Origin of the sequence: Stieleria neptunia (assembly GCF_007754155.1) — a bacterium.
In the GTDB taxonomy this organism is placed as follows: domain Bacteria; phylum Planctomycetota; class Planctomycetia; order Pirellulales; family Pirellulaceae; genus Stieleria; species Stieleria neptunia.
The window spans coordinates 576,714-633,796 of the sequence record NZ_CP037423.1 but is presented as its reverse complement, the minus strand read 5'-3'; the positions used below and the strand labels follow the sequence as shown (position 1 = coordinate 633,796).

Genomic DNA, 57,083 nt, shown 5'->3' with positions numbered 1-57,083 from the left:
CGAGCGTCTACGAGCGAATGGATCAGTTCGACGGTTTTGTCGTAATCCATGGAACCGACACAATGCATTTCAGTGCATCTGCCGTTTCGCTGGCTCTCGGCCCAAATCTGAACAAGCCCGTAGTTTTCACCGGTGCTCAAACGGATATGTCCGTGCTACACGGCGACGCACGGATCAACTTGATACGTGCGGTCCGAATTGCGCTTGAGCCAATCGCGGAGGTCGTTATCTGCTTCGCAAACCATGTTTTTCGCGGATGTAGAACTCAGAAGCGTGATGAGAAACGATTTGATGCATTTGAATCTCCGGCATTTTATCCCGTCGCGGACATCACGGAAGAGATCTTAATACATCCGGTCACCTCAAGGCCGAAGGAGAACATTCAAGCAATCGATTTCATGCCCGAGTTTTCGGCAAACATCTTGCAAGTTTCGTTGACGCCTGGCTTAAAGCCAGAACCTCTTTACCCACTTCTCGAGTCGCGTTCTTACGATGGCTTTATCCTCCTTTCCTACGGTGCGGGAAACGTACCCAATCGAGAAGACAAGCCTGAGTATTCATTTGAAGGCTTTATCAAGAAGGCTACGAAACACAACATACCAGTAGTCATCGCAAGCCAGTTTCCTGCAAATTCCACTATGCATACTAAATACGAGCCCGGAAGAAAGGCGATTCAAGCTGGAGCAATCCCGACTGGAAACATGACAAACGCGTGCGCTACCGTGAAATTCAATTGGGTATTGACTCAGGTCCGAAGTTTGATAGCAAAGGGTGTGGAGCGTGAAGAGCGTCTTATTGAATTAGTGAACTACCGCATGGGCAAACCTCACGTCCACGAGATGGACTAGTGGTCTAGTTGCTTGAGGGAATTGATTTCATGAATACAAAAACCAACTTCCACCAGTGCACGACCCATGATGCCCCGGGGGGTATTGCGAAGGCACGAGTGCTGGTGATTTATACCGGCGGAACAATAGGGGCAGTTCCCAAAGATGCTGGTGATCCACATAGCCCATTGGTCATTGCTAGCTGGGAAAGGCTATCAGAGGCTATTCCGAAACTCGACCAACTTCGTGAAAGAGGCATCAAAATAGATGCTCACGCATTCGTAGACCCGATCGACTCGACAAATATCCGCCTTGAATGCTGGACAGCCTTAGTAGATCTAATTGCTGAGAACATCGAAGAGTATGACGGGTTCGTTGTCGTACATGGTACCGACACCATGGTCTATACGGCTTCTGCACTCTCGTTCATGCTAAAAGGGCTCCCGAAGCCGGTGATTCTCACAGGCGCTCAGGTTCCAGTGATAGGTCGTGTTGTTGAGGACGGTACGCGAAACTTACTTGCCTCAATATGTTTGGCTACAAAAGATATCCCCGAGGTGTGCATATTTTTCGACAAACGTCTATACCGAGGTAATCGGACGATCAAGTCCAATGCATCGGGACTTGGAGGATTCTCGTCTCCGAATTACCCGCCTCTCGCTGAAATCCGGGATTCCGATTGGTCAGAGGACTCGATTTGGATAAATAAAAATGCTGTTGTAAAAACACCAACGCGCGCCTTCTTACCTCAGACCAAACTAGATGCGACGGTCGTTCCAATCCGACTTTTTCCGGGGATAAGTGGTGATCTGTTGAAGAACATACTTCACCTTCAGGGATTAGACGGTGCTGTCCTCGAAGCATACGGAACGGGAAATGCACCTACAGATCCGGACTTTCTGGATCCAATTGGTGAATTAGAAGACAAAATCGCGATCCTTGACGTGTCACAATGCGAAGAAGGCGAGGTGCGATTAGGTCAATACGAGACCGGTGCCGGGCTCCTTTCCCGTGGTGTTCTGTCAGGTGCCGACATCACGGCTGAAGCAGCGCTTTGCAAACTTCTGGTTGTCCTCTCTGACAAGAATGTTAAGCGAGAGGAAGCCAAACGAATGATTGAGCAGAATCTTGCTGGAGAGCAAAGCCAGAGCGTGCTGAGAATTCGACTCGAAAAAACAACAGATGCGGCGCAAGATCGATTAGACCTACTTTCGGCACCCAATCAGCCACGGCATTGGGATACAAGAAAGATATCGCATGTCACACTCACCTTGTTTGGGATTTCCACCAATGCCGACGACGCTTCTGAGGTTGGTTCCCAGATTGAGTTGCATGTAAACCTCGAGGCGGGACGGAGTCCCAAACAAAACTCATCAAGTTATGCAGGCACATTCATGAAGAACATCATGCAATCACCTGCGTTTGCCTCGTTCGATCTGACGGATGTTGCAAGTTCCGTTGCACCGGGCGCTCCGCCTCGCGTGTCACTGTTTGCTGCAGATATTCATACAATCAAGGTAGAGAAGGCCCTACTGATGCTGTTCTTACGCGATGCCTCTGAGTGATAAGATGCCAAACCAGCGATTCGAGTCTGACTATCTCGGAGAACTAAGCCTGCCCGCAGACGCTCTTTACGGAATACACACTCGACGTGCTTTAATAAATTTCTGCGCGAATGAAACCGTCAAGCGTGCCGGCGAATACCCCAGTCTTGTTGGGGCATTGCTGGCAATCAAGGCAGCCTCCGCGAAGGCAAATGCCAAAGATCTTCGCATTGAAAAAAAGATGGCGAACGCGATCGTCATTGCAACAAAACGAGCACTCAACTCGGATCTTCCAACACTTTTTCCGATCCCAATAATCCAGGGAGGCGGAGGCACCTCACTAAATATGAATGCTAATGAGGTAGTCGCAAATATCGCGAATGAAGAACTTGGCGGTGCGCGGGGTAGATACTCGCCTGTCTGCCCATTTAACACCGTTAATTGTCGACAATCCACAAATGATGTAATTCCCACAGCGACGAGAATTGCTGCAAGAGTGAGCATTAAGGATTGCAGCGATCGCTTGAGCGACCTTTCCTTTGCAATATCTACCACACTGAAAGCATTTGCGGATATGCCCAGAGTAATAAGAACTTGCTGGCGAGATGCCATTACAGGTGACTTCGCAACGCTATTTGGCGGAATGTCCGCTGCTATTCAGTCCGCAACCTCGAATTTGAAGTTGTCTTCAGAAGCCCTTCGAGATTTACCTATCGGCGGCGGAGTAGCGGGAGCTACCGAATACGTGGATCGTGAATTTGGACAGAGTGTTCTTAACTTTTTGCAAGCTGATTTTGATTTTGGCGAGATGCGTTTGTGCAAGAGTTTTTCTGAAGCCGCCCAAGACCCCAGTCCGCTAGTTGCTGTCTCAGACGCACTAGATCGAGTATCGCGACTAGTTTTCAAGCAATGTCAAGATTTGCGTATCCTCAGTTCTGGGCCAGATGCCGGGATTGCGGAGATCGAACTTGCTCCTGTGCAGGTTGGCTCGTCTGCAATGCCCTGTAAAGAAAATCCCGTTCTTCCAGAATACGCAATGCAGTGCTGCCTACTCGTGCAAGGTCACGCCGCAGCGGCGCGAAGCACTATTGACCACGGAGACACAGATCTGAACGTTTGGGAGTTGCTTACCTATGTTTCTGTTGTTGACGCGGCAAATCTGCTTGCAATTGCCGCCGAAGCATTAAAACAGTGTTTTGCAACTTTGCATCCAATTAAAGCACAGTCTGCAAAGGCAGGCGAACTAAAAGCCTCTAAAACTTACAAGCAAAGCTTGGCGGAGGGGTACCTGCAAACAGAGCATTTGATCACGAAGCAGCCGAAACCCTAAATTTCAATCTCTAAGAGTGCCGCAAATGCTTGACAGTGAATTTATTCTACAGAACTTCGTCCATGTTGGATCAAGTGACAGAATATTTCATACCACAAACGCTTTTCTAACTGATCCAGATCGACCAAATCGAATCATTGGTTTGAACATTTGCAGGCGCGGAATAGGCTCAGTCGATGAGCTTCTTGATTTTGAACACTTGCAATATTTAGATGCGAGCGAAAATGATATCGTCGATATTTCTGCGCTAGCGTACTTGCGCGAGTTGAGAGTTGCTGACCTCTCGTTTAACAAAATATCCAATGCATATCCGCTGGTTGGTTTGCAACACCTGGAAAAAGTCAATTTGTGCTCCAATAAGATCCAGCGGGTTCCTACATCTTTTTCAGCCTTGGACCTTCCGCTTCTCTGGCGAGACGACAAAAAAGGCCGCGGAGTTGTACTGTCAGGAAATCCACTTTCGGGTGAGTTTATATCCCTGCTGACAGACCCGAGCCCACGCCAAGCTGAGATCAAAGAGTTCTTAGCTAAAAGCAGCGAAGACTACGAAGAACCCATCAGTTCGACAGTCGAGGCAAGGATCCTTATCGTTGGGCCTGGAAATGTAGGCAAGACGACTTTCTTCAGGGGGTTGCAACGTGAAGCGACGAGGCGATCGCAACGCCCAACTGAAGGGATTGACATTGGAGAGCATGCAACGCTGTCACGCGGTAAGCGTTTTATATACAAGATCTGGGATTTTGGGGGGCAGAAGGTCCAGTACTCGTTCCATCGACTCTTCTTTGCCAATCACTGTTTGTTTTTTTTGGTGTTGGACAGCAGGAAAGAGGAATCACCGGACAAATGGCTAGATTACATCAGAAGCTTTGCACCAAAAGCACGCATTGTCGTTGTCTTGAATAAAATCGATGAGCACCCGATGTTCGACATAGATCGCGCGTCACTTAGAAACGCTTTTCCCAATGTTATTGGTGTCTTTCAGGTATGTTCGTTGACTGAAAGCGGTTTTAGCGACATTGTTCGGCTGCTCCGAGAATATTCTGAGTCTGTCGACTGTCACAAAGTAGTGGTCGACGAGAAAACTGCGCTTGCCCGAATGCAATTAGCTTCACTTCGGGACGAAACACCGTTTATTGGGAGGGCGCAGTTTGACGAAATTTGCGATCGGAATGGGATCGCCCGCGATGCTCAATGGGATTTTATCGTCTCAATGGAGATTTTAGGCGAAATTCTTACTGTTGATACAGTGGACGATATAGTTATTTACCCAAAATGGTTACTGCAGGCTGTCGCTGGCACGTTACTTTCCAACCGTTTGTCAGATCACAAAGGCATCGTTTCTGAAGGTGATTTGCGGAAAACGCTCGAGCCCTACACTCAGCGATACACAAACTACGGTAGGGCACATCAGCAGTCCATCATCTCATTGATGGCAAAATTTGATCTTCTGTATGTTTATGCTCCAATTGGACACTCTGACCGGACAACTGTAGTAATTCCATCTGCACTCAGTCGCCAGTCAATTGAATGGAATAGTGGAGAAAAATCCGTTAGAATTGCGATTGATCTTCTGTTTAATTCAGTCCCACTCATGCACAAGCTGATAGTGCGTCTCTTGGCGCTAGGAATAACGCAAAAAGAAAACGTTTGGTATAGCGGTGCTCTATTAAGCGCTCCAGGTGCCTCAAGTTCCGTAGGTGTTGTCATTGCGGATGAAGCGAGGAATTCTATTCGTGTCCAAATAGAGATCCCGCATGCAATAGGGTTGCTGCCTCAGTTGATAGTGATAATTCGAGAACTCGCGTCAACAGAAAATACTAGCTTTATTTCGCGTGAATCTATTTCGCTTGGGCATATCCACGGCTTCGAAGACCTCACCGAGGAATACGTCGATTTTCTCGATATTTCGGCACATGTGGATCTCAATATGACGGAGATGGTTCATTCCCGGACTCGACGTCTCGTCCCAATAAGCCAGCTGCAGGTATTCCCAAATCTTATCCGAGGCCAAGCCGCCGAGTCCGATGGCATTCCTTCATCCGGATTTGGTTGGTACCGGCAGCTTTAACCTAGGGACTCTTCTTGTTGTGAACGCAATTCGGAAATCCATATATCTAATTGCCCTCGGATGCTTTCGGTTACATGCGTCCTAAGTTTCTGGATTTCACCTTCCGGAGCATTTGTCCTGAGAGCTCGTTCGAGAGATTGTGTAAATGTTTCATACTCGCTGTCATGCTTGGATGGATTCGCTGAATATGCTGCTGTGTAACCCTGAATGATCCCAGAAATCGCTTGGATTCTTGCTGCGGTCCTCGTTGCAAGTTTTTGGCCTGCAAGCTCTTCTCTTGTGTCGACAAGTTCCTTTCGCTGTAAAGACAGCTCTCGAGATTGCATGAATACAGTTAGGATTACACCAGCAAAAGCTAACGCGGAGAACAATGTATTTGAGTAGTTGAAAGAGTCTCCAAATGTCGACAAGAGCTCTTTGTCTAAGGCCCCATTTGGATCTTTAAAGTCTATCCCGGGAACTCGGTTTTCGATTGGCGCCTTGCCAATGTGGTTCCACGCGGCTATCGTCCCGCCGAATACACAGGCGGCGATCAATAGGCGGCCCGCAAAGGGGACAGCATGGCGAAAAATTACACCTGTTGGCGACTGTTTTTGCAAGTTTCGTCGCAATTCGGCTGAGATCATCGCGGCTGTTCCAGTTCGGAATTCTTCAACTGAAATGTTCGCGGATTTACATGATTCGCGAATTGTGAATCCATTGTTGTAGTGATCATTGAGCGCGCTAAGTAGCTGCTTTTCCATTGTGGCCTCCACGGGATGGGATAGTTGTTGTAATTGTTTCAGCAGTTTTGTTCGAGCGATTGTCATCATCATACACCTCGTAGCGCAACGCGTTTGAAGCATATTGCATAGGTTCGTAGAGTCATGGAATCCGTGACAACTAGCCGCGGAGATTTCAGCGGTCTTTGATAGATGATCGGTTTACGGGAAAGGGGTTTTATTTGCGGGATTCGTCGGCCCGGGCGTGAACCGGGTAGGTAAGTCTCGTTGGCTGTTAACTTCTTCTCCGTTGGCTTTGGCTGGGCGAGCATCGCAGGCACTTGGCGCGGATTGCTTCCACTTAAGGAGCATTCTGTGGCGTCGCTTTACCTTACCGAAGACCTATCTGCTGGCGAGATTTCCGCCGAGCAATGTGAACAACGTGTCGTCGAAATCTTGGCGATCGGACTGATGCGTCTGAATCGTCGAGCCGGACTGTCCAAAGCAATAGAGCGGGATGGCTCCACTTCTTTTCCAATCTCTGGCGACTCCGCCGCATCTCGGCTTGAGTCTCTTCCGGATTCTGGGCTGACTGTTCCCAACCGTTAACCCGTTTCAGATTTCCGCAAGCGAGGCTACCGATGCAACGAGACACCGAACCAGATCCTGCCAACCATCGACATTCCGTCCACCAATTGCGTCAACAACTCGATAGAGCAGGCGAAAAGTCTGAACAACCCACCGATCAAAACTCAGCCGATCAGCATCAACGCCGCGTTGTTGAACTTCTCGGGATCGCTCTGTCCCGATTGAACGGCCGCGGTGGATTAAGCAAGTCGACGGAACAAAGCGGAACTGAACCATCGGAAACCTCTGGCAACTCAGCCGAGAACCGGCTTGAGTCTTCACGCGACTCATTGCTGACTGTCAACAACGGTTAGCGGTACCTAAGAATCGCGACGGGATCTTGGTCCTGTCTAGTCGTCCCACCTCGTTTATCTGATTCTCACATGCAGAAATTCATTGATCGCCGCGGTCGAGTTTGGATCGTGGTAACGACCGCGAATTAGCGGTCCGTAGTATTCGACGATTCCCTCACATTCGTCCGATTCCCTCGGCACCGCATACGGGTCTTCTGGCCTCATGGCGGTCACCAACCGCAACGAGCGATACTCACCTGTAACCTTTTCAAATCCAGATGACAAATTCTCTGCGATCCGGATCGCTTTGGGAGTGGTAAGGCTCATGGCACCATCAACTCCTGTTTCCGTCGTGCAAACCCGATGAGACACTTTTTCGAGTGTGAGCTATGAAGCCTGCTGTTCACCCAGACGGGAGCGTCAGCGGCTGACTTCGGTTTCGCAGTCGCGTAGAGAGCCAGCGAAGGGTGATCGCTCCGTCTCGCGGGGTCCGCATTGAATGCTCGTAGCGTGCTGATGCATTGAACGGAACAGCAGTTTTTGGGTATCGTACTCACCGTCGGTCGCCCTCGAAGTATTGACCGGCCACAGCACCGGACGTTGGCGCGTCGCGGTGCTCTTTCTCTTTATCGATCGTGGTTTGTGCTGCCAACCAGATTAACGCGAAAGTGCATTTCGCGGGTATGGCTGACAATAGGGGCTTGGCCACTCTGACACTGGAGGGAGCAAAAGACCTCCACTTCAGGCTGGCCAACGTCCCTACGTGAGTTTGGGCTAAATTAGACGGCGCCTTCGGGTAACCGCCAGCCCCAACGCACCGCTACCGAAGATCGCGAGGGTGGCAGGCTCGGGGACAGCCAGAGTCGCCACGTCGCCGTCGCGAACTGCCCACGCAAAATGATCGGCGCCTCCACTAAACGCTCGAGATTGAGTGCCTCCGCCCATGATGAAGTCAAATGCAAACGGGAAGGCACCGACATCAGGCCCCATATACGGCGTACCCGTCCAGTACGCTGATTCGATGTTTAGAAAGAGGCTTTCGTCTGCGAGGTCAAGCGGGGCGTCGACAAGCCCTTCATTTGGCGGGTTGTTCCCGTTTACGTCCTTGAGACCAATGTTGCCAAGACTGATGTAGAACAAGTGGCTCAATTCGCTCTGCGTGCTGACGATGTTCCAACCCAAGTCGGAACTTCCATCGAAAGAACGCACATAGTTGTAACTGGATCCGTTGACGGGTTTTGCCTTGGGCAATCTCCAATCGTCCCAAAAGATGTCGCGTTCACTGTCGTAGTACACAAGAGCATCGGCCCAAGCCACCGCGTTCGCCCACGACATAATTCCGTCGGTCGCGGAAACGCCATCGTCGAAGATCGAGCCAGCCCCGTAGTTTCCGTTTTGCAGCCAAGTTACATCGAGCACGTCATCATAAACTAAGCCTGCACCTCGCGAGACTAGTCCTCCATTCACGCGTCCCGATCCCGTAACGAGCACCACCACGCATCCGGTCAATAACAATTTCATTTGCTGCATCGTTGGCGTTTCCTTAGGTTTTGCAGTTCGCCGATCCCCAATTACCTCGACAGTCGACTTCAACCGTATTTGGATCGCTTTGGTGCGTCAATTAGCTTGCTGGGCCGAGCTGAGCGCTTTGATAATCTCTCCCAAGATTGCGACTCTGCGCTAGTCATTTTGGGTGTCGGCCTGGCGGTTGGATGCTTCATGATGACGCAGATCGACTTAGTCGACTTTGGCACAAGATGTTGCAACAGCATCGTTTTGGGGTGATTCGGTGCCCATCGCCGAATGTACAGCTCGCCAGCACATCGAGGTGACGTTTCTTCGTTCGCTTGTTAACTCGTTGACGGAATCTCCCCTACTGGCTGCTATTCCTCCACCGGTTAGTGCTTCGCGTGACCGATGGCCGGCCGCTGCCGACTTGACTAAACTGTTGTCACGGTCGGGTGAATCCGTGGTTGGCCGCTGCTGATTCGTTAATTCGGGCCAGGTTCGTTGACGCGTCTCCTACCTAGCGCCGCACCTGCCCCGCCCCGATCGAAAGGTGGGATTTCTTTGTGGCGGACAGTTTCCGTCGCCGCGAATCCTCGATATTCACAATCAGGGATTGAGATGATTACGGGTGGTATCCGTTCGCAAGTTGACAAGATTTGGGACGCTTTCTGGGCGGGCGGAATCGCCAATCCGCTGGAAGTGATCGAGCAGATCACGTATCTGCTGTTTATCAAGCGGTTGGACGACCTGCATACGCTGGAGGAAAACAAGGCCAACCGGACCAAGAAGCCGATGGCGCGGCGGATCTTTCCGGAGGGCAAAGACGAAAAGAAACGGCCCTACGAGGACCTCCGTTGGTCGCGGTTCAAACACTTCGAGCCGGCCGAGATGTTCACCGTCCTGGGCGAGCACGTCTTCCCGTTCCTGCGCACGCTGGGCGGCGACGGGTCGACCTACGCCCACCACATGAAAGACGCCCGATTTACGATCCCGACGCCAGCGCTGTTGACCAAGGTCGTCGACATGATCGACCAGGTGCCGATGGAGGATCGGGACACCAAGGGCGACCTTTACGAGTACATGCTCGGCAAGATCGCCACGGCGGGCCAGAACGGCCAATTCCGCACGCCCCGGCACATTATCCAGTTGATGGTCGAATTGACCGCACCGACGCCCAAGGACGTGATCTGCGACCCTGCGTGCGGAACGGGCGGATTCTTGGTCGCCGCGGGCGAATACATGCGCCTAAAACATCCCGAAGTGTTGCGGGACGCGAAGCTGAAAAAACACTTCCACGGCGAGATGTTCCACGGGTTCGACTTCGACAGCACCATGTTGCGGATCGGCTCCATGAACATGCTGCTGCACGGCGTCGAAAACCCCAGCATCGTCTACCGCGATTCGCTGGCCCAAGAGCACGGCGCGGAGGAAGAAAAGTATTCCCTGGTGCTGGCCAATCCTCCCTTCGCCGGATCGTTGGATTACGAATCCTGTGCCAAGGACCTTTTGCAGATCGTCAAGACGAAGAAGACGGAGTTGCTGTTCCTGGCGTTGTTCCTGCGGCTGATGAAGCCGGGTGGCCGCGCGGCGATCATCGTGCCTGACGGCGTGCTGTTCGGTTCGTCCAAGGCGCACAAGACGCTGCGGAAGATCCTGGTCGAGGATCAAAAACTGGATGGGATCATCTCGATGCCGGGCGGCGTGTTCAAACCCTACGCCGGCGTTTCGACCGTAAGCGTTCTATCTGCCCATGTTGACCGACTGGTTAGCGTGATGGGTTTCTTTCCACTCTCAGGAGAAACCCATGCCGCAGTTTCCCAACCCGCAGCTCGCACAGCAGTGGCGTGACCGTATTGAACGGTTCGCCCAATCCGACCTAACGGTCGCCGATTTCTGTGATCGGGAAGGCTATTCGGTTGCCTCATTCTATCAGTGGCGGCGTAAGCTGCGTTCCTCTGTTCTCGTTGATCCGTCAGCCCCCAGCGATCGACCGGCCTCGTTCGTCGCTGTTGAGCTTCAGCCCGTCGCGATGGAAGCGGCCCAACTGAATGGCCTGGAAATTGAATTGCCTGGTGGGGCCGTTGCTCGCCTCGACCAGAACGCCACCGACGAGCAGCAACGCAGACTGATCAAGAACGTCGTCGAGGCACTCAGCGAGGTGGCATCGTGATCGCACTTGCACCCACCACTCGGATCTTTGTCTACACCGAGGCGACCGATATGAGGAAGAGTTTCAATGGCTTGTCCGGACTCGTCAAAGAACATTTCCAGGTCGACTTGTTCTCTGGTCATCTGTTCGTCTTTTTCAACCGCCGGCGCGACTATGTCAAGATTCTGATGTGGGACTGTGATGGCCTGGCTCTCTGGTCCAAGCGACTCGAAAGTGGAAGCTTCGAGAAGGTTGTCTCCGAGGAACAAGGCAGCTTCGAAATCGATTCCGCCGGCCTGGTCATGATGCTCCGCGGTGTGCAGATTGAAGGATCGCAACGACGCAAACGTTACTCGATCGATCAGCCGCAGGCGGCCTGACCACGTCAAGCAAATCTTTCTTAAAAGCGTCAACGCAAGGCTGATCGAAGCCTTGCGTTTTTTGTTTTGATGGCGATAACAGCGGCATGGCTACTTCGGAAAACAAAGACGACTTGCAAAGCGTGTTGAGGGTCAACGCTGAGCTGATTGAAACGGTTGAACGATTGCAGAAAGCCAACCAACAACTCCGCGAAGAACTGGAACTCTATCGTCGAAAGTTCTTCGGCAGGTCTTCCGAAAGGCACGTCGAAGATGACTCGCAATTGCATCTGTTCGACTTAGGTGAGCAGCAAGCCGAGAACGACGATGCCGAAGACGATGAAGCAAACCAGCCACGCCGACGTCGTCGCAAGAAGAAGTCTGAGAAGCTGCCAGACCATCTCAAACGCAAGGTCATCGAAGCGGACGTTCCGGTCGAACAGCGAATCTGTCCTTGCTGTGATGAAGAGATGCCGATTGTGGGCACCGACATCAGCAATCGATTGGATTTTATCCCCGCAGAGTTTTTCGTTTGGGAGATCCATCGCCATAAACGTGCATGCTGCAATTGCAAAGAATCGATCGCTCAGGTGCCTGCCGGCGAGGAACCCTGCGGCCTGACAACGCCGATCCCCGGCAGCGATTATGGCTTCGGTGTTTACACGCAGCTGATCGTCAATAAATTCGCCGATCATCTACCGCTCTATCGCGGAGAAGACATCTTCGCCCGCGCCGGGATGCTGATCCCTCGCAACACACAATTTGGGATGCTTGCGAACATCGCGGCATTGGCCGGCGTGGTGGTGGAACTGATGAAGTCGCAAATCGTCTCAGGCGATGTGCTGGGTGTGGATGATACGTCGGTTCGTCTGCAGGATCACAGTTTGCCGGGCAAGATGCGGACTGCACGATTCTGGCTGTACCGAGGCCGTGAGGATCATCCGTATAACGTGTTCGATTTCACAGAAAGCCGCGGGCGCGACGGCCCCGGCAAATTCCTTCGTGATTTTCGCGGCCACGCGGTGGTCGATGCTTATGGAGTCAACGACGGAGTCTATCTGGGAGCACAGAATCAGATCTTTGCCGCGTGCTGCAATGCGCACGCACGTCGAAAGTTCGTCGAAGCCAGACCGAACGACCCGGTCGCCGCTGCGCAGGCACTGGCGTTTTACCGTGGCTTGTACAATGTTGAAGATCGCGCGCGGGAAGCATCGGTGGCTGAACGCCTGGAACTGCGCCAGAGCGACTCCGTGCCGATCATGAACGGCCTTCACGACTGGTTGCTGCAGATGAATGATGATCGCCGTGTGCTTCCGAAGAGCTCGATCGGCAAGGCGGTGCGTTATGCATTGAACCAGTGGGACGAGTTGTCGGTGTTCCTCGGCGACGGTGCAATCCCGATTGACAACAATGCGACTGAAAACGAACTTCGCCGTTTGACGATCGGTCGAAAGAACTGGCTGTTTGTCGGCTCGAACCGAGGAGGGCACGTGGCGGCGACGATGTATAGCCTGGTGTCTTCGGCGGCACGGCATCACTTGGATGTGTGGGCCTATGTGGACGACTGTCTTCGCCAGTTGGCAAGTGGCAGCACAGATTACGAACGCCTGCTTCCAGACGTGTGGCGAAAGGAACACCCAGAGTCGATCCGTCCGTACCGCGACGCCGAGCAGAAGGCGCGACGCTTGACCACACAACAACGTCGAACGCGTCGCCGCGAGGCGAGGGTGGCGTGATGGCGAACCTGACCGAGCGAATCCAACTGACGCGCGAACATCGTGACTTGATCCTGAAGTACGGCTACGTCTCAGGCCGTTTGGAGACGTCGCTGCGTCGCTGGCCGAAGGATCAAGTGATTCGCCGAGTGGGAATGACTCGGGTCGAGCTGCAGTGGCTAATCGGCGACCTGAGTCACGTATGCGTCAAAGGCAAAGCGGGTTCCGATGTCGAAGCGGTTGCTGACCTGTGCGACCACCTCGAATACGCCCAGCAAACCGGGGATGGTGATCTCGACATTCTATGGTGACGTCAGATCGGATCTCTGCCATTTGAGCAGCCCAAGTGGCAGACGCTACGACGAGCAAAGCTATCGCCAGCTTCGAGAATCCACTGGCCGTAGTTGATCAGCGATCCAAAAGCGGCAGCGTCTTGAACTCTTGTGGCACATGGCGGATCGAAGGGCGCTTGACCAACGTGACATGCGAGGTGTGATCCAGCGGTTCTTCCTTTTAGCAAAAGACTGAATCTGTTGACCGCACTTCGCGCGTTCGCTTGGGAGTCGAGCGGAAAAAGAACTCAGGGACACCCCAGTGAGATCAAAACGCAGTATCCGGGGCAGCGCCGATGAACTGCGTGCTGAAGACATTTGAAGCTGCTGCCGGCGCATCGGTTAGGCTACAAACACAAAGCGTGATTTTGGACCGCGGTGGCGATCAATGTCTCCGGCGTCGTTGCGTTGGTCACAGGCCCCAAATGTTGATACGCCGACACCGCCACTGCGCCCAATTCGCCACACCGTTCCGATGAATCTTCGGATTGGTGAAAAGCAGTCGCCGGCCGGCCGAGCCACGAAGCGGCACCCGGGCAGATAGAACGCTTACCCTACGCCGGCGTTTCGACCGCCATCCTGTTGTTCACCAAGACCAATTCGGGCGGCACCGAGCACGTTTGGTTTTACGACATGCAAGCCGACGGCAAGTCGCTCGACGACAAGCGAACCGAGTTGTTGCCGCCGGAGAAGCAAGGCCCAACGCCGAAGTCCAAGCTGATCGCCGACGAGCACGCCAAGAACAACCTGCCCGACATCTTGAAGCGTTGGCAGCAGCGGGACGGTAAGGAGCGAAAGAACGAGCGAACAGCCCAGAGTTTCTGTGTGCCGAAGGCTGACATCGCCGAGCAAGGTTACGACCTCTCGATCAACCGCTACAAGGAAGTCGTCTACGAAGAAGTCGAGCATCGCCCGCCGCAAGAGATTTTGGATGAGTTGGAGGGCATCGAGAACGAGATCACCCAAGGCATGAAGCAACTGGGGGGGATGCTGAAGTGAAACCTCCACCTTCAAATGGGCCTTGGAAGTCACTCCCCTTGATTGACGTCGCAACGCTACAGCGTGGTTTCGATTTACCTGTTCAAAGTCGGGAGCCGGGCGAAGTACCGATTTTCGCAGCGAACGGTCCTGTTGGATTTCACAGCACACATAAAGTTTGTGGTCCGGGCGTTGTCACTGGGAGATCAGGAAGTATTGGGAAGGTGCATTACGTTGCGCAGGACTATTGGCCGTTGAATACGTCTCTATTCGTAAAAGATTTTCACGGCAACGATCCCCGTTTCGTTTTTTATCTGCTCACGCACTTGGGACTTCAGAACTATTGCCAAGGTACGGGAGTTCCAACGCTAAATCGTAACAATGTTCATCAAGTTCCAGTCCCCGTTCCGCCCCTTTCCGAGCAGAAGCGGATTGCGGAGATCTTGGATCGGGCGGAGGCGTTGCGCTCTCAACGTCGCGCCGCCCTCGCCCTCCTCGACGAACTCACCCAATCCATCTTCCTCGACATGTTCGGCGATCCGGTGAGTAATCCCAAGGGGTTCCAGTGGGGCACGATGGGTGATCTGTTTTCGATAAAGCATGGATTTGCTTTTAAGAGCGAATATTTCTGCGACTCGGCAGACCACATCCTATTGACGCCAGGAAACTTTTATGAAACTGGTGGGTATAGAGACCGAGGGGAAAAGACGAAATTTTACTCCGGCCCAATTCCGGATGGATACGTATTGCAACAGGAAGACATGCTCGTTGCGATGACAGAACAAGCACCGGGACTCTTGGGCAGTCCTTTGTTTGTCGCAGAATCCGGTGTTTACTTGCACAACCAGCGACTAGGACTTGTCAATCTGAAAGCAAATGCAGACAGGAATTTTGTATTCGAACTGTTGAACACAAAAGCTGTTCGACTTGCGATTCAATCAAGTTCAACCGGCACCAAGGTGAAGCACACGTCTCCGTCGAAGATCACCGCTGTTCGCGTCCCAATCCCACCGGTCAATCTTCAACAGCGTTTCGCGTTAATCGTGAACGAATTAGAAGATTTGAAAAACATTCAGCGTTCGGGGCTAACGAAACACGACATGCTGTTTTCCTCCCTCCAACACCGGGCGTTTCGAGGGCAACTATGATGACGGAAAACAAAGGCGCGCGATGAGCAACTTTGAGTTCCTTACCTCCGAGTGGAAGGACCTGCACGAAGCGGCAAGTAAAGCCGAGCAGACGGCGATACCCGACCCTCGCACGTCCTGCTTCTACGCTCGTCGCGCTCTCGAACTCGCTGTCGCCTGGGCCTACAAGTTCGACCGTGCCCTCAAACTGCCCTACCAGGACAACATCTCGGCGCTGATCCACGAGCCGACGTTCAAGCAAACCGCCGGCGAAGCGGTCTTTGCCAAGGCCAAGGTGATCATCACCCTTGGCAATCGAGCCGTTCACAGCCACCGGGCAATCCCCGAAGCGGATTCCCGGCAAGCGGTCAAGGAACTGTTCCATTTCTGCTATTGGTTCGCTCGCCTCTACGCCCGCCGACATCGCCCCGACACCAGCCTGACCTTTGACGACCAGTCGCTTCCAACAACGACCCCGATCCCCAAGCAGACCCTCGATCAACTCAAACGACTCGAATCCCAGCTTGCCGAGAAAGACGAAAAACTGTCGGTCGTGCTCGCCGACAAGGACAAACTGAGCGAAGAACTGAAGCGGCTTCGCAAAGAAGTCACGGAAGCCAAGAAGGCGGCCGCCAAGGTTCCCGACAATCACGATTACTCGGAAGCCGAAACCCGCGATTACTTCATTGACCTGTTGCTGAAAGAAGCCGGTTGGCCACTCGGTCAAAAACGGGATCGCGAGCTCCCTGTCACCGGGATGCCCAACAACAAGGGCGACGGTTTCGTCGACTACATGCTGTGGGGCGATGACGGCAAGCCGCTGGGCGTGGTGGAGGCCAAACGGACCAAACGCAGTCCCAAGGCCGGCGAGCAACAAGCCAAGCTGTACGCCGACTGCCTGGAAGCGATGTATGACCAACGGCCCATCATCTTCATGTCCAACGGCTATGAGCATTGGATCTGGGACGATGCCTTATACGCCCCCCGGCGTGTCCAGGGATTCTATAAGAAGCCGGAACTGGAACTGCTGATCCAACGCCGGCAGACTCGTCGCCCTCTGGCCGACGCCACGATCAACGACGCCATCGTCGAACGCTACTACCAAACGCGAGCCATTCGCCGCATCGGGGAATCCTTCGAAGCGGACAACGAGCGGAAATCGCTGCTGGTCATGGCGACAGGATCTGGAAAAACTCGCACAGTGATCGCCCTGTGTGACTTGCTGATCCGCTGCAATTGGGCCAAGCGAGTCCTGTTCCTGGCCGATCGTGTTGCCCTGGTGAATCAAGCCACCAACGCTTTCAAGAAGTTTCTGCCCGATTCCTCGCCGGTGAATCTGGTGACGGAAAAGGAAGCCGAGGGGCGCGTCTTCGTTTCGACCTACCCGACGATGATGGGCTTGATCGACGAAGCCAAAGCCGGCCAGCGGCGGTTCGGCGTCGGACATTTCGATCTGGTGGTCATCGACGAGGCCCACCGCAGCGTCTACCAGAAGTACGGCGCGATCTTCGACTACTTCGATTCGCTGCTGGTCGGATTGACCGCCACGCCGAAAGACGAGATCGACAAGAACACGTACACCCTGTTCGATCTGGAAAACGGCGTTCCGACCGACGCCTACGACCTGGACGAAGCGGTCGCGGACAAGTTCCTGGTGCCGCCCAGGGCGGTGTCGGTGCCGCTGAAGTTTGAACGCGAGGGCATCAAGTACAAGGATCTTTCCGAAGACGAGAAAGACGAATGGGATGCAAAAGAGTGGGACGATGAGGGCAACATCCCGGAAAAGGTCGAATCCGCCGCGGTCAACAAATGGTTATTCAACATCGACACGGTCGACAAAGTCCTGAAACACCTGATGGAGCGGGGCCAGTACGTCGACGGGGGCGACACCCTGGGCAAAACGATCATCTTCGCCAAGAACCAGGACCACGCCGACTTCATCCGAGAACGCTTCGACGTGAACTACCCGAACTTCAAGGGCGAGTTCGCTCGGACAATCACGTTCAAAACCGAATACGCCCAGTCCCTGATCGACAGTTTTTCGAACAAGACCAAGCTGCCCCAGATCGCCATCTCGGTCGACATGCTGGACACCGGGATCGACGTGCCCGAAGTCGTCAATCTGGTGTTCTTCAAACTCGTCCGATCCAAGACGAAGTTCTGGCAGATGGTCGGCCGCGGCACTCGGCTGTGCCCCGATCTGTTCGGCCCCGACCAGCACAAAGAGTTTTTCTACATCTTCGACTATTGCCAGAACCTCGAATACTTCAGCCAGAACCCCGACAAATCGGAAGGGTCGCTCAGCGAGTCCTTGTCGGCCAAGCTGTTTAAACGCCGGCTAGAGATGGTGGGCACGCTGGAAAAACGCAACGCACCCGCGGACGGCGAAGAAGCCGTCAAGGTCATCGAGTCGGCCGCTCCCTTCGACGTGGAGATTGACCCCAAGTCGGAAATCCAAGTCTCGCGAGTGACGAAGCGATTGCTCTACAAGCACGTGGCGTCGATGAACCTGGACAACTTCCTCGTTCGCGCCCACCGACGCAGCGTCGAAAAATTCGCCAAGCCCGAAACCTGGGACAAGCTGGCGGAGGACGACTACCAAGAACTTGCCGAGGAGGTTGCCGGCCTACCGACCCAGATGGAACGAGAATCGGAAGAAGCAAAGCGATTCGACCTCCTGCTGCTCAATTTGCAATTGGCACTCCTGAAGTCCGAGCCGGCGTTTGAGCGCCTCCGGGACCAAGTGATCGCCATTGCGGGCCTGTTGGAGGAAAAGTCATCGATCCCGATGGTCGACAAGCAAATGACCTACATCCAGGACGTGCAAAAAGAAGAATGGTGGACCGACGTCACGGTTCCGATGCTGGAAGTCATCCGGCGGCGACTCCGCGATCTGGTGCAGTTCATCGAGAAGCAAAATCGCAAGCCGGTCTACTCCGACTTCGTGGACGAGATCGGCGAGGGCGACGAAATCGAGTTGGCCACCTTCTCCGGCGGCGACACCTTTGAGCGCTTCCGCAGCAAGGCCCAGACGTTCCTGCGAGAGCACTACGACATCGAAGCGGTCCGAAAGCTCCGAACCAACGAACCGCTCACACAAGCCGATCTGGACGCCCTGGAGCGAATCCTGACCGACAACGAGATCGGCAACCCCGAATACATTGACCAAGCCAAGCAAGAGAGCGAGGGCTTCGGCGTCTTCGTCCGCTCCCTTGTCGGCCTCGACCGAGAGGTCGCCAAAAAGCTGTTCGGCGACTTCCTTGAAGGAACGAACTTCAACGCCAACCAGATCGAGTTCATCAACCTGATCATCAACCAACTCGTCGACCACGGCATCGTCGACGTTTCGCTCCTCTACGAATCCCCCTTCACCGACATCGCCCCCCAAGGCCCCGACGCGATCTTCACCGCCGAACAAGTCGACCGCATCATGCAGTTGCTGGACGACATCCGAGCGACGGCCGTGGCAGCTTGACGGCGATCCAAGTATGCCAAGAGGTCGAATGAAAGAGCCCCCAGCAATATTGCGCGAACAACGAGCTTGAGCACGATATCCACAGAACCGCGACAGCATGACGTCCGTATTGACCTACATTGGAGCGAGAGACTAAAAGAGGCGGTTGTCTACCCCCACATTTGTGCGGTTGGCCAACAGTGCGTCAAAATGGCGGTTATCATCGACGGACCACTGTGTGCGGTTTTCGCGGGTTACTCCGCCGATTTTGTGGGGCTGGGTGACGACTATTCGGACTCATACGAGTATCATCGCCCGCTAGCTATGATTTGCCGAACAAGATTTGACGGGAACCGTCTAATGCTGCATACGGCCAGCAATTGTGGGTGGATTGCCCGGAAGCTGGCTTGTACCGGCCAATGAGATTAGCCACCGAACGCACCCGCACGGGCCGATCGCCATGCCCGCGGACTGCAACAATCAGACAGATGAACCAGCAGAGCGGAACTACCAGAACCAAATCATCCATGTCTTCGCCCCCCCTATTCCGCTTCGAAAAAACGAGCGTGATCGCGATAGGGGCGTTCAACGCGCGGATCATTCACCCCACATGGCTGGTTGAGATCGGTGCGATGGACGCCAAGGAAAGCGAAATGCATCGGATGGAAATCAACGTTGAGGAAGCCACGCTGAGACTCGCACCTGTGTCGGACGCGACCGACACCTGGACGATCTCGACACGTCTCTTGGCTGTTGAGTCAACTCAAGAAGATACGACCATTTGGGACGCGGTCGGAAAGGTCTTGAAGAAATTGCCGTGGACGCCGCTCACGGCTGTTGGTACTAATTTTCACTTTAAATCGACGGACCATCCCCCCTCCCCCCACGCCCCGTTAATTCCGAGTAAGCTATCAGTTCAGGGGTACCAAACCAAAGTGATGGGCTCGATGATCGGGCTGACTAAAGCCGATTCGGAATCGGTCCGGAACGTGCAGACTGTTATGGAGGGAGATTCGTGTTCAGTAGTCGTGAATTTCCATACCGACATGAAACCCCATCGCCCGCCGGGTGATCAGGCAAAAGCAATCGAGGAAGCGCTTGGGAATTTTCCGGATAGGAAAAAGGAAGCTGACAAACTAATCGACCAACTTTTTAGGAAGGACGGCCAATGAGCACCGCAACGATCAGGCCGATCGTGGAGACAATCGAATCACCCTGGGATTCAAATACCAATTTTGAACCGGTGTCTGTTGCCGAGAAATCGGTAGCAGTCGCCCAGAGGCCTGGCGTACCTCCGGCGTCAGAACGCCGAGTTGCGAATTTGAGTTCGGTGGGCGATCGCGCGTTTCCGCTGCTCGCGGGGCCTGTGGTTCCCGGAGTTAGTGCAGCGGCATTTTTCATGGCGGCGATATCTCTTTGGATCGCTGGAGTAACGAGCCTCGTACTGCTGGCATTTACATCGGGGACTTTCCTCAGCCTTGTCGCCGTATCCGGCTACTTTGCAAAGCGATCTGCTACCCGAGGCTAGTTATTCCGTGGCTGGAGTAGGGGATGCAAAGCGCGGGCGCGACGTCACTTTAGGATTTCTTCTGGGCGTCGGGGCAACGTGGATTGCGATTGGAATCGCAGTTTCAGCGTCTGGCTGGGTGAAGAACTCGTTTGCTGACCACGTTGCCTGGGATGGACTAGGGTGGGCCTGTCTTGTGTGCATTACCTCTTACCTTGGGATCCAAGTATGGCGTCTGTGGTATCTGCCATCGCCGGCGCGTAGTTTTCAGCTTTCGATGAGGCTCACAGTACCAGCGTTTTTGGTCATATTGACCGGCCAAGTGCTGCATAGGATGTACGGCGTGAGCATTCAGTGGACGAAGAACTGCGATAAACCGAATCTAACTCTAACCCCCGCAGAATCGGACGGGTTGAGCGTTCTTGGTCCTGGAATCACAATCCTCGCAGTAACCGTAGGAATCTGCTGCCTTCATTGGCAGTACTCGGTTCTCTTCAAAAACGAACAGCATCCGGGCTGAGCGGTTTTGCGGATTTCAGTCGAAATGAGAGGTGACTAATGCCAACTCAAACTGCTGGAAGACAGAATTTCGCAGACCACGGAATCTCAGCAATAGCTGGCTGCAAGGCATAAGCCCCTACCATCTCATCAGGCTTTTCGGCTCGTGCGAGTTTCGGCGATTGGCCGTCGAACACAAGTAGACAACACGCGCTCAACCGGGGTCGCCATGGTCCTGCCTGAGAGGCTTTACTAGCCCTCGTCGTGCGTTGCCTCCTCCCATCACATCGCGTCATGTGCGATGTGGGGTGCCCCCTGATTTGACCTGCGGCAAACGGCATCCCAAGACGGATTCTTTAATTGACTTGCCCCCGCCTCCCCACTAGCGTATCCCCCGATAGAATTTCTGCTTCACGGGGTAACTTGTAAGATGAGCACCAAGCCGCACGCGTCGTTTCCGTACCAAGTCAAAAATACGATAACTGGATACAAGGTCGGGTTCCGTTGTCCGGGCTGCCAGGAAAGGTTGTCCGAGACGGTAAGCGCCCGAGGAAACCATTCTTGGCGCGTGGCGTAGGCTGGTGGGTTTTCACTCACGTAACCAGGAGGTTTCCATGGTTCGCTTGCCAGACCCCGCCGTTCGCCAACGTTGGTCGCGGCTGATCCAACTTCACGAACAGTCCGATCTTGCGGTCTCCGAATTTTGCGATTTGCACGGAGTCTCCACCGCATCGTTTTATCGATGGCGACAAAGGCTGCAGGGCGACGCCGATCAGAGCGACGCGTTTCTTGCCGTGCAGATCGAGCAGCCGCGTCCCCAAATCGGCGGCACCACTGTCCGCTTTCCCTGTGGCACGCAGATCGAGCTTGCTTCCTGCGATGCCAACAGCCTGATGATCATCGTCGACCGGTTGGCACCACAACCAAGCGAGTTGCAGCAATGATCGCGCTACCAACCACTGGCGGCATTTTTCTCTACGCCAAGCCGACCGACATGCGAAAGAGTTTCTCGGGCCTGGCTGGCATCGTGCGAAACGAGCTAGGCAAAACGCCAAATGACGGAAGCTTGTTCCTGTTTATCAATCGACGCCAGGACAAACTCAAAGCACTCTATTGGGACCGCGATGGAATGGCGGTGTGGTACAAAAGTCTGGAGCAAGGCACCTTTGAAAGAATCAGGCAAGATGGCGAGGCGAGCGTCAAGCTCGACGCAGCCGACTTGGCGATGCTGCTTGGTGGAATCTCAATCGAAAATGCCAAGAGACGTAAACGGCTCAAGGCAGCGTAAGCTGCCGCGGAAGCAGTGACGACGGACCACACTTGGGAGCAAGTTTTCTTCGGCGAAGAAAACTTGCTTTTTTTCTTGCCCAGACGGTGATTTGCTATTGCGCGATTTCGAGAAGCTTTTAGTCTTCTGTACATGGACAAGCTCAAGCAACTTCAACGCGAAATCGAAGCCCTGCGTGCGAAAAACAGCACGCTTGAGTCCGTCAATGAATCGCTTGCTGCCACCAATGCGTCACTCACCAACAAAGTCGATTCACTCGCTGTAAACAACCAATCGCTTGCTACCACCAACGAGTCTCTCGTCCAAGACGCCAAGTCACTCGCTGCGGCCAAAGAGGACCTTGAATCGAAGAACGAGGACTTACGAAAGCAACTCTCCAAAAAGCAAGACGAACTCGACGCTTTGATCCGTCGCATCTTTGGCCGCCAGAGCGAACGCTTTGAAGACGACGACCAGCTGAAGTTCGAATTCGCCAGTCAAGCAGAAATCGACGACGCTCGTGAAGGCATCAAGCAGGCGATCGAAGAAAATGATCGAGCCGGCAAACGCAACAAGCCGCCCAAGCGACGCAAGCGTGAAGAGCGTTTTCCCGACAGCCTGCCGCGCAAGGAAGTGATTGTCGACTTAAGCGACGAAGAAAAAGAAGGCTTGGTGCGGATCGGAGAAGACGTGGTCGAATCGGCACACTTCACCCGGGGTGCGGCCTATATCATTCGAAAGATCTTCCCCAAGTACGTTCACCCGGAGGATCCCCGCGCCGGTATTTTGCAGGCCCCACGCCCCGCGGCGCTGATTCAAGGCGATCGCTACGACACCTCATTCGCTGCCTCGGTCATTGCCAATCGACTTGGCTACCATCTGCCGATCTATCGTCAAGAGGACATGTTCGCCGAGTGCGGCCTTTACCTTTCACGCAGTACGCTACTAAACCTTCAAGAAGCTGCCGAACGCGTGCTCCGGCCGTTCGTGCAGTGGCTTGCTGACTTGGTTCGCACCGACAGCTGCATCGGAAGTGACGACACGTCGATCCGCTTACTGTTGCCGCAAGACATTCCCGAAGCACGCGAGGACGATCCGAAGGGTCGGCGTGCTGCGGAAGTTTTTGCAGCAGCCAAGTCGAAAGGGCTCAAAAGCATCACGGCAAAGATGTGGGCCTACCGAGGCGTTCATATTCCAATCAACGTGTTTGACTTTACGGTCAGTCGTCACCGTGATGGGCCGGACCAATTTTTAGTCGATAGCGAGTATACGGGAACTCTATTGGGAGACTGCTACGGAGCGAACACGGGGATTTACATACGATCAAACGGATTGATCGTTCATGCCGCTTGCGCGGCCCATGCGCGTCGGAAGGTGGAAGCTGCGCTAGACAATCACGCGGAGCATGCAAAGCATTTACTTGGATTGTTTCGATTGATTTATGATGTCGAAGACGAAGCTCGAGAGTTGTCGCCAGCAGAACGCTTGACACTTCGCCAAAAGCAATCGGCTCCCCTTTGGGGCCAGATGCGCGAGTACCTCCAGATGAAGATGATGGACGTGCTGAGTAGTGACAAGATCAGCGATGCGCGAAGTTACATCTTGAATCAATGGCAAGGACTGACGGCTCACCTTGAAGACGGGGAAATCCCGATCGACAACAACTCATGCGAGCAGCTGATGAAGCAAGTAGCACTGGGTCGCAAGAACTGGCTTTTTCTTGGCAGTCTTGCATCGGGTTATCGTACGGCGACATTGATGACGGTCGTCAGCAGCGCGATACGAAACGACCTGGATGTGGCGGCGTACTTGGAAGACGTACTCGACCAGCTTCTCGCAGGCAGTCGCGACTATGCCGCGCTGCGTCCTGACGCATGGGGGACAGCGCATCCGGAGTCGATCCGGGCCCACCGGCAAAAGGAGCGTGAAGCTGACAACATCCGTCGAGAGCGAGATCGGCTTCGCCGCCGCCTCGCCCGCCTGGATCAGTAGCTGGCACTGCAAGGCAGCATTCAGGACTGTCTTTCGATAAAAGAAAACTGACGTAGAACACACCTCGCGCGTCACGAGGGAGTCACGCGCCTGCTAAGCTCGCGTTGGGCCCTATGAGATCAAGACGCTTGTCCCGGCGGATCGCGGATCATCTACGGCCAGTGGATCCGAGAATCGGGCGATAGCTCTTTCCCTGAAACATGGCCACGGCGTCGCCCCGTTGGCCCACCTAACCCATGGTGCTCCTGGGCGCTTACGTCCGAGACGATCGAAAAGGCCGGGCAGCCAGATCGTTGCCCAGTTTGTGGCGCTACCTTCATACTTCCTGGTCAAAACGAACTAGAGAAGCTACAGACGAAAAGGGAAGAGACGCAACGCCGGAAGGAATTGCAACGGCAACAGAGGAAGGCCAAACGTGAGGCCAAGAAACAAGCCGCTCTCGAAGAAAGGAACCAGCGTCGCCTTGCCGCGCTCGCGGAAAAGAAGGAAATGGAAGAGACAGCGACTCTGGAGGCAGCCTATTCGCCTCCCGACGAATCTCCTCCGTCTCCGCCCACCCGAAAAGCTACGTCCGTCACAATCCCATTTCCGATGCTGGATTTTTACCGGAAGGCACTGCTTTTCCTCGGCTATCCTTCTCTGGTTTTCGGGACACTAGCGACGGTTGTCGGGTGCGTTCTGATAGGCACCGACGACGAAGATGGAGTCTCTTGGTTCATTTTCGGTGCCGGGCTCGTGGGCAACGGAATTGTGATGATTCTGACCGGCGAAGTGATCAAACTGTTCCTCAGCATGGAAGAGCACCTGCGGATGATCCGCGATGCCGGTGACCACCAGTAAGCCAATGCAGTCGTGAGGAGCTAGTCCGCCGGTTGGGCTATCCCGCGTTGCCGACGGGTTCGCTTTTGTTCTCTCTTCATCCCTGCACCGTAATCATCGGTCTGCCGCAGGTTTTCGGTGGAGAGAAGGTGAGGGCGGGATGAGCCGGCCTCGATTCCTGCGGTCGCAAGGTGGATCGCTCCTATCGGGGCCTGCCCACTGGTGATCCGGTATGGGGCGTTCGCGGATTTAGGGAACTTGCGTATTCAAGTAGCCCGCTTTTTGAATCGTCGCCGAGACTCTGCCAAATCTCGACCAAACGCGCCAAAAGGACATCGTCGTTCCCGCCACCGTTCCCGTTTTCGCCAGTCAGTTGCGTTTTTTCAATCAAAACGCTAGTTTGTTGGAGTCCTGCCGGGGGAGCCTTTTGAAAAACTACGGAACGAAGTACCGTCCAGTAAACGCCCGCAAGGCCTGAATCGGCCCGCGGGCGTTTCTCGTTTTGGCCCCAATTTTCCCGGCGTCACGCCACTTCTCCACGGACGCCCTTCTCTCGCGCGTCCGCGATCTCTCATCTCTGAGACAAGCGTGAATCCCAAGATTACGCTCGAATCCCGCAGAGACCGCCAAAACATCTCGATCTCTCTGGATCACAGGCCCAGACGGGTTAACGCCTGATCTCTCTTCGATTCACCGGGCGAACCTGCTCGCCTGTGCTCCCACAATCCTCTCCACAGCTCAGCAAAGAGACTCGCGAGAGACCCCGCGAGATTCCACGCGCACCGCTTTGATGTGGGGGCCTCTCTGAGATAAACCTTGGCAAGTGAGAGATCTTTGAGAGAGGCGATTCTGGCCTGCATCGCGATTCCCCGCGGTCGAACCACCTGGTTCGTCACGGTGTCTTGGCCGGCATGAGGATTACATCGATTCAACCTGAACTGATTCGGGAGATTTCATTCCTGAATGCTGGCCGAGGGCCGGGCGGTTTCTACCGAGACACACTGCCGGTGCACCGTGGATTTGTGGATACGCTACCGGACGGAATGTCAGCGATCATCGCCACTGCTGATCTGCAAGGACGCGAGACTTTCGAATCGGCTGGCGGCAAATCACTTCGTCTGCTCGGTGAAGTCCTCCCAGCGATCCTCGCAAATGAGATCATTCCCAATCTCGGCGTAGGCAACGGACGGATTGGCGTGCTCTTGGCGGGCGACTTCTACACGGTCCCGGCACTCGACAAACGCGGCGGATCCGGTGATGTGACTCCCGTATGGAGAGTGTTTGCCGACGAGTTCGATTGGATTGTCGGCGTCGCCGGCAACCACGACCTGTTCGGTGACGCAGCAACTCGTCCGAGATTTACCGACCCAGTTCATTTTCTCGATAACGACACAGTCACCATCGATGAACTGCCCATCGCAGGGCTGAGCGGCATCCCCGGTAATCCAAGACGCCCGTGGCGTCGCACAGAAGATGACTTCATCGAAGCACTTGAACAGCTGCTCTGCGACGCACCAGCAATCGTAGTAATGCACGAGGGACCAGATTTACCCGAACTCGGTTTCCGGGGTTCGCCTAAAATAAGACACGTATTGGAGCGTTCCGAATCAACGCTCGTTGTTCGTGGGCACGCGCACTGGAACCAACCTTTCGCGGAACTCTCAAACGGGCCTCAGGTACTCAACGTCGATGCGAGAGTCGTCATCCTTACAAAGGATCAATCATCAAGATCTCTAGATGGAGGGATTCATGAAACATAAGAAACGTCAACACCAGCCGAAGCGGAAAAAGCGAAAATTCAATCGCTCCAACAATGACACTGGGGCGACGACTCAAGACGAGCCGCCGTCGATATTTGAAATGCCCGAATCAGAAGTTGACGCATTCATTGCCTCGAATGCCCAGGCGATAGAGGAGATCATTAGTCGATACGATCCATTTGAGTTGATCGCGGCCTTTCGTTACATGGAAGTTGCAGTTGACCCGGACAACTATTCTGAATCGACACATGCAGGGCAAGCCGCTGCTGTGGAATACGTGGCGTCATTAGTGGCCAAAAGATCCTATGTCGAGCGTCCCAAGCGTATTTTTGATCCGAGCGAATTAGGCGGGCTACGCGGTCTTTCTCACTACTCGTTAGCACTGACGCAACACAAATATCAACTCAAAGCCGCCCGTGCATCATCCGACAGGAATCTCGCCTGGATCAGCGCAGCCATGGCGACAAACAGTCTCTTGGTCCGTGGGCACGCATACCCACACCACCTTTTCAACATCCTGAAGGGTCTCGCTAACACAGTTGATACCGTCGTTTTTGAGGTGTTAGGTTTTAGCCTAACGGATGCGATCGAGATCGACGACGCAATCTTTCAACTTGAAATCGCCCGATCGGAGGTTCACTTTAACGGATTGGATGGACTCCGAAGCAAGCTAACGGCTTTCGCACAGGGACAAATTTCGCGTGAGCAATTCGACGAGATGTATTCGGCTGATGCGCCCATTCTTGATCATCTAAACGATGAATCTTGGGAAGAAACGATCGAGCAGTTCGTCGTCCACAACAATGGGGTGCGATCCGCGTGGTGCGCGGCTTGATCCGCCAATCACGCGTCTTCGGTGATGATAAGGTCTCTGACAGCCGGTTTCGCCGCAAGCCACTTCTTATAGACCGCGTCCCAAATCCCGCTCAGCAACAAGCAACGAAGCGTCATCGTTCGTTGACCACCCTCTTTGCTCCAACGCATCCCAGACAGTTTCATTCGTTCACTGACGATCTGCTTGCAGGCCGATTCCACTACGCCGCTGCCGATCGGATAACCGCGCGATTTCATTGTAGCGTAGTCCATGAAACGAGAATAACGTCGAAGGTACCGCTCGGCTTTCTCCGCCTCATCGGTTGCTGATGCCTTGTAGCAATAGAGTTCACGCATCTTTGCGATGCTGCGAAGCACACGTCCGTGGCCACCGGGCTGCAGAAGCAACCATCTCGCATGTTCAAGCCATTCAATTCGCTTTGTCTTGTCCTTGCCCAACTTCAATGCGTCGGCGATCACTGTTAGACGCTCGGCGGCATGGTAGTAGTCGACCACACGAGTGATCTTGATTCGCCGCCCATCGACAAAGAACGCCTGCAACGTGTTCCTCCAGTAAGCCGTTTCGACTTTGCCCGCGTCGCTGACGTACACAATCTCCGGGACACAATTGCCACAGCCACGAATCGTTGCCGTGAGCAGACTGGTCAGTTGATTCGAAAGAGTGGCCTGATTTGTCTCGGGAACGCGGCCCAAATACACCGTCCCGAGTTTCTTGCCATCGGCCAAGACACTCACGCACGCGACACTGGCCATCTCGAAAGAGCTCCACTGTGCAAGGCCCAGGGCGACGCCGTCACGGCTGACCGACAAAACCGGCGTTTTTTCCAGCCCGCGAGCCTGGCCAATCATTCTCATCAGTTCTTCAACTTGAGCTTCCTCGCGGTGCGGTTCCATGCCGTCGGCGAGCGTGCCGACGAGTTTGCGAAGTTTCTCCGTACCGATCTTCGTTCCCATTTGATCGGTGATCATTGCCAGCGTCCTTTCCTGAGAACTCCCGCAGGCCGCGAATTGTTTACCGGCCCGGTCAGCCGCCGCCGGAGTGAACCCGTCTTCGATGCCCAGTGAGATTTCTATCGGGAAGATCACCCGACCGGCTCGTCCGCGTCGATACCGCGCCCGCAGCAGCGAGACCTTGCCAAACCGTGTCACGATGTCCGACCGAAGCGCCTTGTCGGGCAACCGTCGATGAGACTGCTCGCGAAACGAAACCGTGCCGGGCATCTCGTCGATCGCAGGTTCGAGTTGCGAAAAGAGCCACTCGATCAAGCGTCGCCCGACCTCAAGAAGTTGCTGATGAAGCTGATTTTCGACATTATGCGTTTGCTCGGGCGTTGATTGGTCAGCGGCAAACGATGCGACCAGCGAGATGGCATTTTCTCGAAACTCGTCGACGATTTTGTCCAGGGCGACGGAAATTTCAGTTTCTGCGATTGCCGAAACAAGGCTTCCAGCGTTAACTTTGACGTCCATGAGGCTTCCTTTCCTGCGGTGTTAGCTTGGTAACCAACATTTTGCAGGAGGAAGCCTCTTTTTATAAATACCAATCTGGAGGAATCAGGGGCGCACTACGCGGATCGCACCCCAACAATGTGTACAACTGCGGAGCCATCAGCACGTTTTCGGCTGAAGATATTGACGAGCGCACTGACATCGACTCAGATCGGATCAAGGCGTTTCTTAGATGCTTTAGTGTCGAGCTTGGGGAAGTCAATTCAGACTTCGCGCAACCATCACCAACCACACCGTTTCTCAACAGGCCGTATCTTGGCTCTGGCGACAAGTTCACACGTGTGAACAGTGATGCGTACAGTTATCTCTTGCCGCGAATCGATGGATTGATGAACGCGGACAAAAACGACGCAAGTTCGAAGAAACAGTGGAAGCGGTATCACACGAAGCGAGATGCTTACCTCGAGACAAAGACGATTGAATTGTTTAAACGAATGATGCCATCGGCCTTGGCGGAACATTCGCTCAAATACCCCAACTCCGATGACCCGAAAGATGGCACGGCGGAACTCGATGGTCTAGTGGTCCATGACAATAACTTTCTGCTGATCGAAGCTAAGGCCGCCACCATTTCTGAGCCTACTCGGCGAGGATCGGAATTGAAACTCCAGGCCGATGCAAAGAAGACGATCGACAAGGCTACTGAACAAGCGGAGAGAGCGGCGAACTTCATATTGCAGCGCGACGATCGAGTTGTTTTCACAAGAAAGGACGGATCAGAACTTTCGATTGAACTGCCGCCAGTGAAGCATATTTATCGCATTGCTGTAACGCTGGACCACATGGATGCAGTGCTAGTTAACACCGGCATCGCTATCGAAGCAGGTCTCATGCCAAGCGTTGAAAACTATTGGAGCGTAGGTCTACGAGACCTAATCGTTTTCGCTGACTTGATCCAGTGCCCGACTGAACTACTGCACTACATCAGTCGACGGAATCACCTGTTCAAGAAATACCCAATGATTGTGACCGATGAGATTGATCTTCTTGGAAACTACATCAGTAGTCAGCGTCTGTATTTCGACAATGTTGTGAAGCAGGAGGGCGCTGTCATCACACTCGTTTCACATTCGGACGAAATTGACAATTACTACTATTTCGAGCAAGGCGCCCGCACGAAGGAAACAGACAAGCCACACCTCAGTTTTCCGGTCCCAATTGAAAAACTACTCGAGTCACTTGAAGCTGATCCAAAGCCGTGTTACTCAGAAGCCAGCATGCGGATCTTATCGATGTCGGGAGATGCGCATGATGAATTTTCAAAAGGAATCTCAGCCTGCATTGAGCGCTGCAGCGATCGAAACACTCATAGCTCCATCGGTATGGGGCTCGACAACTCGAGTTACGGAATAACGTATTTTGTGTTTCCAGACTGTGAAGCAGAGGAGATCAAGCACACGGTCGGTTTCTACCTGGAGGAGAAACAGCGGCGCACAAACGCAGGCTCATGGGTTGCTGTAGCAACGCTTTTATCGAAGCCGTACAAAGTCCAAACTGTGGGAATGATCTCGAATAATACAGATCGCAACTACTAAGACGCATAGAATGGTAGGAAAGCTGACGAATACGCCCGCGACGGATTTCTCCGCCGCGAGCGTTGTCCAATGCTACCCAATTGTCGTCGATCTAATCGACGACTCGTGTCACCACGCCCGATCCGACGGTCCTGCCGCCTTCACGGATGGCGAAGCGATCACCGTCAGCGACCGCGATCGGTTGCTTCAGCGTGACTTTCAACTGCACGCCGTCGCCAGGCATCGCCATGTCGACTCCGCCCATCACGTTTGCGCTGCCGGTCACATTCGTGGTTCGGAAGAAGAACTGAGGAGCATAGCCGTCAAAGAACGGCGTGTGCCGGCCTCCTTCCTCTTTCTTCAACACGTACACTTCGGCCTCGAATTCGTGATGCGGTGTCAATGTTCCCACCTTCGCCAAAACTTGACCTTTGGTGATCTCGTTGTGAGCCATCTTGCGAAGCAACACACCAACGTTGTCACCAGCATTTCCGACCTCCAAGACTTCGCCGAACGATTCCACTTGCGTGATCACGTCCGTCGCGGTCGCGGATTTCAGTCCTAGGATCTCGACGCTGTCTCCGGCGCGAACCATTCCCTGCTCAATCTTCCCAGTCACGACGGTGCCGCGACCGGCGATCGAGTAGACGTTCTCAATTGGCATCAAGAACGGCTTGTCGATCAGACGCACAGGATCGGGAATCCAGCGGTCGAGAGCATCTAGCAACTGCTCAACGCACTCGATTGCCTTTGGATTCGTGGGATCGTCATGCGCCTGCTTTGCCGAACCACGAATGACCGGAGTCTTTTCGCCGTCGTAACCATACTCTCTGAGCAGCTCGCGCAAATCCAGTTCGACCAGCTCGAGCAATTCGGCGTCTTCAACCAAGTCGCATTTATTCATGAACACGACCAGATGTGGCACGCCAACTTGTCGGGCCAGCAGCAGGTGTTCGCGAGTCTGCGGCATCGGGCCATCGGCAGCCGATACCAGCAACACCGCGCCGTCCATTTGAGCCGCACCGGTGATCATGTTCTTGATGTAGTCGGCGTGACCGGGACAGTCGATGTGGGCGTAGTTGCGACCGGCCGTTTCGTACTTCACGTGCGAAGCAATCACGGTCACGGTCTTGTTCTTGTCGCGAACAATGCCGCCTTTGGCGATCGACTCGTACGACTTGTACTTAGCCTGTCCCTTCTCCGATTGCACACGCAACAAGGCTGAAGTCAGCGTCGTTTTACCGTGGTCGATGTGACCGATCGTTCCGACGTTGACCGACACCTTGCCATTTCGCGTCATTTCGTTTTGAACCATAGCTCGCAAACTCCTTGGTAAAGAAAACGTTTCGCACCGATCGCCAGCGACCGAGGTGAGCAGCCTCGGCAACCTTTTTGCCCTGCGTGAGCGCCAGATGAACGGAAACAAAGAAACAGGAAAACGCCGTCATTCAAAAATCGACAATCCACAAAAAAAGCCCGCCAAGTGAATCACCAGGCGGGCTTTGCGAATCGTTTTGGAATCAACATTCAACCACGACGCACCATCCCCGCCTCGCCGTCGAATGACGAGTCGGTCGCCCGTGATGTTGATGTTGTGGTGAAAGTAGTCATTGGGTTTCCAGAATTGACGGACCGAAGCAGAGACACCTATGGGTGAAACTGGTTCGCCTTTTTTCGTAGTGGACGAGGCGACGAGTCCCAGCGTAAGGAATTCGTCGCCCATCCACTACGATTTCACCGCAAGCGCAGCTGAACGAGAAGCTCGTTCAAGTCGTTGCGGGCCGACGGTATCTCGGGAAGTTTCGATGCTTCGTAGGCCGACTCGAGTTCCGCGGTGAGCCGCTCGTATTCTTGGGTGTGGAACTCCAAATCGGCCGCTTGAAGCGTGCCTTTCTCTGGTCCGAAACGTTTGCGGTCCACGAGCTCGTCAATGTACGAAAGCTTCGCCGACTCGTTCAGTGTGATCAGGTTGGCTTCGACCTCGCCGGTGCGCATCAAGTGGATTCCCGTCAGCAGCACGCGATAGACGTACAGCAGCGGCTTGACGCGCGGCGGTGACTCCTTTGCGAAGAGCTTCCACTGCGTCGCGGCAAATCCCAGATAGTGATGTGCGTGGTGACGCGTGATGCAGTTCTTGGCGATCACCTTGAGCTCTTCGTGCTCGGGTGTGCTGTACACCACCAGCGGCGAGAAGATTTGCTCAAGCACATACCCGTTTCGCTTCAGCATCAACCGAAAGAACTTATCCGCATCGTGGGTGACTAGGTCGATTTCCAAGCCGTCGTAGATGCCCTCCTTTTCCACGGTTTGATCACCCTCGTCGAGTCCGACGACGGTCTCCAGCGGCAGCATGTGAACGCCGCGAAGATCGAAGTCGGAATCGGGTGAAGGGAACCCGTAGAGGTGCGCACCGCTGATGGTCGCGAACAGCAGTGGGTATGGATGCGACTTGACGTGTTGCATCATCTTCGTATGGTCAATTGTGCTGGCATCGGTCATGGTAATGACTCCTCCATCGCTCGCCGGCGTGCATCGACCAGGAATGCGTTGGCACGCTCATAATCGGGACGGTTCGGAAGCTTCGTTGTTTGGAATGCAGACTCAAAATCGCTCTGCAGGTCCTTCCGCCACGCGTCTGCTTCGGCGAACGGCATCTCACCTCGTTTGATCTTCAGCAATCGGTCACGATGCTGGCCGACGTTCACCATCATTTCACCTGAACGCAAAACGTGGGCTCCCGACAGCAGCAACCGCACCAAGTGCATCACATGCTTCCACTTCACACGCCCTTGATTGCGGATGTCGGTTTGCATCTTCTTGAACTGTGATGCGACGTATCCGGAGAACGTCTGGAAAATGAGCTTCGAGAGGAAGGCAGATCGCATCTCGAGCAGTTCTTCACCCAGCGGTGTCGCCGACTCAACGATTGGGGAATAGAGGCACTCGAGCACATTCGGGTTCGCCTTCAGCGCCAACACGATGAACTTCTGCAGTTCCCAGTAAACCTCTTGAGTCTCATCGTTCTCCAATTGCTCCGGAACCCCGAAGAGCGACCAGTGCAGTTCGGCCGCCGGCAGGTAGATCCCGCGGCGATCGGTATCCGACGCTTCGTCTTCCAGTCCGTAAGCCCGCGATCCGATCACGCAGCGATAGATGACTCGATCGTACAATCCTGCACTCATCAGCGGCGCATCGTTATCTCGGATGCTGTCGGACTTGAACTCTGCCAACCGAACGAGTTGGTCGTGATGGATCGGGGCCTCGAAGCCGTCACTGAACTTCACGCGATACGCGTGGGTGCGGTCCACTGGCGACCGGACGATCGCACCGACAGCACCCGCTGGGTGCGCAATGCGATCGTTGGCCGCCATGACGTCCTTCTGAGCGACCACTTGCGTGCCGACACTGTAGATAAGCGATTGTTCCGCCACCATTTCTCCTCATTGATATTGATCTCAAAAGATTCTTGACCACCCATTCGCCCCTGATGTTCACTCGCGTCTCCACTGGTTGCATTTCACTTCTAATCCAAATTCTAGCGTGTTAGTGTTTTTGAAACGCGAACCAAAACACCGAGGATCGTGTCCTGTCATGATTTAACGGAGAATCCCGCAGGAAGGAATTCAACATGACACTGAAACAACTCGCACAAGAAACACTCGACCTGATCGAGGCGGGCGAATATCAAGCAGACGGTCGGACCGTGAAGTTTGCCGAGCAGCAAGGGTCGGCCGTCCGTGGCACACGCCTCTACCGACCCGATGAAATCGCTGCGCTATCCGCGTCGCCAGCCGATGAAGACCAAACGATTCGCGTGGTGGACGGGACGACTCAAATTGTAGCCCAGACCTTGGCCGAACAAGGAGAAGCTGCGCTGTTGAACTTCGCATCGGCCCGAAATCCCGGCGGCGGATTTCTGAATGGTGCGAAGGCACAGGATGAGGACCTGTGTCGCTGCAGCGGTTTGTATCCGTGTTTGATCCAGTGCATGGACTACTACGAGACCAATCGCGCTCAATCGTCGCTACTCTACACCGACCACGTGATCTTCAGTCCGTCGGTTCCGTTCTTCAAGACACGCGGCACCGGCGAGTTGCTTGCCGAGCCGTTCTTTGCTTCAGTTGTCACGGCCCCGGCGCCGAACAGTGGCCCGTTCTTGAGAAACAAACCAACCGCGACCCGAGAACTCGAACAAACGTTTGAGCAACGATGGAGAAACGTGCTTCGGATCGCTCGAGACCGGGGTGCGAAGCGGTTGCTGCTGGGTGCCTGGGGATGCGGCGCTTTCGGAGGTGATCCTGTGATGGCTTCACGGACGGCGAAATCGGCGATCGAAAAGGACGGAGGCGGAATCGACGAAATCGTATTCGCGATTCCTGGCAAAGGCCGTCAGAGCAAAGCCAATCTGGATGCGTTCCGCGATACCTTCAGCGCCTAGTGATCACACGACAAGGAAGAACAGATGGCCAAAAAACTAGATCAGATTTTGGTGGTCGACGTCGAATCGACCTGTTGGGATGGCCCAGATGTACCAGCCACGCGTCACCGACCCCGACGAGTCGCCTCGGTGTCTTTGGCGTATGTTAAAATGCTCGCGATCTATTTTGAACTGGCCTGACAGTGCGTCATGAAAGCCTATCTCGACGACGAGAGGGAAACCGTTGCCGCCGAGAGTGAAGCGGAACCATGTTCAGCAAGTCGGAATCGCTGACATACTTCGCCAGGAATTGCCTTGCCAATGACTCTCTGAATATGTCGGCCGCCTCCTCCAACCCGACGTGGGCTGCATTGAAAGCGTCAACGCCTGATGTATCCAGGTCAAACCTGTCACGGCGGGTTCCGAACGCATGCCATTGGAGTTCCCAATCCCAAACCCAATGCAGATTCGTTCCGTCGTACTTTTCAAAAGCAACACATCGCCGAAACGGAGCCTTCGAGCTTCCAGGGATTTTGGGGTAAGCAAGTGAGATTCTGGTCATGACCGATGACTCGCGTCGCCTCTGGATGCTGCACGTCTGAGAGTGGAACTGAAAAAGTGGAGGGCGAAATCCTGATTCAGGTTCGCCCGCCACTCCGTTCATCGCTATCCTGACCACCATCATCCGGAAATCGCGTTCCTGAGTTTCACACTTCACTCTTCGAACTTTATGCTTCCATTCAGGTACAGTCGGGCGTTGCCGTTCGCTAGTTGGACGACCTCGACAGCGATGTCAATCGTCATTCTCCATAGCAGGCAGAAAACAGCGTCGGCGCGCGCGTGAGTAGTCCCGGATGGCCCCGAAGAGTCCGTTGAAATCCTCGCGCCGCCACCAATCCACACGGGGCCGCGACGTTCGCCCGACCATCTCTTCCACGTCTCGCCCGGTTGCTCCGCTCCGGACAACCTGCCGCCGGGTCACCCCGGCGAGTATTACCCCGAAATGCCACCCGATCCGGTCATTTATCCAGTCGAAGGCGACGCCGGATCCGTTGGCGATGAAAGCCACTCTCAAACTGGATTCACTCTTGCCAAAGCTGCGGATGGTCGAGCGAATTACAGCATCGAATGGTTCCTGCGTAGCGTTCGATCGCTCCATGATTGAGCCCTTTGACCATCCATGCGTCGGCGTTCTTGGGCAGGATCGGAAACGGAGCTTGGAAGCCGCGGACTCCGGCCGGAGCAAAGCCGAATCGCGAATAGTAGTCGGGGTAGCCGAGCACGAAGACGAGTTCGACACCGTCTACTTGAATTCGGTCGAATGCTTTCTTCACCAACTCGGTGCCGATGCCTCTGCCTTGATGTTCCTGAGCGACGCCTAACGGAGCAAGGATCTGTGCGGTGGCGGTTTCGTCGGATTCGATGCGTACCGCGGTGAACAAAGCGTGGCCGACGACTTGGTCACCCAGCTCGGCAACAAACGAATAGGCCGGCTCGGCAGACAGGTCATCGAGCATCGCCGCGACGAGGTTCGCAATCACTTCGCCTTCTTGGGCGCCAAATGCATCGCGATGTAACGCAAGAATTTGTTGTTGATCTTCGTCGCAAGCGAGTCGAAATTGAATTGCGTGGGAATTCATGCCTCATGTCCATCATTGAGCGAGTCGGCCATACTGAGCTTTGTATCGATACTGATTTTAGGCAAACGGCAAATACGACATGGGTGCACTCCGCGATCTGAAATTTGAAACTCTGGGGAAGGCGGTTGACGATGCTCGGCAATTGTTAGCGACTGGCTATGTCCGTCAAGGGAACTGGTCGCTAGGACAAATCTGCCGGCACTTGGTTTTGGTGCAAGATCCCAGCGTTGATGGCTATCCGGTTTGGATGTCTTGGTTTGCGCCATTGCGGCCATTGATGCGACGAATACTGCTGCCGAAGGTGCTAAGCGGCGATTCACCTCGCGGAATCCGGACTGCTCCGATGTTCATGCCGCCGGACAATTTGGACGATGGTTCAGAAGTGGACGCATTTGCTGCCAGTGTCGAGCGATTGGCAAATCATTCCGGCAACTTTGCTCCGCATCCTGCTTTCGGCCGATTGCCACGCGACAGAATCTTGGAGATCCACGCGGCACACGCAGCCCACCATCTCAGGCACCTCCGCTGCCGTGACGAGACTTCGTGAAATGCAATCCGAATAAAACTTACGAGCTTCGAGTACAAAAGCCCAACCGAATTCGTTTGACTTCTGTGCGATTCATGGCAAAGTTTTCTCTAGGCCAGTGAAATAATCTCGCGGCTTGGCGCATCTAGTTTTGCACTGGTCCACAAGAAACGAGATTTTTCGCGAACCATCCGTAGGCAACAGCGTCTATTACCCCAGAACCGGCCGACGCTGGTCCACACAAGTCACACCCTGACAAGCGAGCAAGAGTTTTTCAGTTCGATGTTTACCAAACAGCAATCAAGTCGACTCGAACGGATACACGAAGGAATTGCCTTCGGCGGTAGCGATTGGTCCAGCGACAATGAGCGCAGTGCCAATACGTTCCAGCCCGGTAATTCCCCGTATCGATTGCTCACGTGACACTCGCTTCAAGCGAATTGCTTTCTTCATGAAGGCTCGGTGTCACGCAGGCATCGAGCCTTTTTCATTAGGTGATAGCGATTTAGACCGTAGGTGTTTAGGAAGTCAGTCGACTTCGTCGCGTGTATGGACCTAATCCCTAATTGCCTAAAGCCTAACCCACTATTGCGGGCTGGTAGCTGAGACGGTCTAGCGGCGGTCTGAAGAACCGCAGACGAGGATTCGAGCGCCTCCCGGCCCACTGACAAGGAAGATATGCGCCGACGGAATCGGCAACACACATCGGATACAGGTGCAGATGGAAGCACGCCTGCTTTGGGAGCAGGAGACAGTGTTTCCTCTGTGGATCGCTCCGCGACGGGCGGTTCGACTCCGAGGTGTCCGACTTGGATGGGAACCAAATGGTAGTCGAGGGCTGGTTGCCCAAACACGGCTGATAACCGAGTTGCGCTGAGTTCAATTCCCAGGGCTACCACTTTGGAAGTTTGAAGTTCGAAGAGTGAAGTTTGAAAGGAGAGAAACGATGCAAAGCATCCGCCAAACGAACCTAAAGCCTAAACGCCTAATACCTAAATACCTATCTCGGGGTTGTGGTGTAACTGGCAGCATGACGGACTTCGGGCACCGACGCACGATGCGTTGGTCGTCGTGTAGGCGAGAGTTCGAATCTCTCCGGCCCCACTTGCTACGCATCGGCGTGTAGCTCAGGGGTGAGAGCGGCGTCCTTATCAGGCGACAGAGCGCGGGTTCAATTCCCGCCACGCCGACTAAGAAAGACTTGAGTCCTGAGGGATGAGTCCTGAGCACGAAAACTCAAGACTCGCTACTCAAGACTCGCGACTGATCTTGGGATTGTGGCAGACAAGGTAATGCGTCGGTCTCTTAAACCGAATCATGTGAGTTCGATTCTCACCGGTCCCACTGAAAACTAGCACTGATGGTCTAACGGCAAGACGCCTCCGTCGTAACGAGGCAATGCGGGTTCGATTCCGGCTCGGTGCTCTTGGATGCCTTGGCATCCGTGATCTTTGACAATTTGGTTGTGATGCATTTTTGCGCCCATGGTGTAGTGGTAACCCATCTGCTTGCCATGCAGAAGACGCGAGTTCAATTCTCGCTGGGCGCTCTTGTAGGTCATGCGGTGCATGACGGAAGTTGATCGTCATGCACAGCATGACCTACAGGTTGTTATCAGGGTGTGGGAAAGCTTGGCAATCCGCGTGCTTCGGGTGCACGAGACCGCTGGTTCAAATCCAGCCATCCTGACTGAAGAGTCCTGAGACCTGAGACTTGAGCCGTGAGAAAACAACGTTTCTGTTTTTGCCCTCATAACTCGAGACTCAATACTCAAGACTGACATTCCGGTGTGGCCCAATCGGTAGGGCGGCTCCCTGTTAAGGAGACGATTGATGGTTCGAGCCCATCCACCGGAGCTTGCAGTATTGCAATTCTCTCCGGCGCGTAGACGCGACGTGGGCCTTTGAAGCCCGCTGATCGGGTGCGATTCCCGGACGGAGTGCTGAAGTTCGTTTTACACCGAGGCGGCAACTGTTGGTCGTTGCACCTGGCTCTGAACCAGGCAAACACAGGTTCGATTCCTGTCCTCGGCGCTGTGGCCAGATCTGGTGTGAGTTTCCAGAGACTCACTGTGAATGAGTTTGTCACCGGTTCAATTCCGGTTGGTCACCCTCGTTAAGCCGCATTCGACTACTGGCTAGGTCGGTTGCTTCTCAGGCAGCAGGAAGGAGATCGAAACTCCTATGCGGTACTCGCTTCAAATGAAGCATTCAAACGGCGTGGTAGATTCTGTTGGCAGAATTGTCTGGCTTTCATCCAGGAGTCCGCGGGTTCGATTCCCGCTCACGTCGCTGCGTTCCAACGCAAAATACGGAAGTCACCCGGCCGGATGAGGACACTGTCTTGAAAACAGCTGCGGTTAAGACCGTTGTGGGTTCGAGTCCCACGGCTTCCGCTTCAACGTCAGTCGCAGATGACAACTTGGGAGCGTTTCCACACGGGAGGTTGTAACCCTTCTGCCTTTAATTGTGTGGTAGTCGGCGAGAGGTGCGATTCCTTGCGTTCCCACTTCATTCACGTCCTTGGTGTAACGGTAGCACTGCTGATTCCAAACCAGTAAGTCAGGGTTCAAATCCTTGGGGACGTGCTTGGAAGTTTGAAGGGTGAAGTTCGAAGTTTGAAAGCTGGTCAGCGGTTCTTCTTGCAGATTGATGTCAAGATTGCAACCAGTTCATTGGCTTCTGCAGTGAGCGGCTCGAGACGGGATGGAAGAATGACTTCGGTCTTGGCCAGCAAACGCAACCAATAGTGTGTTTCGCGAGCCTCTTTGGCTGCAATTGAATACTTGTGAACGAAGTCACGCTTACTTTCACTTGCCTGAGCTTCCTCCACATTTGCGCCGATCGATGTCCCAGACCGCAGAAGCTGCTTTACCAGTGTCGCGGCAACAGTGTTCTCGCCTTCCAACGCGAGGCAGAGACGCACAATTCGCTCGGCAAACGCAAACGTCCGGTCAGGTAAGTCGCTTTTCATGGCAGCAATCTACCGCATTTCATTTCAAACTTCCCCCTTCGAACTTCAAACTTCCAAAGTCCTGTGGTCCAACGGCTACGACACCTGTCTTACAAACAGGAAACGATGGTTCGATTCCATCCGGGACTACTGACATGAAGATGCCCAGGTACGCCAACCGGACGAGCGACTCGGCTTAAACCCGAGTGTTTGCAGGTTCGATCCCTGCTCTGGGTACTGAAAAAATTCAGAAGAGGCGAACCAAGCATTGAGTTAATGTCTCTTTAGTCGCAAAACATATGGGGCGCTCGTCCAACGGGAAGACGTCTGTGTTGCAAGCAGAAAATCAGGGTTCGATTCCCTGGTGCTCCACTTATCAAAACGGCTCGGTAGGCAATTGGCAGACCACTTTGGCTTAGAACCAGAGATGCTGTGGGTTCGAGTCCCACCTGAGCTATTCGGAAGTTTGAAGGGTGAAGTTCGAAGTTTGAAATTTCACACTTCACCCTTCTCACTTCAAACTTCCAAGGTCCTCGTGGAGCAGCGGAGTGCTCGCTTGCCTGTCACGCAAGAGGTCGTCGGTTCAAATCCGATCGGGGACGCTTTCAAACGGCGCGGTACGCAAACCGGAAAAGCGGCGGAGCTCAAACCTCCGTGACATGTCTGTGGGTTCGATTCCCTCCCGCGCTACTGAACTAGGGGATTAGTAATTAGGTGTTTAGTAATTAGGTGTTTAGGAATTAGGTTTTCGGCGCGAGCGAATAAGGGCGGCGAGAACCTTGGATGTCTCGACAAGCCGTTCGGGTAGATCGCTTTGCGCCGGTGCGAATCCAAGTCGGGTAGCAAGCGATGTTTGGTACTCGAGTTCGCGAAGTGAGCCGTACGCCATGTCGAGGAACCGAACGAAGTCTGCATCGGAACCTCGTCCGCAACCCTCGACAATGTTGGATGGCACAGAGACAGCAGCCCGACGCATTTGGGACGTCAGGCCAAATTGTTCTTCACGCGGGAATCCGCTGGTGAACTTGTACGTCAGCAACGCCACCTCGTCGGCCAACTCGAACGCCCGCAGTTTCGTGTGATCACGCATTGTTTTCCTCCTTCTTAACCTAAGTCCTAACGACCTAAATCCTAACAACCTATTTCCGCGGATGGGCCAGTGCTCATCCGGGCCTCATAAGCCTGGACTGTCGGGTGCGACCCCCGAACCCGCTACTTGACTAAGTTCCAGGCATGAAGTTCCACGTTCCACGCTTAACACGAGCATCTTGGAACATGGAACTTCGAACATGGAACTAATCCCACCGATCGCGTGGCCCAGCGGCTAAGACGCCTGCGTGACAAGCAGGAGACCGATGGTTCGATTCCATCCGTGATCACTGAAGCAAGGTCTGTAAGTGTTGCGGCAGCACGCGTCTGTGGTATGGACGAAGACCGGGTTCAATTCCCGGACGGACCTCTCGATAGTCCATAGTGAATAGTCTGTAGTCCATAGTGGCTGGCCAAAGACTAAGGACTATCGGCTAAAGACTACTTCGGAAGGTAGCCGGATACGGTTTGCCGGGCCGCACTGCTAATGCGTGCCACCAAGAGGTGATGAGGGTTCAAATCCCTTGCCTTCCGCTTTAGCAAAACGGCTCGATGGTGAAACGGAAATCATCTCTGTCTTCTAAACAGAAGTTCCGGGTTCGATTCCTGGTCGGGCTACTTCCGAAAAATGCGGTCACGTTGGCTGCCGGCATCATTCCGCTTGTTTGACACTTTTGAAAGGCATTGTCATGAGCATGCATCAGATTGAGCGTCAATTCACCCGGATTGGTGCTCGAGCAAAGGTCCACCCTCCCATCGTTCGACGTTGGGGAACCACTCCCGAAGTTTCGATCGACATCGGCAACGACGCCGAGGGCGAGTTCTTCGACATTGCCGTTCAGCCAGCCCAACTGGCCGAAACGCAGGTGATCGATACTCAGCCTTCACTACGCCACTTGCTGTTGATGTCGCGTCAAGACGACGGAAAGCACAAGTTCCTCTGCGGACACGACGAGCGTCATTGGTTCGTTGCGGCCGTTCCGGAGCGAGCTTCGGTTTCATCGGTGAAGACAGCATTCGACGCGCTCAAGCCGACCGCGGTCCGAGCACTCGAAAACCGTCTCGGCGTGAAGCCGCGGAAGCGTAATCGCCGACGCAACGAGGCGTTCATCCGTCAGGGTGAATGGTTCTTCGTTCCCGTTGAGAACAAAGGACTCGTCGACGATCGTCTGGCTCTGCGAAACGAGCCGATCGCCCGTGGCGGTGGAAAGCCCCACATGTGCGAAGAGGTCGTTCGCCAGGGAGGACAACTGGTTTACGTCAGCAACCAATACCCAAACGGTTTGACCGAGGGACAGCATCGGCGATTGATTAGCCGAAAGCCGGAACTTCGTCATCTGCACTGGGTAGCACAACGACGAAACCCAAGCGTGTTCGTTCGAGGACGAGTGCGTCATCCGGATCACAAGACGATCATCTTGGACGGATGGCACCAAGTCATGATGAACACAGAAAACGAATCGATTGCAATGCGACACGTCGCATTCATCGATTGACCCGCGGCTCTCCACCACGGTGGCGAGCCGTTTCATACGGTGTCCGTGGTGTACTCGGTTTGTGCACACTTGCCTGTGAAGCAAGAGGTAAGGGTTCAAATCCCTTCGGTCACCCTGACGATTCGCCGACGTGGCTCGACTGAGAAAGGCACCGCTCTTGGCAGTGTTGCTTTTTTGGGGCTCGCTAATGCTGGTGCCCAGTCGTCGGCTCTGAACTTTTTCGTCCTTGGAGTGTGCCGGATTCGCACGCGACTTTGCGGAGGTCGTAGACCAGGTTCGATTCCTGGCGAGGACGCTTTTGAAAACCCAAATGATGGAGTAAACCGATGAGAGACGACCAGAACGAAACTTCGGCTGCAGCAACCGGCGCTGGTGCCGTCTTGGCCGGCGTACTGTCACTGTTTGCTCGATCGGCGGACGACGTCGCCCGAATGGGAGTCCATTGTGTGGACGACGTTGGACGAGCATGCGTGACAAGTGTCGATGACGTTGGCTCGATCATGGCCCGCAGCGGAGATGATGTGTTTCGGCAGGTAGACGATTTTTACGCAGTCAACTACCTGGACGACCTGCGAGTGCAAACCACTCCGGTGCGCATCGAAGCTGCAGCAAACGACGAGACAATTCTCGTCGACCTTGGACGCGGCGCGGCAGACATCGCCGTCGACGTGATCCAACTAGCAAACGATGACGAACGGTAGCACGACTACTGTTTGATCGCGGAAAGGTGAAGTTCGAACGACGAAGAATCAACTTCGAACTTCACCGTTCCGAATAATTATGGCCCGTGGGTGTGCTGGACAGCATGACAGTCTTCGAAACTGTCGGACCAGGTTCGATTCCTGGACGGGTTACTTGCCTCGGCGGTGTTAGGAGCGAGCAAGCAAATGGATCCTGCGTTCACCATTCGAAATGACCGCTCAGATTTTCCACATCTGATGAGCTCGTACTTCACATCAGCTCCGCTCCGAGGCTCCATTCAATTTCAAGTTTAGAATCATCAATCACACGAACCGAGAGGAGGTGCATTATGATGATTAACGGTGCTCAGCGAGAGTTCATCATTAAGGACACCCACCGCGGTTTGTACTACGAAGACGGTAAGCTGGCGAAGATCCTGGAAGCAGGTCGTTACAAGATTCCGCCGCGAAAGCGTTGGTTCAAGAAGCTGCCGACCGTCGAGTGCATGCTGGTCGACGTTCGTGAGCGAGAGCTGACGATTAAGGGCCAGGAAATCTTGACGGCCGACAAGGTCGCGATCCGAGTAAGCATTCTCGTGCAGTTCCGTGTGACGGACCCGAAGGCGGCGATCCACACGGTCGACAACTTCGAGGATCGACTTTACAGTGACGTGCAGCTGGCCGCGCGACGTTCACTGGCGTCGATGAACCTGGAGGAAATTCTCACCAACCGAAACCGGCTGAGTGAGGATATCCTGTCCGACGTCACGGAATCAGCAAACGGTTACGGTGTTACGATTCGACGAGCCGACGTGAAGGACTTGATCTTCCCAGGTAACCTGCAGGAGATCATGAATCGCGTTCTGGCAGCCGAGCGACACAGCGAGGCTCAACTGGTCGAGGCGCGAACGCGAGCGGAAGTCGAGCAGATCGAGGCGGAGTCTCGAGCTGAAATCACACGACGTGATGCCCAGGCAGACGCCGAAGCACGACGACTGCGTGAGCAGGCCGAAGCAGAAGCGACGCTGGGCAAGGCGGAAGCCGAAACGCGAGCGTACGCGGAACGCGTCAAGGCAGCCGAGGCACTGGAAAGCGTAAGCGTTCTATCTGCCCAGGTGTCGCTTCGTGGCTCGGGCGGCCGGCGACTGCTTTTCACCAATCCGAAGATCCATCGGGCCATTGTGGCGAATTGACCGCGGTGGCGGTGTCGGCGTATCAACATTTCGGGATTCGTGACCAACGCAAAAACGCCGGAGACCTTGATCGCCACTGCAGTCCAAAATCACGCTTTGTGTTTGTGGCCTAACCGATGCTACCGCGGCAGCTTCAAACGTCTCCAGCACGCAGGTCATCGGCGCTGCCGCGGATACTGCGTTTTGATCTCGTTGGGATGTCTCTGAGTTCTGTTTCCGCTCGACTCCCAAGCAATCGCGCGAAGTGCGGTCAACGGATTCGATCTTTTGCTGAAAGAAAAAGAGCCGCTTGATCACACCTCGCAAGTCATGTCGGCCAGGCGTTCTTCGATCTGCCATGTGCCACGGGAGATCAAGACGCTGCCGCTTTGCCATCGCTGATCAACTACGGCCAGTCGATTCACGAAGCTGGCGATAGCTTTGCACGCCGACGCATCTTCCACTTGGGCGGTTCAAATGGCAGGGAGCCGATCTGATGTCACCATAGAATGTCGAGATCGCCATCCCCGGTGCGTTGGGCGTACTCCAGGTGGTCGCACAGGTCAGCGACCGCTTCAACATCGGAACCCGCTTTGCCCTTGACGCACGAGTGGCTCAGGTCGCCGATCAGCAGGTGCAGTTCCACCCGAGTCATCCCAACTCGGCGAAGCAGTTGATCCTTCGGCCAACGACGAAGCGACGCCTCCAAACGGCCTGACACGTAGCCGTACTTCAGGATCAAGTCGCGATGTTCACGCGTCAATTGGATTCGCTCGGTCAAGTCCGACATCACGCCACCTTGGCTTCGCGCCGACGCACGCGGCGTTGCTGAGTTGTCAATCGTCGCGACGCCTGCTCGGCATCACGATACACTCGAATGCTCTCGGGATGGCGGCCTCGCCAAACATCCGGAAGCAACGCTTCGTAGTCCGTCGAGCCACCGGCAAGCTTGCGAAGGCAATCGTCCACGTAAGCCCAAGCATCGAGATGATGCCGCGCCGCCGATGATACCAAGCTGTACATCGCAGCGGCTACTTCGCCACCGCGATTGGAGCCGACGAACAACCAGTTCTGACGACCGATCGTCAGGCTCCGAAGCTCGTTCTCTGTTTGGTTGTTGTCAAACGGAATCGCTCCATCGCCTAGAAACACCGTTAACTCGTCCCACTGATTCAGCGAGTACCTGACGGCCTTGCCAAGCGAACTCTTGGGCAACACTCGCGGATCGCTGCTCTTCTCGATCAACCAGTCATGGAGTTGGTTCATCAACGGGGCCGATTCAAGCTGGCGAAGCTCAAGACGCTCGTCGGCACTACACTGCTTTGCGCGATCCTCGACGTCATAAAGTCCTCGGTACATCGCAAGCGCACGCGCAGCGGCCACCGGATCGTTCGGCTTTGCTTCGACGAACTTCCTCCGAGCGTGACAGTTACAACACGCGGCAAAGATCTGATCGTGTTTCCCCAGGTAGACTCCCTCGTGAACTCCATAGGCGTCGACCACCGCGTGGCCGTGAAAATCCTTCAAGAATCCCGCCGGACCGTCGCGCCCACGACTCTCGGTAAAGTCGAACACGTTGTACGGATGGTCTTCGCGGCCACGATACAGCCAGAAGCGAGCCGTTCGCATCTTGCCGGGCAAGGCAGGATCTTGCAGCCGCACCGACGTGTCATCGACGCCCAGTACGCGGCCCGAAACGATTCGCGATTTCATCAAGGCGATCAGCGGTGCGACGAGTGCCGCGATGTTCACAAGCATCCCAAACTGCGTGTTTCTCGGGATCATCACGCCTGCGCGGGCGAAGATATCTTCACCTCGATACAGTGGCAAATGGTCGGCAAACTTGTTGGTGATGATTTGCGTGTAAACGCCAAAGCCATAATCACTGCCGGCAACCGGCGTGGTCGGTCCACCGGGCTCGCTGCCGGCGGGAACCTGCGCGATCGACTCTCTGCACTTGCCACAGGCACGCTTATGACGACGGATTTCCCAAACGAAGAGTTCCGCCGGAATCAGATCGAGCCGCTCGCTGATGTCCGTGCCAATGATGGGCATCTCTTCGCCACAGCAAGAACACATTCGCTCTTTGGACGAGACGTCCGCCTCGATGATCTTGCGTCTCAAGTGAGCCGGTAGTTTTTCGGACTTCTTCTTACGGCGTCGCTTCTTGCGAGACTTCGGCGGATCCTGCTCGTCATCATCGCCTTCATTGACCGACTCGCCGAGATCGAACAGATGCAACTGCGAATCGTCTTCGGCATGCCGCTCGGAGGATTGACCAAACAGTTTGCGACGGTACAGGTTCAGTTCTTCGCGAAGTTGTGCGATCGTCTTCTGTTGTGACTGAACCGTTTCGACCAACTCATCATTGAACCGCCGGAGGCTCTGCAAGTCGTCTTGATTCTCCGGCTCAGTCATACGGTTGTTTTAGCGCGATCAACAAAAAACGCAAGGCAGATGACCACCTTGCGTTTGCAATTTCTTGGAGTTCTTTTCGCTTGCCGCTACGCCACTTTGGCTGTGTCAATCGAGTAGCGTTTCCTTCGCTGCGTTCCTTCGATCTGCACACCGCGAAGCATCATGATTAGTTCCGCCGAATCGATCTCCAAGTCACCGTCGGAACTTCGCGTCAGCTTCTCAAAGGTTCCACGCTCGAGTCGCTTCGACCAGATAGAAAGACCGTCTTTGTCCCAGGCCAAGACCTTGACGTAGTCACGCCTGCGATTGAAGAAAACAAACAAGTGACCAGAGAACAGGTCGATCTGGAAGTGTGCTTTGACGAGGCCCGACAAACCGCAGAATCCTTTTCGCATGTCGGTCGCGTCGGTGCAGACGAAAATGCGTGTCGTTGGTGAGATTGCGATCACAGCGTTACCTCGACCGCAGTCGCTTGGACGATATCGGCGATCAGCTCGCGTCTCTCGACGGTGGTCGCATCCGGCGGCACTTTGACGGTCGCCCCACCGGGCAAGTCGATTTCGAAGCCTCGCCGGGCTGCGCATGAAAGCTCGCTGGCATCGAACTGTACGGGGATGAATGCCGGGTCACCGGGAGACTTTTCGTCGCGGAGCTTTCGCCGCCACTGATAGAAGGAGGCCGCCGAGTATCCTTCGACTTCGCAGAATTTTGCGACAGTCAATTCAGAGTGCTCAAATCGATCGAGTCGCTCTCGCCATTGCCGGGCGAGCTGTGGGTCGGGCAATCGTGCCATGGGTTTCTCCAAAAGTGGAAAGAAACCCACCACGCTACCGCTCCCGTCAACATGGGAAGATAGAACGCTTACACTGGCCGAACTCGAAACGCTGCGTGAACTCGCGCAGAACGGTAATGCGCGACTGTATCTCGGTCTCGACCGAGTCAGTCTCAATGGAACTGATTCAGGAAAGCACGATTCGTGACGGAGGCGAATCGGCATTCCGATTCAATTCAAGCAGGATCGGCGATTCGATCATCGGTCCTGCGATTTTTCGTCCTTGGAGTGTGCCGGACAGCACGCGACCGTGCGAAGGTCGTAGATCAGGTTCGATTCCTGGCGGGGACGCTTCTTCAGATCAATCTTAGAATACGTCAAATAAGATCAACCAAATCATCCAGGGGTGTGAAACATGTCGGAAAGTGATGTCAACGCAGACGACCATTTGCTTCGCCTATTTCGCGTTATTGTCCAAGAATCGAATTTGCGCAAGGATCAGAATGCGACGGCCCATGCACTTTTGATGCTGTTGGTGAGGGTAGGCAATTCATGGCGATCAATTTACACATTGCAGAATAATACCGACGACTCAGAAGGGTACGGTGTCGACGCAGGAACACTCCTTCGCGCAATGTACGATGCGTACCTTCAGGCAGCACTGATTTGTCATGACCCAAGCGAGTCTGAGGCCCTAGCTCAGGACTATATCGATTTCCAGCACATCGAACGATTCAAATTGAAAGAATCGATCATGCGGCATGAAACCTCGCTTACTCAACATCTGCAATCGTCGCCTAACAGAGACGAGGGAGAAAAGCGGCTAAACAACGAATACGATCGAGTGAAAGCAAGATTTTTGAACGAGCGTAGAAAGAAGGATGGAACGATCAAACACGGACCTGGAACCAGGAACACCTGGTATCGCGGTACGTTGGCAGAAGTTGCCGATCGAGTAGGGAATTCTGACGAATACGATTCAGTGCTTCGTCACTTCCATGGATGCGTACACTCCAGTCCAATGGCGGTGCAATGCGGACCGCTGGTTTCGAGCGACCACTTATTGCACTGGGCCTCGACGATCGTTGGGCGAATTGCAAATTTCTGTGTCAAACACAATCACATAGTTCTTGACAATGTAGATCAACAGATTCTCGACGTGCTGTCAAAGCCATATTTTGGTCCGGATCACTGAACAAAACGCCACTCGGAAATGTGCTGAGCCTACACTTCGTTGGCTGGTCCTTTTGATTTGAATACCCTAATGATGGAGAAAGACACGAACGCTCTGGTGATTGCTTGTCTCGATGTCGGATACACGGACACCGCGGCAAGAGCGGCATGCGTTGTCATCAAGAATTGGCGAGACGCTCGCCCGACCGCAGAACATGTGGCAAAAATCCACGAGGTGAAGGACTACCAGCCGGGCGAGTTCTATCGTCGAGAACTGCCATGCATCCAAGCGGTGCTGGCCAAGCTTGATCAACGACCAACCTGCATTGTCGTTGACGGCTATGTCTGGTTGGATGGAGACCATCGTCCCGGACTGGGGGCTCATCTGTTCGAAGCGTCCGATCGCAAGGTGCCCGTTATCGGAGTTGCCAAGAATCCGTTCAAAGACACGGATCATGCAACTGAACTTCGACGAGGCAAGAGCGACCGACCGCTGTACATCACGGCCGCAGGAGTCCCGATTGCCCAAGCAGTCGTCAACATCGGTGCGATGCATGGCCCCCATCGCCAGCCAACGATCCTGAAGCGTGCTGATCAATTGAGCCGCCAAGATCTACCCAACGAATAAACAAAACCCAAACACCAGGTGAGGGAACACCATGACAAACTACGAAGAAATCCTAAACAGCTTAAAATCCGACCCGGCCTACGAAGCGAATCTCGATTGGGGAAAACCGCGATCGGGTCACCCGGAAGGCTCCATTCGCAAGCATATCGCTGATCTCGAATCCAACCTGGAACGACTCAAGCCACGGTTGTCGGACGAAGAGATCTGTAAGCTTCGAGTGCTGATCCACACGCACGATACGTTTAAGCCCGATGCAAAGTCCGGCGTTGCGATCGCAGATCCGCAAAGCCACGCTTCATTGGCAAGGCAATTCCTCGCGAAGTATGTCAGCGATTCCGATTTACTGAACATGGTTCAGTTCCACGACGAGCCGTTCGCGCTCTGGAAGAAGCACCGTTATGGAGGCTATTACACAGATCGCCTTGGGCGACTGCTCGACCTGATCGACGACTGGGATTTGTTCCTGACATTCCTAATCGTTGACGGATGCACGGCCGGCAAGTCGACCGAACCGCTGGATTGGTTCTTCGCCGAAATCGGCGATCGGGTTGAATCGCGAGTCACGAGGGAGTGGATAGTCCATAGTCTTTAGTCTGTAGTAGATTTCCGCAGCGAACGGATCAATCCGTACAGCACTTTCGACGTTTCAACGATCTGCCGATTCAATGAATCCGCTAGATCTGTGGGAAGATATTCCAGGCGGGCGGCTACGGTTAGCTGGTATTCCACTTCACGCGCCGAGGAAAACGCCATATCGAGGAATCGAACAAAGTCGGGCTGCGATTCGCGAGCGCAGCCCTCGACAATATTCGATGCGATTGAAACCACGGCACGTCGAAGTTGCGACGTCAGCCCAAACATTTCATCTCGCGGAAACGACTTGGTCGCCCGATACAAATCAATGACCAGCGCATCAGCAAGTTGAAACGCACGCAGGTTCCGATGATCTCTCACTTCTTCGCTCCTTTTCCGCGAACCAAAAACTAAAGACTAGAGACTATTACCTACAGACTACTAAAACGCTGGAGCCAGATGGCCAGGCAACCGGCTGCAACCCGGTCAAAGTGGGTTCGACTCCCACCAGCGTTTCTGACGAATCGACTGCAGGCTCGGATTACATCTTGAAAATGTGTCCCATCTGAGCTGTTACCTCGTCGATCCGTCGCAAACCAATACAAAGCTCGACTGCCTGTTGGGATTACATCGTAACTATGACGGTCCTAAGGTAGCGATCCTTCGGGCGACCGAAGGTAGTGAACACGGTTTCCATCTCTCGTAAATGCAATCGTGTGTGCCCACTGCCGACCGTGAAAACGGTTGGTAAGAGCGGCGTTTGCTTCTAATCGCGAAAGTGATGGAAGCGAACAGCGATCTCGACGACCACTTCGTCGAGCTTTTACAAAACACGGCGACTGCCGATTTGGAGTACATGCGAGTTCGATTCCCGTCGCGCCGACTTTTTCAAAACACCGGCGCGGGCTCACTTGGGAGCCAACCTCTGAACACAACTTCGTCGCCAACAAAATACAACTGACTGCCGATTTGGAGTACATAGGGTTTTCGTGGTCGAAAGACTGTGCGGGTTCGAATCCCGCCTACGATCCGCGATCGTAGTGGTGCAATTGGAAGACACGCGAAAGAAGTCTCTGGTCAACACTTCGTCAGTTGTTTTTGAATAGCCGAACAAGGCGACTGCCAGTTTGGAATACATGGATTAAGACACGTGCTTGCACGAGAAGCGGGTTCGAGCCCCGCCCAGCATCGCTGGTCGTCTATCTGATGCTTCTGAACGACCACCTCGTCGCCACCAATACACAATTGACTGCCGTATCGGAGTACATCCACCTCGTAGGTCGCGGGTTCGATTCCCGCCAACATTGCCAAGCGGTGTTGTAGCTCAGTTGGGAGAGCGACGAATCCTCTCTGATCAATCACCTCGTCAATTGTTTTAAACAGACTTTGTGGGATGGGCATCCTGCGTGTCATTTCAAGACATGCCAGCAGCCTATTCCACTACCAATACACGACTGACTGCCGAGTTGGAGTACATCGACTGTTAATCGAAGGATGCGGGTTCGAGTCCCGTCGGCCCGGCCTAGCCGAACCGTAGCTCAATTGGGAGAGCTTATCTCTGACACACCACTTCGTCAGCCGTTTTTCAAATCGCTCGTGAGAGTTACCATGCGTGTGCAATTTCAGTTCTTCGTCATTACGAACTCGGACGCCGAGTAATCGGGCGTCCGTGGAAGAATCTTTGCACACACAGAACTTACTTTCATTAAGCGATATGAACCATGGAAACCACAACTGAAACCAACTACCAGACGACCGTGGCAGCACGAGTCGCCGGAGAAGACATCAAACAAGGAGACTACGTCACGGTCTTGAACGAGATCGTCGAATTGCCTTCGTTCCTGTGGGGCTGCTCCGGCGGCACCCTTCCAGCGGACGAACCGGTTCGACTCCGTTACATGCCCAGTGACGCGGGTCAGCCGTTCAAAGTCGTCGCCGTTTGCCTTCCGTTCGTTTACACCAAGCGACCGAAAGGCGGCACGAAAACTTTCGACACTCGCCAAAACCAACTCGTCCGGCTGGACCCGGACAGTGGCCGCGTGGTGTGGAAAAGGCTGCGAAAGTCTTTGAAGAAGAAACGGAGATAACAAACGCACACGATCGACTGCCGATTCGGAGTACATGCTTCAGGAGCCGGGTGTCGTGGGTTCGAGTCCCACCGGCCCAACTTGAGTCCTGAGCAGTGAGTCATGAGACCTGAGTGATTTGCTCACATCTCAAGACTCGGGTCTCAAGACGATTCCCGGGCCGTAGCTCAGTGGCAGAGCACCGTAGAGTCTCTGGTCATACCTTCGTCGATCGCGTTTTGATTTTCCGAACTGCATCACAACCAACAAGAATCTGACGTAGTGGACGAGGTAACGAGTCCTTCCCCGCAACACCGAAGCGGGGACTCGTCACCTCGTCCACTACAAACCGAACACATTCGACTGCCGGAGTGGAGTACGAAAGAAGTTTGAATTAGGAAGAGTGAATGGTGAAAGCTATTCCCGAACTTTCTTGACGATCGTCGTGAGAATCGCGATGAGTTCGTTGCATTCCTCCATCAGCGACTTTAGGCGGTCGGCCGGAACGATATCCGTTTCTGCGATCAACCTTAACCAATACAACGTTTCTCTAGCCTCACGACATGCAATGTTGCACTTCAACGCGAAATCCTTACGACTGTGACTCGCTTGGCCTTCTTCGATGTTGGCCCCAACAGATGTTCCCGAGCGGATCAGTTGCCGACCCAGCGTTTGAGCGACACCGCGTTGCTCTTCCAATGTTTGGCAGAGTTTGACAATTCGCTTGGCGAATGTGAACGTCCGATCCGGTAAATCACTTTTCAAATCAATTACCCCTGTCGCGAGTGTCAGCACCGGATTCTACCGGTCTTTCCTTTCACACTTCACCCCTCACTATTCAAAATTCTCCCATGGTTAACAAGAGTCTATTTTCAAGCATCACTAGCGTTCTACCACGAGCAACCACCGTCAACGAAGCTGGCGGTCCAGCGTACAAGTTCCCGGCGAAGCATGCGCTTGCGCAATTGGCGGCTACCGGTACGTTCGGCAACGTGTTCTATGCGTCCGCAAAGGATCAACTCGAGCAGCTGCGCAAGCTGATCGACGAAGTCAACGACAACGAGTACCTGGCGAAGCTGGCGGTCTACTCGCGTGAGCGAGCGTACATGAAGGACATGCCGGCGGCGCTACTGGTCACTTTGTCGACTCGCGACACCACGTTGATGCACAAGATCTTTGACCGAGTTGCCGACAACGGCCGCGTTCTGCGCACGGTGTTCCAGATGGTTCGCTCGGGCCAGTTCGGTCGCAAGGGTCTGTCGTCTTCGCTTCAGCGTGCGTTCCAGCGCTGGCTGAACGAGGCTTCGACGGGCAAGTTGCTCTCAGCTTCGATCGGTAACGATCCGAGCCTGCGCGACGTCCTGCGAATGGCACGTCCGACGCCGCAGGATGACGCTCGGCGAGCGTTGTTCGGATGGCTGACCGACAAGGAAGTCGACAAGTGGGCTCCGGCAACGGAAGCTGACTTGCCGTCAGCGGTTCAGTCGTTGAACGCGTTCCGCGCAGCCGACACGGCTGAGGCTCAAGCGTTAATTGCAGGTGACCTGCAAGTTCGATGGGACCTGTTGGCCGACACGGCCAAGGGTCCGCTCGTCTGGAAGGCAATCGCCCGACAGATGGGGCCGCAGGCTCTGCGCATGAACCTGAACACGCTGTTGCGTCATGACGTTTTCAAGAATGGTAACAAGCCTGACAACACGATGATCGATTACGTTGCCGGCCGCATCGCGGACCCGGAAGCGATCCGTCGTTCACGTCAGTTCCCGTACCAGTTCTTGGCGGCGTACCTGAACGCAGCGGAGGAAGTTCCACACAAGATCAAGTCTGCGCTGCATGACGCGGCGGAGATCGCGTGTGGCAACATCCCGCAGTTGCCGGCGCCGGTCGTCATCGGCCTGGACACGTCTGGATCGATGGGATGCTCGGTGACCGGATGGCAGGCTCAGAGTCGATCATCCAGGGGCCGCGCATCGAAGATGCGTTGCGTTGACGTCGCCGCGTTGTTCGCCGCAGCGATCCTGCGTCGCAACCCGGACAGCGTCGTCGTTCCGTTCGATACGCGTGCTTACAACCTGTATGGAAGTGGCGCAAAGATCGATCCCTCGGATTCGATTCTGAGCCTGTCGGCACGACTGTCGAAGTACGGCGGCGGTGGAACGGATGTCTCGTTGCCGTTGGTCGAAGCGAACAAGCGTTACGCAAAGCGTGCGTTTGCTGGAATCGTCCTGGTCAGCGACAACGAAAGCTGGATCAACTCGGGACGACGTTACGGCTACGGCCAAAACGGTTCAACCGGTGTGATGACGCAGTGGGAGAAGTTCAAGAAGACTCAGCGTGGACACGGCATCGCCGATCCGAAGCTAGTCTGCATCGACATCGCCCCCTACGGCAACACGCAAGCACCCGATCGCCAGGACATCCTGAACATCGGAGGCTTCAGCGACGCCGTCTTCAACGTGGTCTCATCGTTCCTGTCAGCCGACAAGAACCGATTCGTCCGAGAGGTCGAATCAATCGAACTGTAAGCCAATAAGGCTGAACAACGAAACGCCCTCGGTCGAGCAATCGGCCGGGGGCGTGTTTCATTTCACGCCAAGTCGTTTCAGCTGGGCATCGAGGGTTTGATAGTGCTTCATGCCGAGCAACTCGGCGGCTTTTGCTTTCACCCCATGTGCTTGGTCCATCGCCCGTCGCAGTAGATCTTCACGAAAGTTGCCGTCTTGGACTTCTCTACGAAGGTCGCGACTGGTCGCCGCCACGACACGGACGTCCGCAGTTATGCCCTCGGTGTCGCCAATCGATGAAAAACCAGGTGGTTCTTCGGGACCCTCGTCAACGAGGTGCTGCCAGAACCGGTGCGGCTCACTAAGGAGCTTTGGCACGACCTCGACGGTGACATCAAACGGGATACGCTACCAAGGTTTCGATCTGATCTGCGAATTGCCGCTAACACCGATTGCGGAAAGTCTGTTCCGCTCGTCAGATTCAGAGGCGCCCCTGTAGCTGATCGGCATTGTTCGTCGCGATACGATGGGCAAGAAGACTGGTCAAACGCGACGGTAGTCGTCTTCTGCAGTCGCAAAAACTAAATTCGAGTATTTTTCAAGGATGTTGTTAGCAATTCCTGTTCGCGTTCGGCATACGATAGAAAGACAGTTGTTTCGCGTCGGCCGTGCACATGAACGAAGACCAAAAACGGGTAAAATTCACACAATGCTGGCTTGAGGCTGAGCCGGCCGTATCGGCGTATGTGTTCGCCTCCATTTCTCAGTTTCACGATGCCGAAGACGTCGTTCAGCGGATCGCCCAGGAACTGGCTCGTCGGTTTGACGAGTATGACTCGGGACGGCCGTTCGTCGGCTGGGCACTATGGATTGCCAAATCTCGAGTGATTGATTTCTACCGCACTCAGGGGCAATCGAGGGTTGTTTTTTCCGATGAATTGCTCGGCCAACTTGCTGACACAATCGCCCAGCAGGCTGATGGTCGTAGCCAACGTCGCGAAGCACTGGAGTCGTGTCTGGATGAACTCCCACCTCGGTCGCGTCGGTTGCTCGATTTGCGGTACGTCGGAGAACGTTCAGCCGCCGAGATCGCTCGGGAAATGGGATCGACCAGCGGCTCAGTACGGGTCCTGCTGACACGTGCGCGTACGGCACTTGCCAGTTGCATCGCACGACGTCTTGCGGTGGAGAATCGGTAATGACCGTCGACGATGAACTGATCGATCGCATGCTTTCGGGAGAGCCGTCCGACGAAGAGGTTGCAGCGTTTCAGCAGTGGCTTAAGACCCCCGCCAATCTTCAGCGGTTCGCGCTTCGCGCCGAGCTTCATTCGGACTTGCGGCAGTCACTGCGGCGCCGACAGATCCAGGCTAAAGCGTTGGAAGCGAACAACGATGCTTCGGCGATTGCTCCCGCTTTGGCGTCACAAAAACATCAGCCGCCGAGCTTTCGATCACCGAAAGTGTTGCTGACGATGGCGGTCGGGCTGGCGACAGCGGCTTGTCTGCTGATCGCTTTCTTGGGGCCCCACCGCGGCGACCATCCAGCCAGTGTTGGTCGCGTCGCGGCATCCGTCGTCCGCAACGTGGGTGCATTACTTACAAAAAGCGATCGGCAATGGGACGATCCGCAACTGCCCGTGGGCGATTATGAGTTGCGGAAAGGGTTACTGAATCTGCAGTTCGGTGGCGGTGTCATGGTCTATGTGGAGGCTCCTGCCCGCTTCGACGCGGTCAGCGACAAGCGAGTCGTACTTCACAGCGGGCGTCTGTCAGCCACGGTTCCTCTCGAGGGCATCGGGTTTACGGTGGAAACTCCCGAGGCGGAAGTCATTGATTTTGGCACGGAGTTCTCCGTCGATGTTGAGGGCGGCGCGAGCGAGGTCCATGTTTTTGATGGCCTCGTGCGTGTGAATCCGTGGACATCGAATCAGCGTGACGCTTCCAAGTCAGTTGATCTTCACGCGTCGGAGGCCGTCCGGATTACCGGCGGGGCGACTGACCCGGTGGGCATCTCCGTTGAGACCAACCGATTCATTCGCAACTTCGATGAACCGAGGTTGAACTACGCTCGCGCAATCAAGCGGTTGTCGCCTGTGGCCTATTACCGAATGCCAATTCGCGACCGCGGACTGGTATCGGAACCGCCCGAATACTCCGGCATCGTTTTAACAGGGGAAGGCAAACGCCCGCCACATGCCAAGGGTGTCTTTGCCGGCGGCTCTCTCCGAGTCGGAGTCGACTCCATCGGTCGTGGCGGACGCG

General features: G+C 54.5%; 48 protein-coding genes and 23 tRNA genes (2 of these 71 cut by a window edge). 55 read left to right on the top strand and 16 right to left on the bottom strand.

Annotated features, from left to right (window positions below; all coding sequences use genetic code 11):
* The 4 genes in view from Enr13x_RS02350 to Enr13x_RS02335 are tightly spaced (at most 29 nt apart) and all read left to right on the top strand, a layout consistent with a single transcriptional unit that may run on beyond the window.
* Window positions 1-848, top strand: partial view of an asparaginase gene (locus Enr13x_RS02350; RefSeq protein WP_197455718.1) — the 3' portion only. The gene continues 223 nt to the left of window position 1, outside the view; 848 of the gene's 1,071 nt are visible here — the last part of the coding sequence; the start codon falls outside the window, past its left edge; its stop codon occupies window positions 846-848.
* A 29-nt stretch (window positions 849-877) separates the two neighbouring features.
* Window positions 878-2,392 carry an asparaginase gene (locus Enr13x_RS02345; protein ID WP_145384508.1) on the top strand — a complete coding sequence of 505 codons (1,515 nt, stop codon included), beginning with the start codon at window positions 878-880 and terminating at the stop codon, window positions 2,390-2,392.
* A 4-nt stretch (window positions 2,393-2,396) separates the two neighbouring features.
* Window positions 2,397-3,701, top strand: coding sequence for a lyase family protein (locus Enr13x_RS02340; protein ID WP_197455717.1), 1,305 nt, complete (start codon window positions 2,397-2,399; stop codon window positions 3,699-3,701).
* A 25-nt stretch (window positions 3,702-3,726) separates the two neighbouring features.
* Window positions 3,727-5,769 (top strand): COR domain-containing protein, encoded by a 2,043-nt coding sequence (locus Enr13x_RS02335; RefSeq protein WP_145384506.1) that lies wholly within the window; start codon window positions 3,727-3,729, stop codon window positions 5,767-5,769.
* On the opposite strand, the gene Enr13x_RS02330 is transcribed toward Enr13x_RS02335, so the two are convergent.
* The gene (locus Enr13x_RS02330) at window positions 5,766-6,584 is read right to left on the bottom strand and encodes a hypothetical protein (protein WP_145384505.1); all 819 of its coding nucleotides are present in this window, start codon (window positions 6,582-6,584) and stop codon (window positions 5,766-5,768) included. The two genes, Enr13x_RS02335 and Enr13x_RS02330, sit on opposite strands and share 4 nt — an antisense overlap.
* 1,580 nt (window positions 6,585-8,164) lie before the next feature.
* Entirely contained in the window at window positions 8,165-8,920 is a 756-nt protein-coding gene (locus tag Enr13x_RS02325) for a PEP-CTERM sorting domain-containing protein (RefSeq protein ID WP_145384504.1), read from the bottom strand.
* Between the two features lie 597 nt (window positions 8,921-9,517).
* On the opposite strand from Enr13x_RS02325, the gene Enr13x_RS02320 reads away from it, so the two are divergent.
* From Enr13x_RS02320 to Enr13x_RS02250, 15 genes are all read left to right on the top strand, one after another.
* Complete coding sequence (locus Enr13x_RS02320; RefSeq protein WP_231744052.1) at window positions 9,518-10,747, top strand: type I restriction-modification system subunit M; 1,230 nt, start codon at window positions 9,518-9,520, stop codon at window positions 10,745-10,747.
* Complete coding sequence (gene tnpA / locus Enr13x_RS02315) at window positions 10,704-11,069, top strand: IS66 family insertion sequence element accessory protein TnpA (protein WP_145384503.1); 366 nt, start codon at window positions 10,704-10,706, stop codon at window positions 11,067-11,069. Before Enr13x_RS02320 ends, tnpA (Enr13x_RS02315) begins: the two co-directional genes overlap by 44 nt.
* Window positions 11,066-11,428, top strand: coding sequence for an IS66 family insertion sequence element accessory protein TnpB (gene tnpB, locus Enr13x_RS02310; protein ID WP_145384502.1), 363 nt, complete (start codon window positions 11,066-11,068; stop codon window positions 11,426-11,428). Before tnpA (Enr13x_RS02315) ends, tnpB (Enr13x_RS02310) begins: the two co-directional genes overlap by 4 nt.
* Window positions 11,429-11,514: 86 nt before the next feature.
* The gene (gene tnpC, locus Enr13x_RS02305) at window positions 11,515-13,143 is read left to right on the top strand and encodes an IS66 family transposase (protein ID WP_145384501.1); all 1,629 of its coding nucleotides are present in this window, start codon (window positions 11,515-11,517) and stop codon (window positions 13,141-13,143) included.
* Window positions 13,143-13,433 carry a hypothetical protein gene (locus Enr13x_RS02300; RefSeq protein ID WP_145384500.1) on the top strand — a complete coding sequence of 97 codons (291 nt, stop codon included), beginning with the start codon at window positions 13,143-13,145 and terminating at the stop codon, window positions 13,431-13,433. The genes tnpC (Enr13x_RS02305) and Enr13x_RS02300 overlap by 1 nt, the downstream gene beginning before the upstream one ends.
* Before the next feature lie 561 nt (window positions 13,434-13,994).
* Entirely contained in the window at window positions 13,995-14,453 is a 459-nt protein-coding gene (locus Enr13x_RS02295; protein WP_261344196.1) for an SAM-dependent methyltransferase, read from the top strand.
* The gene (locus Enr13x_RS02290; protein ID WP_145384499.1) at window positions 14,450-15,580 is read left to right on the top strand and encodes a restriction endonuclease subunit S; all 1,131 of its coding nucleotides are present in this window, start codon (window positions 14,450-14,452) and stop codon (window positions 15,578-15,580) included. The genes Enr13x_RS02295 and Enr13x_RS02290 overlap by 4 nt, the downstream gene beginning before the upstream one ends.
* A 22-nt stretch (window positions 15,581-15,602) precedes the next feature.
* Complete coding sequence (locus tag Enr13x_RS02285) at window positions 15,603-19,034, top strand: DEAD/DEAH box helicase family protein (protein ID WP_145384498.1); 3,432 nt, start codon at window positions 15,603-15,605, stop codon at window positions 19,032-19,034.
* 467 nt (window positions 19,035-19,501) lie between these two features.
* Window positions 19,502-20,185: a hypothetical protein gene (locus Enr13x_RS02280; protein WP_145384497.1), complete on the top strand. Its 684-nt coding sequence runs from the start codon at window positions 19,502-19,504 to the stop codon at window positions 20,183-20,185.
* A 1,447-nt stretch (window positions 20,186-21,632) separates the two neighbouring features.
* Complete coding sequence (gene tnpA, locus Enr13x_RS02275; protein ID WP_145384496.1) at window positions 21,633-21,962, top strand: IS66 family insertion sequence element accessory protein TnpA; 330 nt, start codon at window positions 21,633-21,635, stop codon at window positions 21,960-21,962.
* The gene (gene tnpB, locus Enr13x_RS37620) at window positions 21,959-22,306 is read left to right on the top strand and encodes an IS66 family insertion sequence element accessory protein TnpB (protein ID WP_145389223.1); all 348 of its coding nucleotides are present in this window, start codon (window positions 21,959-21,961) and stop codon (window positions 22,304-22,306) included. Before tnpA (Enr13x_RS02275) ends, tnpB (Enr13x_RS37620) begins: the two co-directional genes overlap by 4 nt.
* A gap of 132 nt (window positions 22,307-22,438) precedes the next feature.
* Window positions 22,439-24,277 carry an IS66 family transposase gene (tnpC, locus tag Enr13x_RS02265; RefSeq protein ID WP_145384494.1) on the top strand — a complete coding sequence of 613 codons (1,839 nt, stop codon included), beginning with the start codon at window positions 22,439-22,441 and terminating at the stop codon, window positions 24,275-24,277.
* A gap of 387 nt (window positions 24,278-24,664) precedes the next feature.
* Window positions 24,665-25,117, top strand: a complete 453-nt coding sequence (locus Enr13x_RS02260) for a hypothetical protein (RefSeq protein ID WP_145384493.1) — start codon at window positions 24,665-24,667, stop codon at window positions 25,115-25,117.
* A 1,022-nt stretch (window positions 25,118-26,139) separates the two neighbouring features.
* Window positions 26,140-26,856: a metallophosphoesterase family protein gene (locus Enr13x_RS02255; protein ID WP_197455715.1), complete on the top strand. Its 717-nt coding sequence runs from the start codon at window positions 26,140-26,142 to the stop codon at window positions 26,854-26,856.
* A complete protein-coding gene (locus Enr13x_RS02250; RefSeq protein WP_145384491.1) occupies window positions 26,846-27,691 on the top strand; it encodes a hypothetical protein in 846 nt (281 codons plus the stop codon). Before Enr13x_RS02255 ends, Enr13x_RS02250 begins: the two co-directional genes overlap by 11 nt.
* A gap of 8 nt (window positions 27,692-27,699) precedes the next feature.
* Here the strand turns inward: Enr13x_RS02250 and Enr13x_RS02245 are convergent, their stop codons facing one another.
* The gene (locus tag Enr13x_RS02245; RefSeq protein WP_145384490.1) at window positions 27,700-29,160 is read right to left on the bottom strand and encodes a hypothetical protein; all 1,461 of its coding nucleotides are present in this window, start codon (window positions 29,158-29,160) and stop codon (window positions 27,700-27,702) included.
* Between the two features lie 26 nt (window positions 29,161-29,186).
* Between Enr13x_RS02245 and Enr13x_RS02240 the strand changes: the two genes are divergently transcribed.
* Window positions 29,187-30,734, top strand: coding sequence for a hypothetical protein (locus Enr13x_RS02240; protein ID WP_145384489.1), 1,548 nt, complete (start codon window positions 29,187-29,189; stop codon window positions 30,732-30,734).
* Window positions 30,735-30,825: 91 nt separating this feature from the next.
* On the opposite strand, the gene tuf is transcribed toward Enr13x_RS02240, so the two are convergent.
* The 3 genes from tuf to Enr13x_RS02225 form a co-directional block, all read right to left on the bottom strand.
* Window positions 30,826-32,028, bottom strand: a complete 1,203-nt coding sequence (tuf, locus tag Enr13x_RS02235) for an elongation factor Tu (RefSeq protein WP_145384488.1) — start codon at window positions 32,026-32,028, stop codon at window positions 30,826-30,828.
* 419 nt (window positions 32,029-32,447) lie between these two features.
* Complete coding sequence (locus Enr13x_RS02230; protein WP_145384487.1) at window positions 32,448-33,212, bottom strand: nucleotidyltransferase domain-containing protein; 765 nt, start codon at window positions 33,210-33,212, stop codon at window positions 32,448-32,450.
* On the bottom strand, window positions 33,209-34,147 hold the full coding sequence (locus Enr13x_RS02225) for a nucleotidyltransferase domain-containing protein (RefSeq protein ID WP_145384486.1): 939 nt from the start codon (window positions 34,145-34,147) through the stop codon (window positions 33,209-33,211). Before Enr13x_RS02225 ends, Enr13x_RS02230 begins: the two co-directional genes overlap by 4 nt.
* Window positions 34,148-34,341: 194 nt before the next feature.
* Here Enr13x_RS02225 and Enr13x_RS02220 point away from each other — a divergent pair, with 194 nt between their 5' ends.
* Complete coding sequence (locus tag Enr13x_RS02220; protein WP_145384485.1) at window positions 34,342-35,151, top strand: TIGR02452 family protein; 810 nt, start codon at window positions 34,342-34,344, stop codon at window positions 35,149-35,151.
* Between the two features lie 1,061 nt (window positions 35,152-36,212).
* Here the strand turns inward: Enr13x_RS02220 and Enr13x_RS02210 are convergent.
* A complete protein-coding gene (locus Enr13x_RS02210) occupies window positions 36,213-36,770 on the bottom strand; it encodes a GNAT family N-acetyltransferase (protein ID WP_145384484.1) in 558 nt (185 codons plus the stop codon).
* A 79-nt stretch (window positions 36,771-36,849) separates the two neighbouring features.
* Between Enr13x_RS02210 and Enr13x_RS02205 the strand changes: the two genes are divergently transcribed.
* The 12 genes from Enr13x_RS02205 (at window position 36,850) to Enr13x_RS02155 (ending at window position 39,883) form a co-directional block, all read left to right on the top strand.
* On the top strand, window positions 36,850-37,317 hold the full coding sequence (locus Enr13x_RS02205) for a DUF1569 domain-containing protein (protein ID WP_197455714.1): 468 nt from the start codon (window positions 36,850-36,852) through the stop codon (window positions 37,315-37,317).
* 571 nt (window positions 37,318-37,888) lie between these two features.
* A tRNA-Phe gene (locus Enr13x_RS02200) sits at window positions 37,889-37,960 on the top strand.
* Window positions 37,961-38,002: 42 nt separating this feature from the next.
* A tRNA-Pro gene (locus tag Enr13x_RS37615) sits at window positions 38,003-38,104 on the top strand.
* A gap of 308 nt (window positions 38,105-38,412) precedes the next feature.
* A tRNA-Ile gene (locus Enr13x_RS02195) sits at window positions 38,413-38,486 on the top strand.
* Window positions 38,487-38,567: 81 nt separating this feature from the next.
* Window positions 38,568-38,640: transfer RNA gene (locus Enr13x_RS02190), tRNA-Lys, on the top strand.
* Window positions 38,641-38,650: 10 nt separating this feature from the next.
* Window positions 38,651-38,721 (top strand) — tRNA-Thr (locus Enr13x_RS02185).
* A gap of 53 nt (window positions 38,722-38,774) precedes the next feature.
* Window positions 38,775-38,845: transfer RNA gene (locus Enr13x_RS02180), tRNA-Gly, on the top strand.
* A 66-nt stretch (window positions 38,846-38,911) separates the two neighbouring features.
* Window positions 38,912-38,985 (top strand) — tRNA-Pro (locus Enr13x_RS02175).
* Window positions 38,986-39,079: 94 nt separating this feature from the next.
* A tRNA-Asn gene (locus Enr13x_RS02170) sits at window positions 39,080-39,152 on the top strand.
* A gap of 360 nt (window positions 39,153-39,512) precedes the next feature.
* Window positions 39,513-39,587 (top strand) — tRNA-Glu (locus Enr13x_RS02160).
* Between the two features lie 21 nt (window positions 39,588-39,608).
* Window positions 39,609-39,691: transfer RNA gene (locus tag Enr13x_RS37610), tRNA-Ser, on the top strand.
* Between the two features lie 121 nt (window positions 39,692-39,812).
* Window positions 39,813-39,883: transfer RNA gene (locus Enr13x_RS02155), tRNA-Trp, on the top strand.
* Window positions 39,884-39,924: 41 nt separating this feature from the next.
* Here the strand turns inward: Enr13x_RS02155 and Enr13x_RS02150 are convergent.
* On the bottom strand, window positions 39,925-40,269 hold the full coding sequence (locus tag Enr13x_RS02150) for a four helix bundle protein (RefSeq protein ID WP_145384483.1): 345 nt from the start codon (window positions 40,267-40,269) through the stop codon (window positions 39,925-39,927).
* Between the two features lie 57 nt (window positions 40,270-40,326).
* Between Enr13x_RS02150 and Enr13x_RS02145 the strand changes: the two genes are divergently transcribed.
* The 6 genes from Enr13x_RS02145 (at window position 40,327) to Enr13x_RS02120 (ending at window position 40,938) form a co-directional block, all read left to right on the top strand.
* Window positions 40,327-40,398, top strand: a tRNA-Val gene (locus Enr13x_RS02145).
* Between the two features lie 13 nt (window positions 40,399-40,411).
* A tRNA-Leu gene (locus tag Enr13x_RS02140) sits at window positions 40,412-40,485 on the top strand.
* 64 nt (window positions 40,486-40,549) lie between these two features.
* Window positions 40,550-40,620 (top strand) — tRNA-Ala (locus Enr13x_RS02135).
* Between the two features lie 11 nt (window positions 40,621-40,631).
* Window positions 40,632-40,705, top strand: a tRNA-Leu gene (locus tag Enr13x_RS02130).
* Window positions 40,706-40,777: 72 nt separating this feature from the next.
* Window positions 40,778-40,850, top strand: a tRNA-Asp gene (locus Enr13x_RS02125).
* Between the two features lie 9 nt (window positions 40,851-40,859).
* Window positions 40,860-40,938 (top strand) — tRNA-Leu (locus Enr13x_RS02120).
* Window positions 40,939-40,981: 43 nt separating this feature from the next.
* Here Enr13x_RS02120 and Enr13x_RS02115 read toward each other — a convergent pair.
* Complete coding sequence (locus Enr13x_RS02115; protein WP_145384482.1) at window positions 40,982-41,338, bottom strand: four helix bundle protein; 357 nt, start codon at window positions 41,336-41,338, stop codon at window positions 40,982-40,984.
* Between the two features lie 216 nt (window positions 41,339-41,554).
* Between Enr13x_RS02115 and Enr13x_RS02110 the strand changes: the two genes are divergently transcribed.
* The 8 genes from Enr13x_RS02110 to Enr13x_RS02085 all read left to right on the top strand — a co-directional run bounded on the left by Enr13x_RS02110 (window position 41,555) and on the right by Enr13x_RS02085 (window position 44,706).
* Window positions 41,555-41,627: transfer RNA gene (locus tag Enr13x_RS02110), tRNA-Val, on the top strand.
* Window positions 41,628-41,785: 158 nt separating this feature from the next.
* Window positions 41,786-41,871, top strand: a tRNA-Ser gene (locus Enr13x_RS37605).
* Between the two features lie 12 nt (window positions 41,872-41,883).
* Window positions 41,884-41,955, top strand: a tRNA-Arg gene (locus Enr13x_RS02105).
* 71 nt (window positions 41,956-42,026) lie between these two features.
* Window positions 42,027-42,833: a hypothetical protein gene (locus Enr13x_RS02100; protein ID WP_145384481.1), complete on the top strand. Its 807-nt coding sequence runs from the start codon at window positions 42,027-42,029 to the stop codon at window positions 42,831-42,833.
* Window positions 42,834-42,871: 38 nt separating this feature from the next.
* A tRNA-His gene (locus Enr13x_RS02095) sits at window positions 42,872-42,948 on the top strand.
* 211 nt (window positions 42,949-43,159) lie between these two features.
* The gene (locus tag Enr13x_RS02090) at window positions 43,160-43,534 is read left to right on the top strand and encodes a hypothetical protein (protein ID WP_145384480.1); all 375 of its coding nucleotides are present in this window, start codon (window positions 43,160-43,162) and stop codon (window positions 43,532-43,534) included.
* Between the two features lie 81 nt (window positions 43,535-43,615).
* Window positions 43,616-43,687, top strand: a tRNA-Arg gene (locus tag Enr13x_RS37600).
* Between the two features lie 176 nt (window positions 43,688-43,863).
* Window positions 43,864-44,706: a slipin family protein gene (locus Enr13x_RS02085; RefSeq protein WP_197455713.1), complete on the top strand. Its 843-nt coding sequence runs from the start codon at window positions 43,864-43,866 to the stop codon at window positions 44,704-44,706.
* 478 nt (window positions 44,707-45,184) lie between these two features.
* On the opposite strand, the gene Enr13x_RS02080 is transcribed toward Enr13x_RS02085, so the two are convergent.
* From Enr13x_RS02080 to tnpA (Enr13x_RS37590), 4 genes are all read right to left on the bottom strand, one after another.
* On the bottom strand, window positions 45,185-45,475 hold the full coding sequence (locus Enr13x_RS02080) for a hypothetical protein (protein WP_145384479.1): 291 nt from the start codon (window positions 45,473-45,475) through the stop codon (window positions 45,185-45,187).
* On the bottom strand, window positions 45,475-47,103 hold the full coding sequence (gene tnpC, locus Enr13x_RS02075) for an IS66 family transposase (RefSeq protein WP_145384478.1): 1,629 nt from the start codon (window positions 47,101-47,103) through the stop codon (window positions 45,475-45,477). Before tnpC (Enr13x_RS02075) ends, Enr13x_RS02080 begins: the two co-directional genes overlap by 1 nt.
* An 86-nt stretch (window positions 47,104-47,189) precedes the next feature.
* Window positions 47,190-47,552, bottom strand: coding sequence for an IS66 family insertion sequence element accessory protein TnpB (gene tnpB / locus Enr13x_RS37595; RefSeq protein ID WP_261344157.1), 363 nt, complete (start codon window positions 47,550-47,552; stop codon window positions 47,190-47,192).
* Window positions 47,549-47,896 (bottom strand): IS66 family insertion sequence element accessory protein TnpA, encoded by a 348-nt coding sequence (gene tnpA, locus Enr13x_RS37590; protein WP_197455455.1) that lies wholly within the window; start codon window positions 47,894-47,896, stop codon window positions 47,549-47,551. Before tnpA (Enr13x_RS37590) ends, tnpB (Enr13x_RS37595) begins: the two co-directional genes overlap by 4 nt.
* A gap of 394 nt (window positions 47,897-48,290) precedes the next feature.
* Between tnpA (Enr13x_RS37590) and Enr13x_RS02065 the strand changes: the two genes are divergently transcribed.
* The 3 genes from Enr13x_RS02065 (at window position 48,291) to Enr13x_RS02055 (ending at window position 50,268) form a co-directional block, all read left to right on the top strand.
* The gene (locus tag Enr13x_RS02065) at window positions 48,291-49,070 is read left to right on the top strand and encodes a DUF5677 domain-containing protein (RefSeq protein WP_145384476.1); all 780 of its coding nucleotides are present in this window, start codon (window positions 48,291-48,293) and stop codon (window positions 49,068-49,070) included.
* Between the two features lie 69 nt (window positions 49,071-49,139).
* Window positions 49,140-49,676 carry an endonuclease V gene (locus Enr13x_RS02060; RefSeq protein ID WP_231744050.1) on the top strand — a complete coding sequence of 179 codons (537 nt, stop codon included), beginning with the start codon at window positions 49,140-49,142 and terminating at the stop codon, window positions 49,674-49,676.
* A 31-nt stretch (window positions 49,677-49,707) separates the two neighbouring features.
* On the top strand, window positions 49,708-50,268 hold the full coding sequence (locus tag Enr13x_RS02055; RefSeq protein ID WP_145384475.1) for a hypothetical protein: 561 nt from the start codon (window positions 49,708-49,710) through the stop codon (window positions 50,266-50,268).
* Here the strand turns inward: Enr13x_RS02055 and Enr13x_RS02050 are convergent.
* Entirely contained in the window at window positions 50,265-50,630 is a 366-nt protein-coding gene (locus tag Enr13x_RS02050; protein ID WP_145384474.1) for a four helix bundle protein, read from the bottom strand. The genes Enr13x_RS02055 and Enr13x_RS02050 overlap by 4 nt on opposite strands.
* A gap of 64 nt (window positions 50,631-50,694) precedes the next feature.
* On the opposite strand from Enr13x_RS02050, the gene Enr13x_RS37585 reads away from it, so the two are divergent.
* A tRNA-Cys gene (locus Enr13x_RS37585) sits at window positions 50,695-50,765 on the top strand.
* 1,205 nt (window positions 50,766-51,970) lie between these two features.
* A complete protein-coding gene (locus Enr13x_RS02045) occupies window positions 51,971-52,336 on the top strand; it encodes a hypothetical protein (RefSeq protein WP_145384473.1) in 366 nt (121 codons plus the stop codon).
* Window positions 52,337-52,732: 396 nt separating this feature from the next.
* Here the strand turns inward: Enr13x_RS02045 and Enr13x_RS02040 are convergent, their stop codons facing one another.
* The gene (locus Enr13x_RS02040; RefSeq protein WP_197455712.1) at window positions 52,733-53,110 is read right to left on the bottom strand and encodes a four helix bundle protein; all 378 of its coding nucleotides are present in this window, start codon (window positions 53,108-53,110) and stop codon (window positions 52,733-52,735) included.
* A gap of 56 nt (window positions 53,111-53,166) precedes the next feature.
* Here Enr13x_RS02040 and Enr13x_RS02035 point away from each other — a divergent pair, with 56 nt between their 5' ends.
* Window positions 53,167-54,840, top strand: a complete 1,674-nt coding sequence (locus Enr13x_RS02035) for a TROVE domain-containing protein (RefSeq protein ID WP_145384472.1) — start codon at window positions 53,167-53,169, stop codon at window positions 54,838-54,840.
* Window positions 54,841-54,897: 57 nt separating this feature from the next.
* Here Enr13x_RS02035 and Enr13x_RS02030 read toward each other — a convergent pair whose 3' ends face one another.
* Window positions 54,898-55,197, bottom strand: coding sequence for a sigma 54-interacting transcriptional regulator (locus Enr13x_RS02030; RefSeq protein ID WP_145384471.1), 300 nt, complete (start codon window positions 55,195-55,197; stop codon window positions 54,898-54,900).
* A gap of 296 nt (window positions 55,198-55,493) precedes the next feature.
* Here Enr13x_RS02030 and Enr13x_RS02025 point away from each other — a divergent pair, with 296 nt between their 5' ends.
* The gene (locus Enr13x_RS02025; protein ID WP_145384470.1) at window positions 55,494-56,018 is read left to right on the top strand and encodes a sigma-70 family RNA polymerase sigma factor; all 525 of its coding nucleotides are present in this window, start codon (window positions 55,494-55,496) and stop codon (window positions 56,016-56,018) included.
* A protein-coding gene (locus Enr13x_RS02020) for a LamG-like jellyroll fold domain-containing protein (RefSeq protein WP_145384469.1) crosses the window boundary here: on the top strand, window positions 56,018-57,083 show its 5' portion. 476 nt of this gene lie beyond the right edge of the window; only the first 1,066 of its 1,542 coding nucleotides appear in the window; it begins with the start codon at window positions 56,018-56,020; the stop codon falls past the right edge of the window. Before Enr13x_RS02025 ends, Enr13x_RS02020 begins: the two co-directional genes overlap by 1 nt.

Excerpts from the sequence above, each read along its gene's own strand:
- Enr13x_RS02345 (WP_145384508.1), top strand. The coding sequence starts at position 878 with ATGAATACAAAAACCAACTTCCACCAGTGCACGACCCATGATGCCCCG.
- Enr13x_RS02340 (WP_197455717.1), top strand. The coding sequence starts at position 2,397 with ATGCCAAACCAGCGATTCGAGTCTGACTATCTCGGAGAACTAAGCCTG.
- Enr13x_RS02335 (WP_145384506.1), top strand. The coding sequence starts at position 3,727 with ATGCTTGACAGTGAATTTATTCTACAGAACTTCGTCCATGTTGGATCA.
- Enr13x_RS02330 (WP_145384505.1), bottom strand. The coding sequence starts at position 6,584 with ATGATGATGACAATCGCTCGAACAAAACTGCTGAAACAATTACAACAA.
- Enr13x_RS02325 (WP_145384504.1), bottom strand. The coding sequence starts at position 8,920 with ATGCAGCAAATGAAATTGTTATTGACCGGATGCGTGGTGGTGCTCGTT.
- Enr13x_RS02320 (WP_231744052.1), top strand. The coding sequence starts at position 9,518 with ATGATTACGGGTGGTATCCGTTCGCAAGTTGACAAGATTTGGGACGCT.
- tnpA (WP_145384503.1), top strand. The coding sequence starts at position 10,704 with ATGCCGCAGTTTCCCAACCCGCAGCTCGCACAGCAGTGGCGTGACCGT.
- tnpC (WP_145384501.1), top strand. The coding sequence starts at position 11,515 with ATGGCTACTTCGGAAAACAAAGACGACTTGCAAAGCGTGTTGAGGGTC.
- Enr13x_RS02300 (WP_145384500.1), top strand. The coding sequence starts at position 13,143 with ATGGCGAACCTGACCGAGCGAATCCAACTGACGCGCGAACATCGTGAC.
- Enr13x_RS02285 (WP_145384498.1), top strand. The coding sequence starts at position 15,603 with ATGAGCAACTTTGAGTTCCTTACCTCCGAGTGGAAGGACCTGCACGAA.
- Enr13x_RS02280 (WP_145384497.1), top strand. The coding sequence starts at position 19,502 with ATGAACCAGCAGAGCGGAACTACCAGAACCAAATCATCCATGTCTTCG.
- tnpA (WP_145384496.1), top strand. The coding sequence starts at position 21,633 with ATGGTTCGCTTGCCAGACCCCGCCGTTCGCCAACGTTGGTCGCGGCTG.
- tnpB (WP_145389223.1), top strand. The coding sequence starts at position 21,959 with ATGATCGCGCTACCAACCACTGGCGGCATTTTTCTCTACGCCAAGCCG.
- tnpC (WP_145384494.1), top strand. The coding sequence starts at position 22,439 with ATGGACAAGCTCAAGCAACTTCAACGCGAAATCGAAGCCCTGCGTGCG.
- Enr13x_RS02255 (WP_197455715.1), top strand. The coding sequence starts at position 26,140 with ATGTCAGCGATCATCGCCACTGCTGATCTGCAAGGACGCGAGACTTTC.
- Enr13x_RS02250 (WP_145384491.1), top strand. The coding sequence starts at position 26,846 with ATGAAACATAAGAAACGTCAACACCAGCCGAAGCGGAAAAAGCGAAAA.
- Enr13x_RS02245 (WP_145384490.1), bottom strand. The coding sequence starts at position 29,160 with ATGGACGTCAAAGTTAACGCTGGAAGCCTTGTTTCGGCAATCGCAGAA.
- tuf (WP_145384488.1), bottom strand. The coding sequence starts at position 32,028 with ATGGTTCAAAACGAAATGACGCGAAATGGCAAGGTGTCGGTCAACGTC.
- Enr13x_RS02230 (WP_145384487.1), bottom strand. The coding sequence starts at position 33,212 with ATGACCGATGCCAGCACAATTGACCATACGAAGATGATGCAACACGTC.
- Enr13x_RS02225 (WP_145384486.1), bottom strand. The coding sequence starts at position 34,147 with ATGGTGGCGGAACAATCGCTTATCTACAGTGTCGGCACGCAAGTGGTC.
- Enr13x_RS02220 (WP_145384485.1), top strand. The coding sequence starts at position 34,342 with ATGACACTGAAACAACTCGCACAAGAAACACTCGACCTGATCGAGGCG.
- Enr13x_RS02210 (WP_145384484.1), bottom strand. The coding sequence starts at position 36,770 with ATGAATTCCCACGCAATTCAATTTCGACTCGCTTGCGACGAAGATCAA.
- Enr13x_RS02205 (WP_197455714.1), top strand. The coding sequence starts at position 36,850 with ATGGGTGCACTCCGCGATCTGAAATTTGAAACTCTGGGGAAGGCGGTT.
- Enr13x_RS02150 (WP_145384483.1), bottom strand. The coding sequence starts at position 40,269 with ATGAAAAGCGACTTACCTGACCGGACGTTTGCGTTTGCCGAGCGAATT.
- Enr13x_RS02115 (WP_145384482.1), bottom strand. The coding sequence starts at position 41,338 with ATGCGTGATCACACGAAACTGCGGGCGTTCGAGTTGGCCGACGAGGTG.
- Enr13x_RS02100 (WP_145384481.1), top strand. The coding sequence starts at position 42,027 with ATGAGCATGCATCAGATTGAGCGTCAATTCACCCGGATTGGTGCTCGA.
- Enr13x_RS02090 (WP_145384480.1), top strand. The coding sequence starts at position 43,160 with ATGAGAGACGACCAGAACGAAACTTCGGCTGCAGCAACCGGCGCTGGT.
- Enr13x_RS02085 (WP_197455713.1), top strand. The coding sequence starts at position 43,864 with ATGATGATTAACGGTGCTCAGCGAGAGTTCATCATTAAGGACACCCAC.
- Enr13x_RS02080 (WP_145384479.1), bottom strand. The coding sequence starts at position 45,475 with ATGTCGGACTTGACCGAGCGAATCCAATTGACGCGTGAACATCGCGAC.
- tnpC (WP_145384478.1), bottom strand. The coding sequence starts at position 47,103 with ATGACTGAGCCGGAGAATCAAGACGACTTGCAGAGCCTCCGGCGGTTC.
- tnpA (WP_197455455.1), bottom strand. The coding sequence starts at position 47,896 with ATGGCACGATTGCCCGACCCACAGCTCGCCCGGCAATGGCGAGAGCGA.
- Enr13x_RS02065 (WP_145384476.1), top strand. The coding sequence starts at position 48,291 with ATGTCGGAAAGTGATGTCAACGCAGACGACCATTTGCTTCGCCTATTT.
- Enr13x_RS02060 (WP_231744050.1), top strand. The coding sequence starts at position 49,140 with ATGATGGAGAAAGACACGAACGCTCTGGTGATTGCTTGTCTCGATGTC.
- Enr13x_RS02055 (WP_145384475.1), top strand. The coding sequence starts at position 49,708 with ATGACAAACTACGAAGAAATCCTAAACAGCTTAAAATCCGACCCGGCC.
- Enr13x_RS02045 (WP_145384473.1), top strand. The coding sequence starts at position 51,971 with ATGGAAACCACAACTGAAACCAACTACCAGACGACCGTGGCAGCACGA.
- Enr13x_RS02035 (WP_145384472.1), top strand. The coding sequence starts at position 53,167 with ATGGTTAACAAGAGTCTATTTTCAAGCATCACTAGCGTTCTACCACGA.
- Enr13x_RS02025 (WP_145384470.1), top strand. The coding sequence starts at position 55,494 with ATGAACGAAGACCAAAAACGGGTAAAATTCACACAATGCTGGCTTGAG.